This is a genomic window from Bradyrhizobium australiense (assembly GCF_013114825.1).
Classification (GTDB): Bacteria; Pseudomonadota; Alphaproteobacteria; order Rhizobiales; family Xanthobacteraceae; genus Bradyrhizobium; species Bradyrhizobium australiense.
Map to the genome: position 1 here is coordinate 115344 of NZ_JAAVLX010000012.1, position 57671 is coordinate 173014.

The 57671-nt window shown below is 58.1% G+C and carries 44 protein-coding genes and 4 pseudogenes (2 of these 48 cut by a window edge); 22 read left to right on the forward strand and 26 right to left on the reverse strand.

Annotated features, from left to right (window positions below):
* Together HCN58_RS30755 and HCN58_RS30760 are read left to right on the forward strand one after the other, a co-directional pair.
* Window positions 1–456, forward strand: partial view of a class I adenylate-forming enzyme family protein gene (locus tag HCN58_RS30755; RefSeq protein WP_171583094.1) — the 3' portion only. The gene continues 1068 nt to the left of window position 1, outside the view; 456 of the gene's 1524 nt are visible here — the last part of the coding sequence; the start codon falls outside the window, past its left edge; it ends in the stop codon at window positions 454–456.
* Between the two features lie 241 nt (window positions 457–697).
* A pseudogene (locus HCN58_RS30760) lies at window positions 698–2010 on the forward strand (DUF2130 domain-containing protein).
* An 88-nt stretch (window positions 2011–2098) separates the two neighbouring features.
* Here HCN58_RS30760 and HCN58_RS30765 read toward each other — a convergent pair.
* A complete protein-coding gene (locus HCN58_RS30765; protein WP_171583095.1) occupies window positions 2099–2725 on the reverse strand; it encodes a hypothetical protein in 627 nt (208 codons plus the stop codon).
* 205 nt (window positions 2726–2930) lie between these two features.
* On the opposite strand from HCN58_RS30765, the gene HCN58_RS30770 reads away from it, so the two are divergent.
* From HCN58_RS30770 to HCN58_RS30790, 5 genes are all read left to right on the forward strand, one after another.
* Window positions 2931–3248 (forward strand): helix-turn-helix domain-containing protein, encoded by a 318-nt coding sequence (locus HCN58_RS30770; protein ID WP_283814664.1) that lies wholly within the window; start codon window positions 2931–2933, stop codon window positions 3246–3248.
* Between the two features lie 75 nt (window positions 3249–3323).
* The gene (locus tag HCN58_RS30775) at window positions 3324–3956 is read left to right on the forward strand and encodes an ImmA/IrrE family metallo-endopeptidase (RefSeq protein WP_171583097.1); all 633 of its coding nucleotides are present in this window, start codon (window positions 3324–3326) and stop codon (window positions 3954–3956) included.
* 87 nt (window positions 3957–4043) lie between these two features.
* Window positions 4044–4895, forward strand: coding sequence for an E2/UBC family protein (locus tag HCN58_RS30780; protein WP_171583098.1), 852 nt, complete (start codon window positions 4044–4046; stop codon window positions 4893–4895).
* A gap of 23 nt (window positions 4896–4918) precedes the next feature.
* Window positions 4919–6400, forward strand: a complete 1482-nt coding sequence (locus tag HCN58_RS30785) for a ThiF family adenylyltransferase (protein WP_171583099.1) — start codon at window positions 4919–4921, stop codon at window positions 6398–6400.
* A gap of 367 nt (window positions 6401–6767) precedes the next feature.
* Window positions 6768–7004, forward strand: a complete 237-nt coding sequence (locus tag HCN58_RS30790) for a hypothetical protein (protein WP_171583026.1) — start codon at window positions 6768–6770, stop codon at window positions 7002–7004.
* A gap of 131 nt (window positions 7005–7135) precedes the next feature.
* Here the strand turns inward: HCN58_RS30790 and HCN58_RS30795 are convergent, their stop codons facing one another.
* Window positions 7136–7396 (reverse strand): hypothetical protein, encoded by a 261-nt coding sequence (locus HCN58_RS30795; protein WP_171583100.1) that lies wholly within the window; start codon window positions 7394–7396, stop codon window positions 7136–7138.
* A 408-nt stretch (window positions 7397–7804) separates the two neighbouring features.
* Here HCN58_RS30795 and HCN58_RS30800 point away from each other — a divergent pair, with 408 nt between their 5' ends.
* Window positions 7805–9160: an MFS transporter gene (locus HCN58_RS30800; RefSeq protein WP_311966910.1), complete on the forward strand. Its 1356-nt coding sequence runs from the start codon at window positions 7805–7807 to the stop codon at window positions 9158–9160.
* Between the two features lie 1037 nt (window positions 9161–10197).
* On the opposite strand, the gene HCN58_RS30805 is transcribed toward HCN58_RS30800, so the two are convergent.
* From HCN58_RS30805 to HCN58_RS36295, 10 genes and pseudogenes are all read right to left on the reverse strand, one after another.
* Window positions 10198–11625: a M16 family metallopeptidase gene (locus HCN58_RS30805; protein WP_311966911.1), complete on the reverse strand. Its 1428-nt coding sequence runs from the start codon at window positions 11623–11625 to the stop codon at window positions 10198–10200.
* Window positions 11622–13100, reverse strand: coding sequence for a M16 family metallopeptidase (locus tag HCN58_RS30810; protein WP_235984035.1), 1479 nt, complete (start codon window positions 13098–13100; stop codon window positions 11622–11624). Before HCN58_RS30810 ends, HCN58_RS30805 begins: the two co-directional genes overlap by 4 nt.
* Window positions 13101–13397: 297 nt before the next feature.
* Window positions 13398–13544 (reverse strand): annotated as a pseudogene (locus HCN58_RS30815) (NUDIX domain-containing protein); the annotation flags it as partial.
* Window positions 13545–13875: 331 nt separating this feature from the next.
* The gene (locus tag HCN58_RS30820) at window positions 13876–15174 is read right to left on the reverse strand and encodes an FAD-dependent oxidoreductase (RefSeq protein WP_171583102.1); all 1299 of its coding nucleotides are present in this window, start codon (window positions 15172–15174) and stop codon (window positions 13876–13878) included.
* A gap of 15 nt (window positions 15175–15189) precedes the next feature.
* Window positions 15190–15657, reverse strand: a complete 468-nt coding sequence (locus HCN58_RS30825; RefSeq protein WP_376701238.1) for a hypothetical protein — start codon at window positions 15655–15657, stop codon at window positions 15190–15192.
* Window positions 15658–15674: 17 nt separating this feature from the next.
* Window positions 15675–16517 (reverse strand): electron transfer flavoprotein subunit beta/FixA family protein, encoded by an 843-nt coding sequence (locus HCN58_RS30830; protein WP_028350621.1) that lies wholly within the window; start codon window positions 16515–16517, stop codon window positions 15675–15677.
* Window positions 16518–17270: 753 nt separating this feature from the next.
* The gene (nifA, locus tag HCN58_RS30835; protein WP_235984036.1) at window positions 17271–19025 is read right to left on the reverse strand and encodes a nif-specific transcriptional activator NifA; all 1755 of its coding nucleotides are present in this window, start codon (window positions 19023–19025) and stop codon (window positions 17271–17273) included.
* Window positions 19026–19313: 288 nt separating this feature from the next.
* Window positions 19314–20093 carry an SDR family NAD(P)-dependent oxidoreductase gene (locus HCN58_RS30840; protein ID WP_311966917.1) on the reverse strand — a complete coding sequence of 260 codons (780 nt, stop codon included), beginning with the start codon at window positions 20091–20093 and terminating at the stop codon, window positions 19314–19316.
* Window positions 20094–20820: 727 nt separating this feature from the next.
* On the reverse strand, window positions 20821–22530 hold the full coding sequence (locus tag HCN58_RS30845) for an NEL-type E3 ubiquitin ligase domain-containing protein (protein ID WP_171583105.1): 1710 nt from the start codon (window positions 22528–22530) through the stop codon (window positions 20821–20823).
* A gap of 423 nt (window positions 22531–22953) precedes the next feature.
* Window positions 22954–23212: pseudogene (locus tag HCN58_RS36295) on the reverse strand (IS66 family transposase); the annotation flags it as partial.
* A 759-nt stretch (window positions 23213–23971) separates the two neighbouring features.
* On the opposite strand from HCN58_RS36295, the gene noeE reads away from it, so the two are divergent.
* Window positions 23972–24868, forward strand: a complete 897-nt coding sequence (noeE, locus tag HCN58_RS30850; RefSeq protein ID WP_283814660.1) for a nodulation protein NoeE — start codon at window positions 23972–23974, stop codon at window positions 24866–24868.
* Between the two features lie 457 nt (window positions 24869–25325).
* Here the strand turns inward: noeE and HCN58_RS30855 are convergent, their stop codons facing one another.
* From HCN58_RS30855 to HCN58_RS30900, 10 genes are all read right to left on the reverse strand, one after another.
* Window positions 25326–25586: a hypothetical protein gene (locus HCN58_RS30855; RefSeq protein WP_171583106.1), complete on the reverse strand. Its 261-nt coding sequence runs from the start codon at window positions 25584–25586 to the stop codon at window positions 25326–25328.
* A gap of 50 nt (window positions 25587–25636) precedes the next feature.
* The gene (locus tag HCN58_RS30860) at window positions 25637–26623 is read right to left on the reverse strand and encodes a nodulation protein NodZ (RefSeq protein ID WP_283814661.1); all 987 of its coding nucleotides are present in this window, start codon (window positions 26621–26623) and stop codon (window positions 25637–25639) included.
* 397 nt (window positions 26624–27020) lie between these two features.
* The gene (locus HCN58_RS30865; protein ID WP_171583159.1) at window positions 27021–29066 is read right to left on the reverse strand and encodes a carbamoyltransferase family protein; all 2046 of its coding nucleotides are present in this window, start codon (window positions 29064–29066) and stop codon (window positions 27021–27023) included.
* Between the two features lie 94 nt (window positions 29067–29160).
* A complete protein-coding gene (locus HCN58_RS30870) occupies window positions 29161–29949 on the reverse strand; it encodes a nodulation factor ABC transporter permease subunit NodJ (protein WP_171583107.1) in 789 nt (262 codons plus the stop codon).
* A gap of 3 nt (window positions 29950–29952) precedes the next feature.
* Entirely contained in the window at window positions 29953–30867 is a 915-nt protein-coding gene (gene nodI, locus HCN58_RS30875) for a nodulation factor ABC transporter ATP-binding protein NodI (protein WP_171583108.1), read from the reverse strand.
* A gap of 9 nt (window positions 30868–30876) precedes the next feature.
* A complete protein-coding gene (nodU, locus tag HCN58_RS30880; protein WP_171583109.1) occupies window positions 30877–32586 on the reverse strand; it encodes a nodulation protein NodU in 1710 nt (569 codons plus the stop codon).
* A 9-nt stretch (window positions 32587–32595) separates the two neighbouring features.
* Window positions 32596–33219, reverse strand: a complete 624-nt coding sequence (nodS, locus tag HCN58_RS30885; protein ID WP_171583160.1) for a nodulation methyltransferase NodS — start codon at window positions 33217–33219, stop codon at window positions 32596–32598.
* 29 nt (window positions 33220–33248) lie between these two features.
* A complete protein-coding gene (gene nodC / locus HCN58_RS30890; RefSeq protein WP_171583110.1) occupies window positions 33249–34604 on the reverse strand; it encodes a chitooligosaccharide synthase NodC in 1356 nt (451 codons plus the stop codon).
* A 16-nt stretch (window positions 34605–34620) separates the two neighbouring features.
* Window positions 34621–35280: a chitooligosaccharide deacetylase NodB gene (nodB, locus tag HCN58_RS30895; RefSeq protein WP_171583111.1), complete on the reverse strand. Its 660-nt coding sequence runs from the start codon at window positions 35278–35280 to the stop codon at window positions 34621–34623.
* The gene (locus HCN58_RS30900) at window positions 35277–35909 is read right to left on the reverse strand and encodes a NodA family N-acyltransferase (RefSeq protein ID WP_210266236.1); all 633 of its coding nucleotides are present in this window, start codon (window positions 35907–35909) and stop codon (window positions 35277–35279) included. Before HCN58_RS30900 ends, nodB begins: the two co-directional genes overlap by 4 nt.
* An 825-nt stretch (window positions 35910–36734) precedes the next feature.
* On the opposite strand from HCN58_RS30900, the gene nodD1 reads away from it, so the two are divergent.
* The 8 genes from nodD1 (at window position 36735) to HCN58_RS30940 (ending at window position 47455) form a co-directional block, all read left to right on the forward strand.
* Window positions 36735–37679, forward strand: a complete 945-nt coding sequence (nodD1, locus tag HCN58_RS30905; protein WP_171583112.1) for a transcriptional regulator NodD1 — start codon at window positions 36735–36737, stop codon at window positions 37677–37679.
* Window positions 37680–38468: 789 nt separating this feature from the next.
* A complete protein-coding gene (locus HCN58_RS30910) occupies window positions 38469–39422 on the forward strand; it encodes a LysR family transcriptional regulator (RefSeq protein WP_171583113.1) in 954 nt (317 codons plus the stop codon).
* 1097 nt (window positions 39423–40519) lie between these two features.
* Window positions 40520–40729 carry a hypothetical protein gene (locus HCN58_RS30915; protein ID WP_171583114.1) on the forward strand — a complete coding sequence of 70 codons (210 nt, stop codon included), beginning with the start codon at window positions 40520–40522 and terminating at the stop codon, window positions 40727–40729.
* 140 nt (window positions 40730–40869) lie between these two features.
* Complete coding sequence (locus HCN58_RS30920; protein ID WP_171583115.1) at window positions 40870–41577, forward strand: MerR family transcriptional regulator; 708 nt, start codon at window positions 40870–40872, stop codon at window positions 41575–41577.
* A 1086-nt stretch (window positions 41578–42663) separates the two neighbouring features.
* Complete coding sequence (locus HCN58_RS30925) at window positions 42664–43770, forward strand: branched-chain amino acid ABC transporter substrate-binding protein (protein WP_171583116.1); 1107 nt, start codon at window positions 42664–42666, stop codon at window positions 43768–43770.
* 631 nt (window positions 43771–44401) lie between these two features.
* The gene (gene hisC / locus HCN58_RS30930; protein WP_171583117.1) at window positions 44402–45520 is read left to right on the forward strand and encodes a histidinol-phosphate transaminase; all 1119 of its coding nucleotides are present in this window, start codon (window positions 44402–44404) and stop codon (window positions 45518–45520) included.
* Window positions 45521–45800: 280 nt separating this feature from the next.
* Window positions 45801–46832: an LLM class flavin-dependent oxidoreductase gene (locus HCN58_RS30935; protein WP_171583118.1), complete on the forward strand. Its 1032-nt coding sequence runs from the start codon at window positions 45801–45803 to the stop codon at window positions 46830–46832.
* A gap of 197 nt (window positions 46833–47029) precedes the next feature.
* Window positions 47030–47455, forward strand: a complete 426-nt coding sequence (locus HCN58_RS30940; RefSeq protein WP_171583119.1) for a hypothetical protein — start codon at window positions 47030–47032, stop codon at window positions 47453–47455.
* 2063 nt (window positions 47456–49518) lie between these two features.
* Here HCN58_RS30940 and HCN58_RS30945 read toward each other — a convergent pair.
* Entirely contained in the window at window positions 49519–49797 is a 279-nt protein-coding gene (locus HCN58_RS30945; RefSeq protein WP_171583120.1) for a DNA -binding domain-containing protein, read from the reverse strand.
* A gap of 260 nt (window positions 49798–50057) precedes the next feature.
* Between HCN58_RS30945 and HCN58_RS37565 the strand changes: the two genes are divergently transcribed.
* Window positions 50058–50711: a hypothetical protein gene (locus HCN58_RS37565; RefSeq protein ID WP_171583121.1), complete on the forward strand. Its 654-nt coding sequence runs from the start codon at window positions 50058–50060 to the stop codon at window positions 50709–50711.
* Between the two features lie 450 nt (window positions 50712–51161).
* Here HCN58_RS37565 and HCN58_RS30955 read toward each other — a convergent pair whose 3' ends face one another.
* Window positions 51162–51650: a hypothetical protein gene (locus HCN58_RS30955; RefSeq protein ID WP_171583122.1), complete on the reverse strand. Its 489-nt coding sequence runs from the start codon at window positions 51648–51650 to the stop codon at window positions 51162–51164.
* Between the two features lie 23 nt (window positions 51651–51673).
* On the opposite strand from HCN58_RS30955, the gene HCN58_RS30960 reads away from it, so the two are divergent.
* The 4 genes and pseudogenes from HCN58_RS30960 to HCN58_RS30975 all read left to right on the forward strand — a co-directional run bounded on the left by HCN58_RS30960 (window position 51674) and on the right by HCN58_RS30975 (window position 55624).
* Entirely contained in the window at window positions 51674–51838 is a 165-nt protein-coding gene (locus tag HCN58_RS30960; RefSeq protein ID WP_171583123.1) for a hypothetical protein, read from the forward strand.
* 1045 nt (window positions 51839–52883) lie between these two features.
* Window positions 52884–53610, forward strand: a pseudogene (gene istA / locus HCN58_RS30965) (IS21 family transposase); the annotation flags it as partial.
* Window positions 53611–54170: 560 nt separating this feature from the next.
* Window positions 54171–55283: a hypothetical protein gene (locus HCN58_RS30970; protein WP_171583124.1), complete on the forward strand. Its 1113-nt coding sequence runs from the start codon at window positions 54171–54173 to the stop codon at window positions 55281–55283.
* A gap of 14 nt (window positions 55284–55297) precedes the next feature.
* Window positions 55298–55624 (forward strand): hypothetical protein, encoded by a 327-nt coding sequence (locus HCN58_RS30975; protein ID WP_171583125.1) that lies wholly within the window; start codon window positions 55298–55300, stop codon window positions 55622–55624.
* Window positions 55625–56352: 728 nt separating this feature from the next.
* Here the strand turns inward: HCN58_RS30975 and HCN58_RS30980 are convergent.
* Window positions 56353–56502 carry a hypothetical protein gene (locus tag HCN58_RS30980; protein ID WP_171583126.1) on the reverse strand — a complete coding sequence of 50 codons (150 nt, stop codon included), beginning with the start codon at window positions 56500–56502 and terminating at the stop codon, window positions 56353–56355.
* 350 nt (window positions 56503–56852) lie between these two features.
* A protein-coding gene (locus tag HCN58_RS30985; RefSeq protein ID WP_171583127.1) for a type II toxin-antitoxin system HipA family toxin crosses the window boundary here: on the reverse strand, window positions 56853–57671 show its 3' portion. 462 nt of this gene lie beyond the right edge of the window; only the last 819 of its 1281 coding nucleotides appear in the window; its start codon lies beyond the right edge, outside the window — the gene reads right to left on this strand; it ends in the stop codon at window positions 56853–56855.

Genomic DNA, 57671 nt, shown 5'->3' on the forward strand with positions numbered 1-57671 from the left:
GTGCACGGGCCTAATGTCTTTTGCGAATATTGGGGCAATCAAGAAGCAACGCGCGAGGCGCTGCATAACGGCTGGTATCACACTGGCGATATCGGCCGCCGCGATGCTGACGGGTATTTTTGGGTCCATGATCGCAAGAAGAATTTGATCATTTCCGGCGGGGAAAACGTTTATCCGGCGGAAGTCGAGCGTGTGCTTATGGAGCATCCAGATGTCGCAGAATGCGCTGTCGTCGGTCGGCCCGATTCGCGCTGGCATGAAGTACCAGTCGCCTATGTGATCAGGCGGTCGGGCGCGCCGACTAACGCGGAAGCACTGACCGCGCATATGCAGTCGCAGCTCGCCCGTTTCAAAGTGCCGCGCGAAATCATTTTCACGGAAGAATTGCCGCGAACGCGGTTGGGCAAGATCCAGCATTTTATGCTGAAAGAGCTCGATGCGCGATCAAGTCGGTAAGGAGGCACCAAAAAAGCGCGGCTATCCTCATTCTAAAGTTGGCTGAAGAGAGCCAACACACCGCCGCCCGACCTGGCCAAGCTCATACGGGGCAAATCTGTGCTCGGTTTCGGTGGAAAGATCGTCCGGAGCCTTACGCCATTCGATCAGGATGCGAAAATAACGCTCTCGCCCATGGCGAGAGCGCTGAGGCTAGTCGCCTCTCGATTATTCAGGCAGCATAGCGTTGAAATAAGGGGGTATAAATTTGATATCAACAAAGACCAATGCTGCGCATGAGCCCACCCTCAACTGCCCTAACTGCAACCATGAGATTAAGCTGACGGAGTCGCTTGCCGCGCCCCTGATCGAGGAAACAGGCCGTCGCTTTCAAGAGCAGCTAGCAGCAAGGATGCTGAGGTCGCGCGCAAGACAGAAGCCTTGCGTCAGGAACGCGAACAGCTTGAGAAAGCGCGCGAGCAAGTTGAGGACCAGGTCAAGCAACGGCTCGCGGCCGAGCGCAGCCAAATTGTTGCAGTTGAGGCGAAGAAAGCCCGGGAGGCGGCTGCGACTGAACTCCAATTGAAAGTCGCCGAAGCCAACGACCTTCGAAAAAAGCTAGAAGCGAACAATGCCAAGCTTGCCGAGGCCCAACAGGCCCAGGCTGAGCTGATGCGCAAGGAGCGCGCGCTCGATGAGGCAAAGCGCGAGCTCGACCTAACCGTTGAAAAGCGGGTCCAGGCTTCGGTTGACGATATCCGCTCCAAAGCCAAGCAGGAGGCCGATGAGGCAGCCAGACTCCGTGTCCTGGAGAAGGACCAGACGATTGAATCCATGGCTCGCACGATCGAGGAATTGAAGCGTAAGGCCGAACAAGGCTTACAACAGTCCCAAGGCGAGGTCCTTGAGCTGGAGCTCGAAGAGCTGCTGCGTGGACGTTTTCCTACCGATCTCATTGAGCCAGTCGGCAAGGGGGAGCTGGGCGCGGACGTTGTCCAGCAGGTGAACGGCTTCATCGGCCAGCCCGCCGGTATCATTCTTTGGGAGTCCAAGCGCACCAAGGCCTGGAGTGAGGGCTGGCTTGCCAAGCTTCGCGATGACCAGCGACGCTGTGGCGCCGATGTAGCCCTCATCATCTCTCAGGCTCTTCCCAAGCACATTGAGCAGTTTGATTTGCTCGATGGCATCTGGGTTACGCACCCGCGCTGCGCCCTGCCCGTTGCCGTGGCCCTGCGGCAGACGCTGATCGAAGTGAACAGCTCTCGCCTCGTTCAGCAAGGCCAGCAAACCAAGATGGAGCAGGTGTATCAGTACTTGACCGGTATGAAGTTCCGGCAGCGGGTGGAGGCTGTGGTCGAGAAGTTCAATGACATGAGGGAGGACCTCGACAAGGAGCGCAAGTTCATGGCCCGGCAATGGTCCAAGCGAGAGACGCAGATCGTTTCAGTGATCGAATCTACCGTAGGCATGGTGGGTGACTTGCAGGCTATTGCTGGCAAGGCCATGCCGGAGATTCCCAGCCTCGACCTGCCCCTCTTAGAGAACCACGACAAGGCCGAACGAAAGGTGTCCTGACCATGGTCTCATCGGGGTTCCTTGGCTTCAGAGCGTCCATACGCCATTAGGCGATCCGGGAAATTTTCTAACAGAACCGAAAGTTGGCCTAATCTATCGGCACGGTATGTCCCAACGTAACGGCATGTTTGCGCTGGCTTGGAGTCAGAGCGCGCCAGAAATAGTGAACCTTGCTTGTTTCCATGGCCGCCAGATCGTCCATGTATCGCTTCTTTTTCAGCGTGACGTTGAAGAACGAAGGGTCGTGATCGATACGGTTCCTTCGTAAGCGCCAAAACACCACAAACGCCTGCATGGGAGTCAACTTCTTGTTAGTTCGATAATACTTCAGCGCACCACTAAGAATTTGCGAGTTCTCCGCCCGAGCCAGTCTCTCCAGCGCTCGGATGCAGGAATCCAAACGCATTTTTTGAACAAGCTTCTCGAGTTGCCGTTTGGCGTCAGCCGGGGTTAGTCGACGGCCATTCTCATAGACTGCAACGTTGAACTGCAGAATACAGTGCGAACCAACATCAAGGCTGTGGTTGGTAAAGCGGTTTTGGATCTCGAAATGATAGCGGAGTCCCTCCTGCCCGCAGAGTTGACAAGTTTCATGGGGCTCTTCGTGGTCATGGGTATGACCAGTAAAGCGCCATTCTTCAAACGCCTTCGGTAGGGTATCCGCGACAGAAAGAGGGAGAATGCTATCCCTTACGCGCTTGGTATAGGTCTCCATTCTTAGGGTCCTTTCTTTTGAAACAGTTCCCCTTACAAATAGGCCCACCAAAGTATCCCCGAGTGCTCAACCCAATGATACACCAAATAGTGACTCTCGCGTTTATGGTGCGCTACAGTTGCTGAAATACAAGATGACAATCAGCTAATTAGCTGATATGCTGTTACAAAACTCAACGAGGGCTATACGAACAATGAGTTTGGATATGTCGTCCTTTGGACGTGCAATCTCTTCCGCACGAAAGCAGAGGGGCATTAGTCAGAAGGAATTGGCTGCCAAGATCGTTAAGGAAGATGGAGAAGCCATCACTCCCCAATACCTAAATGATATTGAACACGATCGCCGAAGCCCCTCTTCAGATCATTTGGTCGGTGAGTTTGCCAAGGTCCTTAAGATAGATGCGCTGGCGCTTTACGGACTCATCGGCATGCTCCCGGAGCAGGATAGGAGGCTCGTGAGAAAAGCCACTCCTGACCAAGTCAACCAAGCGTTTGTAGCGTTCCGGAAGCAATTAAAGGGATAATCTTTGAGGTACGTTCGCGACACTCTGCATGGATTTCGGGAAAGGCCCCACTATGAGCCTGCTGAACTCGATTCCATGTTTGAGAAGATCGTAGCGGATCATTTGCGGAGCAGGCACGGAAAGGTTGAGTTCCCCATTTCGACCGACGATATCACAATCTTGATCGAGCGCGACGTCGCGGACCTCGACCAGTACGCAGACCTGACCAAGTACGGCTCTGGCGTGGAAGGCGTTACGGAATTTGTCCGCACCGGGAAGCCCAAGGTTTCGATTTCCAATGATGTTCACAGGTTCGAGAACCGGCTGCGCACTACCCTCACCCACGAATACGGGCATGTGATCCTGCACGCTTACCTGTTCGCGCTGGAACAGCGCCAGCTACCAATGAATGGCAATCGGAAACCCAATGCGATTTATTGCAAGCGGGACACCATGATTTTCGCTAGCAAGACTGACTGGATGGAGTGGCAGGCCGGATATGTATCTGGCGCGGCCCTTATGCCACGGACTTACCTCAAGAAAATCGTGGGTGACATACAGCGGCAGCGAAATATCTATGGATCCTCGTCGCCTACCAGCGAAAACGGCGTGGCACTGATCAACGCCGTTGTGAACGGCTTTGCTGTTTCACGGGAGGCAGCCACGGTGCGCCTGAAGATTCTTGGGATTCTCGGCCAAGAATTGGCCTCGGGAAATCTTTTCTCCTAAATCAAGAACTTACCCCTGTGTTGACTCCGTGACCTAAAATACGCTAATCAGCATATCCGCTGACTGATTGATGAAGGAGGCGACAAAATGAACGAACCGAACCAGGAAGGTCATCTGGAGCCCATTCAAGCGGGGCCCAAGGGTCACGAGGCTTGTGGGCACGATGAGGCAGAGGCCCTGCACGACATCGAAGTGGCCAAGGCCGATATCGGCAAGGCCGAAGACGAGATCCAGCACGGGATGAAGGATCTAGACGCGGCTGAGCACAACCTCGAGGCCGCCGAAGAGGAGCTTGAGAAGGCTCACCACCATCCGAAAATTATCCACTTTTCGGTGGATGGCGAGAATTACGAGACGGAACGGCGCAAGTGGACTCCGAACGAAATTATCAAGGAGTTCTCTGGCCTGGATATCTCAACGCACTACCTCATCGAGACCGATCGCCACCACCAAGCCAACTTCCAGGGCAAGGGGGACGTCCCGTTCCGATTGCACGATCAAGCGAGTTTCCAGGTGATCTCGGTCGGTCCGGCCCCGGTGTCCGATGGCAACGCCAGAAGCGGCGTGGCGTGCTTTGTGGCGGGGCTTGCGTCCCTCGGTTACAAGGCAACCGTTGCTCCCGGCAAGCCGGAGCATGTTTACTTCGACTACGAGGTGCCTACCGGCAAGTTCGCCGGACGGTTGGTCCGACTTGGCGTAGTTGTCCCGCAGGATTTTCCGTTGACGGCACCTGGTGGCATCCACGTCTCGCCGAAGTTCTACCCGAACCAAGGTGGAGGTACCCATCCCACTGGCGGCATTCACGATAGTTCTGAATTTCAGAGCGCTGTCGGGGGTGAATGGCAATATTGGTCGCGCCCCTATACGGGCTGGAGCACCGCGAAGAAGGCGGTGGCGACCTACATGAGCCATATCTGGAAATTGTGGGACACACAATGACAAGAGCCGTGAGAAGCGCGGCCATGCCTGAAACGGTCGATGCGTTGGCGCTTCGTCACCTTTTGCGCGCTGACCGACAGGAAGATCTCTGCTTCGCTCTTTGGCATCCCAGCACCGGCCAGACCCGGATGACCGCGGTGGTTGAACGGTTAATCTTGCCGAGAGAGGGCGAGCGGAACGTGCACGGCAACGCCAGCTTCGAATCCCACTATTTCACCCGCGTCCTTTCAGAGGCTGCTCAGGCTGGCGCAGGTGTAGCTCTCATGCACAGCCATCCGGGCGGCTTGGCATGGCAGGGTATGAGTCCTGATGACATCAATACCGAGCAAGGTCATGCAGCCGCCGTCTATGGCGCCACAAAGCTACCGTTCGTAGGCTTCACGATCGCGAGCGACGGCGCCTGGAGCGCTAGGTTCTGGGAGCGCACGGCACCGCGCCAGCACGCGAGGCGTGACTGCGCCACGGTTCGCGTGGTCGGGGAAAGGCTTCGATCAACATTCATGGAATCTCTTGCGCCGGTCCCACGCGGGACAGAAGCACAGATTCGAACGATATCGGCGTGGGGGAAGGAGAAGCAAGCCGACCTCGCGAGGCTTCGGGTGGGCGTCGTCGGAGCAGGCAGTGTCGGCGCCTTCATCGCCGAGGGCCTGGCCCGTACTGGGGTTGAAGATATTACGGTCATCGATTTCGACAGGATCGAGACCAAGAATCTCGACCGGCTATTGTACGCGAAGCGCGGCAATGTCGGGGAGTTGAAGGCAAAAGCGCTGGCCGAGCACTTAAGCGAATGCGCAACGGCTGCAAGATTCGACGCCCTACCAGTGGTGGCTGCCGTTTATGAGGAAGCCGGATTCCGCGCTGCGCTGGATTGCGACGTTCTGTTTTCCTGCGTCGACCGCCCTTGGGGGCGGCATGTTCTCAACCTGATCGCCTATGCTCACCTGATTCCTGTCATTGACGGCGGAATTTCCGTTCGCACGAACCGCCATGAAGAATTAGCTGCGGCTGACTGGCGTGCGCATACGGTCACTGCGGGGCACCAATGTATGCAATGCATCGGGCAATATGATCCCGGACTTGTTCAGCTGGAGCGGGAGGGCTACATGGATGACCCAACCTATATTCATGGATTGCCGAAGGGTCACCCACTGAAAGCCCGCGAAAACGTCTTCGCGTTCTCCATGGCGTGTGCAAGCCTTCAGACCCTTCAGATGTTGGCGATGGTTCTCGATCCGCTTGGCCGGTCTAATCCCGGACAGCAGCTCTATCATTTCGTAGGTAGCTTCATGGAGCCAATCCAACACGGGAAATGTAACCCGGAATGCTCGTTCGACGATATCGTCGCGCTTGGAGACCACAACGGATTTAAGGTGACGGGCCCTGCTCCGTCGACCAGAGATCCCATCACCGAGACATTGCCTGAGGTGAAGTTGGGCGTGTTTCAGCGGTTCACACGCGGCCTCAAGCGCCTGCTGCTGATCATTCCTGATCGAACGTGCCATTAGGTCCAGGTTCTAGGCTGCGCCAAGAAAGACTGTTCCAGCCCTGCTGGTCCCCTAGCCACGTCCGTCAATAAGCGTCTTCCTCCCTCATGTACCTAAAACCGCGTTTAATCGGCTCCTACTTCGTCTCAGGCCTATTCCGTTTGTGCAGCTATCCCCAATGCACGGCCAGTAACGACGGGAAGTTAGGACCGAGGCGCCCCGGCGCAAGGCATCCAACCGTATCCCGAAGGGGCCCTCAGTCGGAGCCTCCTTGCGCCACTCCTCATGACCTCTGGTCCTTTTGAACTCCGGTCCGGCCGCTGGCGCAGCTGCAGTAACAAACGGGAGATAGTCCGATGACTACAACCAGAGACCTTACGCGGTCTACGTGATCGAAGGTGAAGGTGACAAGGCCTACTGGACCAAGATCGGTGCAGCCTGGCGTCACGACGACGGCAAGGGCTTCAACATCAGCCTGAGGTGCCTGCCACTGAACGGCCAACTGATCGTTCGCGAGCTCGGAGCGCATGTGTCCGTCGACTGTCGGACCATTTCGAAGCTGCGCAGTAAGTCATCAGGGCCATTCGGCGGGAGGGACATGCGGCGAGGCGCCTTCTGCCGCTGAAGTCCAACAGGTTACCACCGATGCGGCCGAGCAGCTCGGGATGGTTGCGATCCTCATCAATGCGCGACGATTTACCGACAATCCATTCCTTGAATGGAGAAGCGCAGTGGGATGCGGTATTGGCGATAACCTCAAGGCACGATCCTGCTCGTGTAGCGCTTGCGCAGGCAATGATACCGCTCGGCTTGGGCGGGGTGCTCGATATCGGCGCGAGGGATCGGTCCGATCGCATTCGACTCTACGATCCAACACCATATCCTTTCTGGTTGGAACGTAGTGAACCATGAATTTCGCCCGGCCTGCACGCGCGTCGATGTCGTCAGCTCGTCGCCGGAGGCGAGCGCGGAGATCGCGGTGATATGCGAGCGCTCCAGGCTGCCGATCGGGATCACGAGCTTGTCTTTGGACTTACAAGAATCTCGGCGCGGCCTATCTGCACGACGTCCTTTCGCAGGCTCGCGTCGCATCCCGCTGTATGGATGCGGATGTTGCAATTCGACTCACGGTCGTTCTCGTTCCTACCCGTGCAGCCCTGAAGATGGCGCTGCCGGCGGATGGATGTTGTCGCCGAAAGATCGGTCAAGGTCCGATTGCTCCGCGATTGGCTCCTCGCTGAACATGCAAAACAGACCCTGAAAACCTGTGCAACAGTCCGCCAGTCGCCGAAAATATGCCAAAAAGATGAGGCGCTTTCCGGCTGGTCGGTAGTGTCCATGATGGCAGATTCCCGGCCTGAATTGCAGTTGGGCTGGCGTGAGGTTTTCCGCAACCGGCCATTTCAGACGGGGAGGAAACTCACAGTGTCACAAACATTCATCCCGCATGCACCAACGGTCAAATCGCGCATCGGCGCGATTTTGAGTGCGACGAGCGGCAATTTCCTCGAGCAGTTCGATTTTTTTCTGTTCGGCTTTTACGCCAGCGCCATTGGGAAGGCGTTCTTCCCGTCTGAGAGCGAAACCGCTTCGCTGCTCAACACGTTCGGCGTGTTCTGGCTGGGCGCCTTGATGCGTCCGGTCGGCGCGATCGTGCTCGGAGCCTATATTGACAAAATAGGCCGTCGGCAAGGCCTGATCGTCACGCTCTCAATCATGGCAATCGGCACCGTAATCATCGCCTTCTGTCCCAGTTACGAGACAATTGGCATTGCCGCACCCGTTATCGTGCTGCTCGGACGGCTGCTGCAGGGCTTTTCCGCCGGCGTCGAAGTCGGCGGCGTTTCGGTCTATCTGTCGGAGATCGCAACCCCGGGCAAGCGCGGCTTTTACACCTCGTTCCAGTCCTCCAGCCAGCAGGTCGCGATCTTTGTCGCGGCGATCGTGGGCTATGTGCTGAACGAATCGATGCCGGTCGAAACAGTAGCCGCCTGGGGCTGGCGCATCCCGTTCTTTCTCGGCTGCCTGATCATTCCGCTTATCTTTTTCCTCCGCCGCACGCTGGAGGAAACGCCGGAATTTCTAGCGATGAAGAAGCATCCCACGGCCCGCGAGGTCTTTGCCTCGGCACTCGCCAACTGGCGAATCGTCATCCTCGGCATGATGATGGCGATCCTGACCACAACGACCTTCTATTTCGTCACCGTTTACACGCCCACATTCGGCAAGAACGTGTTGAAGCTGTCCTCCCAGGACGCGCTTTTGGTGACGCTTTTGGTCGCCGTGACGAACTTTATATGGAATCCGATTGGCGGCGCCGTCTCTGACCGAATCGGCCGCAAGCCGGTTCTGCTAGCAATTGCCGGCCTTGCGTTAGTGACCGCCTATCCGGCATTGCACTGGCTGGTAAGCTCCCCTACTTTCGGCAAGATGCTCGTGGTGGCTATGATGTTCTCGTTCTACTTCGGCATCTATAGCGGCACTATGCTGGGCGCTCTTGTCGAGATCGTGCCGAAGCATGTGCGCACAACCTGCTTCTCCCTGGCCTTCGCACTCGCGGCCGCCTTGTTCGGCACCTTTACGCCACTGGCCTCGACTTGGCTGATCGACCGGACCGATGATAAGGCTTCACCCGGCTTTTGGCTGATGTTCGCAGCCGTGCTCGGCATCATCGCGGCACTCACCGTCTATCCCGGGACCGCCAAGCCGTCGAGAGTTGCGAAGCCGTCGCGGCCTGAGCGGCCCAACAGCGTTTTAGGCGTGCAAGCCGCACCGCACTAGCCGGCGGTCCGAACCGCTGAGCGGGCGAAGCGTCGAGCTTCTGTGACATCGCGTGCTCCTTGTCTTCGGTGCCCCTGCCAGCATTCGTTGCTGGCAGGGCGGGAGTACGGCCGGACTACTTCATTAACGAAAGGTGCCGCTCGACGACGAGATTAAAATAGCTGTATTCGATCTAGTTCTTACACATGATCAGTTGTGATTTCCGGCACCACCAGAATGATCACAGCGTAGTCATCGCCGTTGTGATGGGCGCTCCCGCTATGGTCGCTTGATCCAGAGCCGAAATGAGAAACACTTCATGCTCTATGACATCGAAGTGTACCCTAACTGCGCCGTGTTCAGGTGAGAGGGCTTAAGATCATGGAGCTTCTTTTTCAGCTCGGCCAACTCTCTCAACCTCGCCTGCTTATTGAAGAGCCACATGGCCATGCCAATAATGCCGAGCACAGTGGTTGCGATGGCAGCTGAACTGGCAAACATATTCGTAGCGGGCGCTCCTCTTCGCTTCCCGTTCAGGCGACGATGACAAAATGCCCGATCATACCACTCCAGCAGTTTAGCAGAGCGGCCAAACAGCTCCCGAATAAGGACATTGACCGGTTTCTGCGAAAAGTTGGGCTAAACATCTTTTTAGCTTCACTAGCCGCAACGGCGCGACGGGGGGAGCGGGATTGGAGTGCGCGGCCAGATGGATCGAACCAACGAAGATCCCTCTTAGGGCGCCATGGCAGCTGCCCAATCGTCACCGAAACTTGAATAGCTCGCCATAGCGGCCGTGTCGCTAGCTCCATTCGATGTCGCGGGCGCGGTTCGCCGGTGACCCGGGAGGGCCGCATTCGATGCGACCGTCAGCGGCAGTCTCGACCTTGGTGTTCGACCCGTGGCGGCGTGGCAACAGCATTCAGCAGGAGCGACCGCAGTGACGGACTTTCGTGAGGCCGCCCCTTGATGTAGGCCCAGGTCGGGCGTCGGCAAATAACGGCTGTAGGACAGCTTGTCCTTAGCGCGTACCGAAAGTCACCTCACGAACACAAAGCTTAATTGGGTGTTGCCGGCGTTGCGGCTGATGGCGCGGCGCCTGGCTGTACCGCCGGTGGCGGCGGCGTTGCGGCCGATGGCGCGGTGGCCGGCTGGGCGACGACCTCTGGAGAGCGGCCGACGATGACGGTGAGCAGGCCCTGGCCCCACAGCCGCTGCGCGACCTTCTTGGCGTCCTCCAGCGTCACCGCATCGACGAGGGCGTTGCGCTTTTCAATATAGTCGATCGGCAGCTTGTCGAGCTGGTATTGCAGCAGCGCCCGCGCCAGGTTTGACGACGTATCGAGCGCCAGCATCTGCGAGCCCTTCAGGTACGCCTTGGCATCATCGAGCTCCTGCTGGGTCGGACCTTCTTCGGACATGCGGCGGACTTGCTTCTCGACCTCCTCCACGGTCTCGCCGGCGCGATCGGCGCGAGTACCGGTATTGCCGACAAACACGGCGGAATGATCCATCCAGAGCAGCGTCTCATGGACGGAATAGGCAAGCCCGCGCTTCTGGCGGACTTCGCGGAACAGCCGCGATGACAGACCGCCGCCGAGGATGTGGTTGACGACATAGGCGGCCATGAAATCCGGCTCGCTGCGGCGGACGCCGGGACCGCCGAAGGTCACGACCGTCTGCGGCACGTCCAGCGGAACGACAATGAGCTGCGGCGGCTTTGCCGCGACCACATCGGCTACCTGTGTCAACTCCGCCTTGGCCGGCAGGCTGCCAAAGGTCTTGTCGAGCAATTTGCCGAGGACCTCCGGATCGACATCGCCGACGACGGCGATCTTGAGCGTGTCCTTCGCGATCACTCGGCGGACATAGTCCTTGAGATCGGCTATGTCGATTTTCGGCACGCTGTCCAGCGTACCATGAGATTGCCGCCCGTAAGGATGGCCGTCGAAGGCGACCTCGAGGAACTTGCGATTGGCGAGCGAGCTCGGGTCCGTGGACTCGCGCTGCAATCTCGAGAGCACGTGCGCGCGGATCCGCTCGACGTCCGGCCCGTCGAAATGCGGCGAGGTCAGCGCCATCCGCAGCAGGTCGAAGGCATCGTCCTTGTTGTCCTTGAGTATGCGCAAGGAGCCGCCGAACTGGTCGCGGGTCGAATGAAAGCTGAGCTCGATGGCGCGGCGGTCAAGCCGCTCGTGAAAGGTCTTGGAATCGAGGTCGCCAGAGCCCTCGTCGAGCAGGCCGGCGACCAGGTGACCGACGCCGGGCTTGTCGGCGGGGTCCTGGGTGGCGCCGCCGCCGAAGGCATACTCCATCGCGATCAGCGGGACCGTGGCGTCCTGCACGAACCAAGCTTCGATGCCGCCGGGCGAGACTAGGCGCTGGATCTTGATTGTGGCCTGCGACGGCCGCGAAGCGAGCATCGTCGTCAGCGCGAGCGCACTGCCGCCGATCAGAACCGAACGCCGTTTCAGAAAATAGGTCACGAGCGCTTCTCCTCGCTTTTGGGCGCAACATCCTTGATCAAGTAACCGGTCACCGAACGTTTCTTGTCGAGCCATTTCTGCGCGGCCCCGCGCACCTGCTCGGCGGTGACGGCGCGGATGCGATCCGGCCAGCTCCGGACGTCGTCGATGCTGAGCCCTGTGGTGAGCGCGCCGCCATACCGGACCGCAAGCATTACCTGATTGTCCTGGGAGTAGATCGCCCTTGCGATCAGCTGGGTCTTGACGCGTTCAAGGTCCTCGGCGCGCGCGGGGTTTTGCGCGAGATCGGCGATCACCTTGCCGATGGCGTCCTCGAGCTGGGAGAACTCGACGCCGGGCTTCGGCGTGGCCCAAATCATGAATTGCGAAGAATCGAGCGAGGTGCCCTGGTAGCTCGCGCCGGTGCTGATGGCTAGCTGCTTGTCGATCGCCAGCGAACGATAGAGATAGGAGTTGGCACCGCCGCCCATCAATTGCGCGAGCACGTCCAGCGCAGGACTCTTGCCGGCGGCCGCAGTTGAAGCCGACGGCACGAGATAATAGCGGTGCAGAGTCGGCTGCTCGACGCGCGGATCGGACAATGTCACCGTGCGCGGGGCCGCCGCCGTCGGCTCCTGTGGCCGCAGGCGTTTTGCAGGGATCGAAGGCTGTGCGGGAATGTCGCCAAAATTCTTCTCCACCATCGGGCGGATTTCATTGGGATCGACGTCGCCGGCGATGATCAGGATCGCGTTATTCGGAGCGTAGAAGCGCTTATAGAAGGCGAGCGCGTCCTCGCGGTCGAGCTTCTCGAGCTCCTGGCGCCAGCCGATAATGGGGCGGCCGTAGGGGTGGTTGAGGTAAAGCGCCGCCATCATCTGCTCGGTGAGCCGCGCATCGGGATTGTTGGCGACGCGCATGTTGAATTCTTCGAGCACAACATCGCGCTCGGACAGCACGTTCTCATCTTGGAGAACGAGACCGGTCATCCGGTCGGCCTCGAATTCCATTATCTTACAGAGTTGCTCGCGCGGCACGCGCTGGAAATAGCTAGTGTAGTCGGTCGAGGTGAAGGCGTTCTCGTCGCCGCCAACGCGCAGCAAGGTCTGGGAGAAGGCACCCGCCGGATGATTGGCCGTGCCCTCGAACATTAGGTGTTCGAGGAAATGCGCAAGCCCCGACTTGCCCGGCGTTTCGTCGGCGGAACCGACCTTATACCAGATCATCTGCGTCACGACGGGCGTGCGGTGATCGGGGATCACTACCACCTGCAGGCCGTTCGCAAGCGTGAAGCTTGCAGGTCGCTCCGAAGCGACTGAGATCTGGGCAAGGACGCTCCTGCTTTCAGGAACGTCTCGGAGGCTGGGATTGCTGCTATTATCCTTTTTGTATTCGACTTTGTGTTCGACCGCCAGCGCGGTGGGCGTCATCAAGGCCATTGCAATAGTTGCCGTGCCTCCTAGCACCTTGGTTGTCACCGAACTCCAATTCTTCATGGCATCGCCTTTGGTCGCATCGAGATCCACATTCTGCAGCGCACGATTCTGACAAAGCGAGAGCCGCACGCCGTTGGCAAACAAGGGAGCAAAAGCCGGGCCAATCGCCTGATGCTTCCGCGCACGGGCAGCTGGATGCAAAACGAAGCGCCGCGCGTTCTTTCTCTCCGAAAGCCAAAGCCGCACTTGTTCAATATCCGCCAACATGTTGCGAACACGATGTTGCACACGAAAACCCACGACAACTCGCCGCCTCGCGCTGGCCTAAATCCTGTGACGCGACATACCGCATAGAGCCTTGATCTCGCGCCAGAGGCACTGCTCCGCTGTTTCGCGGCCGCGTCGGCGCCCGCCGGGAAACAACCAACGCTTGTTGCGGCGCCGCCGTACCAGGAGTACCCGGCCGCGCTTCGACGCCTGCCACCAGCACGTCCAAGCGATCATCGTTTCGGGTCGATCAATATGCGGAGAAAGCGTTTGCAACCGAGACTATTTCCTAAATAGGCCTCCCGGTTTCAGGGACCGGAGTGACCAAATCCCGAGGACGGCGTCGTCTGGGTCTATGGCGCCGGCGAACACGGCGCCCATGGACTTCACCGACTTCGGAATCGAAAACCTGATCGAGCTCGTCCGGATGCACAAAGAAGATCCGACTTGGCTAGCGCTGGTCGCCCGACTTATCCAATCAGCCTGCGGCCTACGCCGGATAGCGTACCACCGAATGCTCGAAGTTCATGTTTCTGGCGTCCATGTTTTCGCTTGAGCTAGTACTAATTCAGCGCCAGGCGCGCGGCAAACGGAACCCATCGCCGAAGAGTCCGGTCCATGACCACTCATCGCAAAAGGGTTTTGAGTCCGACTTCTCCTCCCCCGCCTTTGGCCTGCCACCGGTGCGCGCGAAGTTCAGGATCGCCTTCGAGACGAGCTGCCGATGGGTGAGGAGAAAGTTGTCCGGCTGGGTGTGCATCAGCGCCGGCATATCCTTTTTTTTTAGATCTTCATACGACTCATTCAGCATCTTCTTGTACAGTGAAACACTATTTGACGTGCTGCGATCGCCACGCGACTTCAGACGGAAGATCGCTTCCGCGGCAATTCGTCCAGAGATCATCGCAACGTTCAGAGGCCCACGATGGCCGGTATTATTGAGTTCGGCGGCATCCCCGACCACCACCCAGCCCTTGCCGCAGAGCTGGGGTATGGTGTTGTAGCCTCGTTTCGCGATGAGGTGCGCGGAATATTCCTTGAGCTCTGAGCCGTTGATTAGCGGCACCACCGACGGATGACGCTTGAAGCGATTGAGTAGCCCGTAAGGCGTTTCGCCCGTTCGCTGGAGATCGGAGACGAGGCAGCCGACGCCGAGTGAGATGCACTCCCTATTCGCATAGATGAAACCGATGCCGGTCATACCGCGCGAGATGGAGCCGGCGGCCTCGATCACGACCCCTTCGTCGCGCTTGAGATTGAAACGGGCTTCGATGGTCTCGCGCGGCAAAAGGAGCATTTCCTTGACCTGCAGCGCAACCTGGTCGGGCGCCGACCGCTCGCGCCAGCCCGCACGCGTCCCGAGCAAGCCATTGACGCCCTCGGCGAGCACCACTACATCGGCGTGGATTATGCGATCCTGGCGGTCGGTACGCACACCAATGACGCGGCCGCGGCGGTTCTGCGCCAGCTCTGTAACGGTGGTTTGGTACAAGACGGTGGCGCCGGCCTCCCTCACCTTGCCCGAGAACCATTTGTCGAATAGGGCGCGGATAACGATATGCCGGTTCGGTCGCTTGTCGTTGCGGTCGTTGAAGCGGTAGCGCAGCCCGATATGGGAGCGGCTATCCATTAACCAAAAGCGCTGCTCGACAAGGCGGCGCTCGAGCGGCGCGTCCTCGCGGAAATCGGGGGTCAGCTGTTCCAGGATGTCCGTATCGAGGATGGCAGCCTGCACGTTCTTTGATCCGGAATATTCGCCGCGCTCGAGCTGCAGTACCTTCATGCCACGCTTGGCCATGGTCAGCGCCGCCGCGTTGCCGGCCATTCCGGCGCCAACCACGATGGCATCGAACCTCTCTTCGATCAAGAGCCTCTCCTTTGTTTAGTGGCGGATGTCCTCAAAACGTACGCTCACCTGCGACGCGGTCGCGTGAATGCGGTGACCGCCCGAGGCGACATCACGGCCCAAGATCTTGGCTTGCACAGCAGGAATTCCGGCTTGTGGGTGTTGACAAGATCGGTCAACGCCATGCTGTAGGACTGGTTGCGGTAATCTGCGAGCATGTTCGGCGACGAGATGGACAAGGTCTCGGCGTAGGACGAATTCGACCGCGGCGCTGCTTGTCGCCTCGCCCTCCGGACCGATCACGATCGCCGCGAGATCAAGCTTCCGCTTCTCGGCGAGCTTGCGGCCCGCGCCCATCAGCTTCCAGGAAATTGGATGCACCTGCCCGGGCTCCTGTTCGATGAAGACCCAGACATGCTTGTCAGCGTTGAAACGCGCAGGCAGCGCCTTCTTGGCGGCGCGCCGTTCCGCGGGCAACGCGGGAGCTCCCATCACATCGCTCATTCGCCAAGCCATTCAGATCAGGCATCGCGGGCTAGCGCCGCAAGGTCGGTTTCAAGCTTGGGCTGGTGCTTGAAGATGGCATCGATCAATGCTTGCGCCGGCTGCTCGCCGGCCTCTACCAGCACCGCCTTCTCAGCGCGCGCGGATGGCGCGAAGACACGCTTGACGACGGTCGGCGAGCCCTTAAGACCGCATTTGGAGATGTCCTCGACGCCGGCCTCCTGCGCACTCCATTTCACGATCGGCGCCCGGGCGGCGCGCAATGCGTCGGCCATGGCGCCGCGGCGAATCTGGTTGGTTGCTTCCAGCATGGTAATGAGACACGGCAGCCTGGTGCGGAGCACCTGGACGCCACCTTCGGAGCGCCGTTCCGTTTCAATTGTGCGTGCGGTGAGATCCAGGGCTCTGATCTTTGCGACATAGGTAAGCTGCAGAACACCGAGCCGCTTCGCGACGCCAGGACCAACCTGCGCGGTGTCGCCGTCGATGGTCTGCTTACCGGTGAAGATGAGGTCCGGCGGGCCATATTCCTTGCCGATTTTGCGGATGGCGGTCGCCAGCGCGTAAGTCGTTGCCAGCGTATCGGCGCCCGCAAAGCAGCGGTCGGTGAGCAGTACGGCGCGATCGGCGCCAAAGGTCAGCGCTTTGCGTAACGAGTCCTCGGCTGATGGCGGCCCCATTGTAAGGACGGTGATCTCGCCGCCGAACTTATCGCGCAGCTCCAACGCGGCCTCGAGCGCGAAGAGGTCGTATGGATTAATGATGGTCGGCACGCCCTGACGCATGATCGTGTTGGTCACGGGGTGCACGCGGATCTGCGCGGAGTCGGGAACCTGCTTGATGCAGACGACGTTGTGCATGTGCTTCTCCAGACGTTGCGACGGCTGACCAAGAGAACAGCAAGTGTCGTACCATTGCGCGACTTTCAAAATCAGGCCGCAATACAATGGCTTTTGTGATGCTTGATGTCACTGTAGCCTGACGTTCGCCGACGGAATTGTGACATTCGTCGTGACTACGACAGCCAGGTTCGCGCGGCGTGATCTGCCGTTAATTGGATCAAGGAGAGCTGCCCAAAGACGAGATGCGCTTTGCTTGAGTTGATCCATACGCGATCCCGAGTCTCCGCAGCGGCCGCTGCGCTCACGAGAGAGCGTAAGCCCTGAGCCGACTTGCACGGGACTATGCTTCGCATCAGCGCCGCAATAAGCTTGCGGCGCCTGCGACCGCGAGGCACACGGCGGTCGTTTTCGAACGCTGGCCCCGCACCGCGCAGCGGTCGCTGCATATGACGCCGAGCGAATTGAACGTGGTCGAATAGCACCCGATGGTCTCGCTGACGCTATCCGGCCGTGAGCTGATGGTCGATGGTGACATCGACAACGGATTCGCGATGACAGCGTGGCGTTCGCACGAGCGTAGCGGGCATGGGACCGCCGGTAGTCGGGCGGCTGCTCTCGATCATGACAGAGACAGCGCTGACGCGGGGGTCGCATCCGATCGTGATCGGGTCGAAGTCCGCGCCAAACCATCAAGCCTCTATTTGTTCCTCCAGCTATTCGCCTTAAGCGCAGATAGTCACGGCCCCGACACACCAAAGTCCAACACTGCCGTCAGAAGCGCTTGATCTCGACGCCATATTTTCTCAGGGCGTAGCCAATTTGGCGCGGCGTAAGTCCAAGCAGGCGCGCCGCCTTCGCCTGCACCCAGCCGGATTTTTCCATTGCCGCGATGACACGCTCGCGATCTGTCATCTTCGCACCACCTACGAGGGCTGCGCCGACTGGCGCTAACGGAGCGAGCTCGCTGCCGACAGGCGGGGCCGATGTAGCAGCCTCGGCCGGCGACGTGGCCGGCTTGGCGGGCACTGATACGATTGGCCCCGGCTGCAGCGCCATCTCGTCCGATCCGCTCTTCCATAGCATCGCGGAAAGGCACTGGCCGTGGCAGCAGGCAAAGTCGTCTCTCACGATCGATGGTCCCGGTGCCATAGTCGCGGTCCGTTGCACGCAATTCTCAAGCTCGCGGACATTTCCGGGAAAACCGCAGTTCATCAGTACTTCAATCGCACTCGCATCGAAGGTAAGCGTACGGCCGTTCTCGCTGTTGAAACTCCTGAGAAACTCGGTGGCGAGGAGCGGAATATCACCGCGCCTTTCGCGCAACGGCGGCAGCAACAAGGGAACCACGCTGATGCGATAATAGAGGTCGGCGCGGAACTCGTTCCTCGCCACCGCCTCTTCCAGGTTCTTATTCGTGGCGGCAATCACGCGAACGTCGACCTTAATGGTCTGGTTGCCGCCGACGCGCTCGAATTCCTGCTCCTGCAGCACGCGCAACAGCTTTGCCTGGAATGAGGCCGAGATCTCGCCGATCTCGTCCAAAAATAGTGTTCCCTTGTCGGCGAGCTCAAAGCGGCCCTTGCGCGCAGTGAACGCGCTGGTAAAGGCACCCTTCTCATGACCGAACAATTCGGATTCCAGTACCGTCTCAGGCAGCGCCGCGCAATTGAGTTTTATGAAGGGCCGCTTGGCGCGCGCCGACCGCTCGTGAATGGCCTTAGCGACCAGCTCCTTTCCGGTACCGGACTCGCCGCGCAACAGCACCGTACTGTTTGATTTGGCTACGACCGCGATCTTCTCGAGCAACCTGCGCAGCGCCGGGCTGTCGCCAATAATCCCCTCGACATGAACCTTCTTGCGCTCCCGCGCAGGCTGTTTGAGCTCGGTCAATTCCTTTTGCAGCCGGTCCTTCTCCGCCATCAGTCGCTCGCGGTCACACGCGAACAGGCGATGCAGCTTCACTGTCTGCCCCGCTAGGTTGGCAACCATTGTGAGCAGCCGGACGTCGTAATCGAGCCGGGCGCTCGACGCATTGTCCAGGATCCGGTCGATCGTCAGCGTGCCCACGACATTCGCGTCGACGCGAATGGGAACGCCGATGAACGATACTCGCGTGTCGTCGGAGGCCCCGAGCACCTCCTTGTCCGCAGCACTAAAGGCCGGATGCACTGCTACGTTTTCGGCGACGAGCGGCTTGTCCGACGCCACGATCTCGTCGATTACCTTCTGCGGCAGGCGCATCCGGAAGCGCTCGTCGCTGCCTTCGCTCCAGCCGGCGCCCACGGTAATGTCCGGCACGTCATCATCGTGGAACAGCGAGACGATGCCGTGCCGCATCTGCACAAACGATTGCAGAAGATCGACGACGTTGGCCAGCGTGACTTCCAGCCGGCAGGGTGCGGTGAGTACTTTCGATATTTCGAAGATCCCGATAATCGCGCTCTCGTACAACGGCACGTTAGGGAGCGCATCGTCCGTCTCGGAGTTTGAGTTAGGCCTTTCGCGTACGGAAGGGATATCCAGCATGACGACGTCTCCGTTGTTATGACCATCCTCCCTGTCATCCTGTTCGGATTTGCGAATATTGTGTTGCATGCCATCCTCGATCTCGCCCCATTTTAGGATGACGCAAGAGATAACTTCTTATTATGGCACGATGGTAAAACTGCATCGCGACACGACGGTAAACTTACAGTGTGCTTTGACTTGCTTATTCTCTGCTCTTCCGAACTCGTCGCGCACATTCCGCGGGAACACGAATTTTATTGATGTAGATCAAATCAGCTGCGACTTGTTTCTTGCAGGTATAGTCGATCACAGGTGTTGGCCGCCATTGATCGGCACCTCGGTGCCCGTGACATAGCTTGCCGCATCCGAGCATAGGAAGAAGATGACCTTCGCGACTTCTTCGGGTGTGCCCACTCGGCGCAGCGGAATATTTGGTACAAGACGCGCTTCCGTGTTCGGCGACAAAATGTCGGTCTTGATCTCGCCGGGCGCGATCGCATTCACGCGAATGCCATATGGTGCATAGTCGTGCGCCATTTCGCGCGTGAGACACGCGAGCGCAGCTTTCGATGTCGCGTAGGCGGAGCCGGCAAACGGGTGCACCCGCGAGCCAGCGATTGAGGTCACGTTGACAATCGATCCTGACGCTGCTTTCAGCTCGTCAAACAGGCCTTGCGCTAGCAGGATCGGTGCCACCAGATTGAGGTGGAACACCCTCATCCAGGTTTCGACTGACGTCGTCAACGACGTCAGTCGCGCGCCATTCGGCGTCTTCGGTGACATGCCGGCATTGTTGATCAATGCGTGCAATGGCGCGCCCGCGAGGCGCTCCTTGACCTCGGCGATGGCGCGCGGCAGCATCCGATGGTTGCTGAGGTCGACCTGGACATGGTTGTCGGCCCCTGACTTCCACGGGCAGCGCCCGCCATCGAACGGTTGGCGCGCGCAAGAAATGATGCGCCAGCCCGCTTCCGAAAACAGCTTTCCGGTGGCGTGACCAATGCCGCGCGACGCGCCGGTTAGCACCAGCGTCTTCTGTTCTCCCTGCTGGATGCGCACTCTATCGGTGTGAAACGGACAGCCCACGTCGGTCGCCGACGGTGGACTAGCGACCGCTTCGTCGTTTCTCAGATCGAGACTCAAACCCGCCTCCCAATTCTCTTGCCCTCGCCCGTGAACGCGGTGCAGGATTTGGGCCAGTGTGATGCAAAGGAACGCTCACGCGTTTTGCGGCCCAATGTCGCGCTCGCAACAGCTTGGCGGGTTCCCCACATCGGGCGCGTTTGCTTTCGGACAATAGCAAACGCAGGTGCACAAGCCGATTTTCGAGTCTCGCGTAACGTGCGCGGCACGACCAGTTTGGCTCCGTCTTGCTCCATTGCCCTAATGCGCGCTGGTTTATCGCAAGTATTGTCAATGCGGTCGGGCCAGGTCCGTCAGCTAAATTGCTGCGCAGATCAGAACCGCCGGCGAATTCGTTTAGTTCGCTCTCACACCGTTCGATGCGCTGGAATGAGGTATTGCTGTTGAGCAATCCGCTCCTCCTCTACCGGCCACGTCATTCCAATTCATCATTTCGTGATCGAACTGGGTCTGACGATAGGCGGCAGCAAGCTCTCCCTTGCAGGCGTTTCTCGACGGCCTTCCGCCATCGCAGTCCTTCTGGAGCGTGGCGATGGCTCACGGTCGGCTAGCTCGGCTTGCTGCTGCGGCGGCGGAGCTGCCAGGCAGGCATAATCTCTCATCTCGGTCGCGCAATCGACCGCGGCGACGGCCGAAACAGCAATTGACAGTCCTCGCATCAACGGCTGCTTCACAGCTCGAGGCCGTGCTTTGCGAGCACCTGGCGCGTTAGCGCACCCTTGATCTCGCTGGCGACTTCGTTGCGGGTCTGGGCTCCGAGCTCCCGCTCGGCATCGGGGTCGCCTGTCAGGCCATGCTCGGCAAGACGCTGGTTCAAGCGAGTTTGAAACTCCTCGCCCATCGCATCGATGAGCCGCTCCTGCATCGCTGCATGATCTTCGGGGGCGATGCGTCTCAACACGCTATCCCAAGGTTGCCAGCCCCTTGCCAGATAGTCCGCGAATCCCGTCGCCTCTTGGTCCCGCACCGTCGTCGTGGCCCTGGCAACGGCGTCTTCTGTCACGTGAGAGATGTTCAAGAAGCGCATGTCTGGGGTGACGTGCCGCAGCTCCAGGGGGTCGCACAGCTGGCTCTGGTAGGCAAGATAGACCTCAATCTCGTCGATGTCGGCGTCCGGGTCGGCACGGCGGAGCGAGTTGACCGTCTCGCGCGCGATCCCGTCAAGCGCCCTCAAACGGAACATCACACGGCCGCGCTGAAGCAGTTCGTCGAGCCGCCTGTCATAGGCTCCGTCCTCGACATCAGCGTTCAGGCGTGCGGTCTGCATGCCGTTCCAGGCCAAAGTGATGCGATCCTCGCACCTCTCGCTCACTCCCAACGCCGCGGCGAAGTACTGCTCGCGCAATCGCGGCCTGACCGCCGCCTGCCGCAGATCCTCGGCCACCGCCTGCCGGAACGCGTCATTGCCATAGTTCACTGTGCCACGGAGCCTATCGAGGACGCGTGCGTAGTCCTGAGCACCTGGCTCTTCGGCGAAGCGCTGCCAGGCGGCCACTGTCTCAGTGTCGCCCTCGAGCCAGTGCGCGACAACCTCGTGCAGGGCCTGCGGCTCGACTTGCACCGCTCCCTCGGCCACAGACAAAAAGATCTGCGGGCCGGCATAGTCCCCGGCATGCATGGCTGTCGCCAGGTTGGTCAGTACCCCCTCGGGGAGCGGATTATTCTCCAGATCAACGCTGGACTCACGGCCCAGCTGCGTCAGCAGGGTCTCTGGCACGCTGGTCAGCTGGTTGTTGCTGGCGCCGAGCCATAGGAGCTCGGCGGGAATCGTCTCGGGCAGGCTAGTCAGCTGGTTGTGGCTAGCGCTGAGCCATTCGAGCTCAGCCGGGAGGGGCTCGGGCAGATTGGTCAGCTGATTGTAGTCGACGTTCAGGCGCTGGAGCCCGGCTGGAAGGGCGGGCAGACTGGTCAGCCCGTTGCCGATGGCGTAGAGCCGCCGAAGCCCGGCCGGAAGGTCGGGCAAGCTGGTCAGCCGATTGTTGTTGGCGTACAGCCGCTGGAGATCGGCTGGAAGATCGGGCAGGCTGGTCAGCTGATTGTTGTCGACGTTCAGGCGCCGGAGCTCGGGCGGTAGGGGAGCGGACAAGGCGGTCAGGGACAGGGACGACAGATCCAGCGGCTCATCGACATCGCCCGCCTCCCGCCAAGCCCTCGTTCGACTTAGCGCCTCTTCTCGATTCTCGTCTTCGCCCTGCCCCTCTTCGGCAGCCCGGCCCGTCAGGACCTGGTCCTGCGACGAGGCGGGGTCGGCGGCGGACGCCTCCGCCTCGGTCAAGGCGTCGACCCACTGCGCCGCGGCCGGGGACCCTGGTTCGGAGGTTTCTGATTCGGAAGTCTCGGAAGGAGTGCCAGCGCCAAGCTGGGCCCGTTCTGCATTCATCGATGCCGTCTTCTCGGTAGCCAAATGAAGGGAATGCGCCGGAGCCGTGCTTCTCGAAGCCGGTAGCTCTCACCAGGGATGGTGATCACCGACTAACGAGGAAGCAGGCGATCACGGAGCGCGGTTGCAACCACAGAACCGCCGAACACGCTGCGCCATTCGCCCACAGGGCAGTTGCAGCAAGACCAGTACGTCCGGACGGAATCGACGGTTAACGAAAGGGTTCAGGGTTGTTTCGTTAGGGCAATACATTCCCCTCTCCTCTGCAGCAGATCAAGCCGGACATCGCAGTCCAGATAGACAGTATCTCAATGCTATAAGACGTACCTGTCCAAAAACTGACGAGTTTCGGAAGACTTATAATGCGCCGGTGAAAGCCCATCGACTCTCGAAGCTGCAGCGTCAATGGGGTCTACTGAAGAAAAACTGGTGACGGTCTGGCGTTCGGGACGTAAATCCGCGCACACTCGTCGTCTTGGCTACAGCCTGCTCCGCAAACAGCTCGTCTTTAGTGGCGCCAATTTCCAGCTCTTCGAAGGTCAGCGCCAAATGGGTCGATCAGCCGCGATGATCGCTCCAGATGGCCGTAGATGTGGCGCTCGAGCTTGGCGACCCTAAACTTCTGATGGGCGATCAGCGCTTCGTCTTCCGAGGCTTTTGCACGGGCAAACGCGAGCGGCGCCCAATACCTTCACCAGCATTCGCACATGACCTCAAAGCTAGACTTAAGGCCTTAAGGTCAGATCCTCACAAAGACGACCGAACTTCACAAAGCGGCCGCCACCGAAGCGATACCTCGAGCGCGACGAGCAGATTTAGATGATCGAGGCCCTGAACGCATGATCCGGACTTATCCAGCACGTGGATGCATTCCATCAAAACAATCGATTTTAACAGTTGGAAGAAACGGATAGCAAAAAGTCAGTTGGAGAAATTGAATTCAGGCATCCAGAATGGCTATCGATCTTCACCGTGGCTCTGAGAAGATTTCTCAGGTGCAGGGGCGAGCATCAACCGAGGCGCATGCCCATTGCGGCCACCTTCGCCGGCGGCTACGCAAGCTGCACCGCGCCGCCTCAACGCGACAAGCGCCCCCCGCGTCGCAAGCACTTGCCTCCGATAAATCTCCGTATAGCTTTTCCAACCTTTTTTGTATCACCAGCCTATCTACGTACAATTGAACTAACTGTCGACGTCGCCTTTGCTTTGCGAGCAATCAGGAGCTGCCGATTGCAGGTGCCAAATGCTTCTGCGATCCGGTCAAATGGATCGAATTCCATAGCTCCCAGATCATGTGGAAGATGCAGGCGAAGTCCTCCTCATGTCACGATGCTGCGCACGCGGTCACATGTGGAACAGCACGGCTGCCGTTATTTCTTTCAACGGGACAAAGGAGGCTCGGGCGGCCGCTCGCGTCCTCCAAGCATAAGGGGGTGGAATCATGAGCCGAGATGCCAACGATTTGCCTGCGGTCTGCTTTCTCCTCGGTCTTCCCCGGTCGGGGACGACGCTGCTGTCGCATTTGCTCCAGCAGCACCCAGATATTGTGGCGCCGCCTGAGCCCTGGTTAATGCTGGCACTTGAGGCATTTGGCCGGGTGGACCACCGTCACCCAGCGGGGGCATCACTGATTCAGGACGCCACCTCCGAGTTTTTGGGCCGAATCGATCGTACTATCGTCAGTCGCGCTTTTGCTGATGCGGCTTACGGCCAATATTTGGCAGCAGCGGGCAAGCGTACCTTCGTAGACAAGACGCCGCGTTATTGGATGGTCCTCGATTTCTTGGATTCTCTCTATCCAGAAGCGCCACACATCCTTCTATTACGTAATCCCTACGCTGTTGCCGCTTCACTGAAATCGACGTGGGGTATCCCGCTGGTGCCAGAAAGCTGGCCGCCCGCCAGCCTATCTGATCTCTCCGATCTTGTGCTTAGCCTGCCTCCCGACATCACGTCTTCTCTCGCCGATCTCGTTCTGGGCCTACCTGCGCTTGCCGCGCACCGACGTCGGCGGCAGACGCGCGTGGTGCGGTACGAACATTTGGTGGCGTACCCCGATGAGGAAATCCGGCGCGTCATCGCTGGGCTCGGTTACGATCCAACGGGCATTGCATCGGCGACGATGCAGCAGCCGGAATATCTTCGCTCCAGTCGCTTCGGGGATCGAAAAATCTTCGAGAGAAAGGCAGTCGATGACCGCTCAGTCTACACTTGGCAAACTGAACTGAGCATTCAAGAGATGCAAGCAATAACGGATGCAATCGGCGATGAGCTTTTGATAGAGCTCGGCTATGAGCAGGAACTTCGGCACGTTCAGCAAGCCGGGATCGTGGATTGAGGTCGGGCCGTAACCGAACAATATCGTCAGATATTTCAAACCTGGTGGGATTTACGCCGCGCCTAGCGAGGAGCCCGTGCGGCATCTGGCGGAAACCGGTGCGCCAAACAGGCAAGCTGAAGAGAACTCCTCCTCGGCTTTCGACCCCTCCATAGTTCGGAACGGCGACGTCTAGCCGAGCCCAACATGGAGGAGAACTTACGCCTGGCAAATTCGATAGCGGCTCAGTTGGAACAGGCGCTCACGCTGTCGGAGACCGATCGAGCTGCTGGATTGAATGCTATTCGTGATCGCGATGCGGCCATCGAGACGTTGCGGGCGACAATCGTATGGGTTTATCCGCAGGGAAGATCAGCGGGCGGAAGGGATATTCAACTACGAGCGGTTTAGAGCAGCGCGTTGTCCGCGAGCTAATTGAGGCAGCGCTGAAGGAGCTGTCGCGAGACTTCCGGAGGCTTTACGCCGGGAAGCCGTTGGTCGATCCCGCCCGAGCGGCTCTTTGCGGGCTCTGCTGCTGGAAGCGTTCTACACGTGCGATCTGAGCGGCAGTTGATCGAGCAGCTCGACCACTATCTTTTTCCGCTAATTTGTCGGACTGTCGATCGATGATCCCCTGTGGGATGCCACCATGTTCCACACGAACCGTGATCGGCTGCTCGATGGCGATAGTGCGACGACGTTCTTTGTCGCAGTTCTGAACCTTAACGAAAGACGACATCCGACATCAGGGCGCGCCGATATGATCGACGACGGTGCGGGTTGCAAGTTTCATAAAGCCAGGAGATGTTCGGAGGATTCATCAATCAAGATCAACCGACTAGGATCGTTCAAATCGAACTCAATAATGCGTGGCGCGAAGAGGCGGGCATAGCGCGTGAAGGCGCTAGTCGGTGGAAAGCGAATCACGGTATCGCATCGCCCGAGAAGATACATCTCGATGAGAGCGGAGATCCCGCCGTCGGCTCCCAGTGCCGCACTATGTAATGGCCCAGCCTGATCCGCCTGGAAGCGTTTTGGGATCGTGAAAAGATCGGGAAACACACCAGACAACTTGTGAAGCACCTGCGCGCTGTCCGTACACAGTAATACCCTCACAGGTCCTCGATGAGATAGCGCTTTGGCTGTATCAATGGCAGTGCATACTTGCCGCAAGGCGAGCTCCGGATCCGCCCAGTAGGGCGTGTGCCCCATTATATCTTCGCCGTTGCCGTGCCGAACATGAACCCCGATTATGCTGCGCCCTTCAAAGTGCTCTTGATATAGGGCGTCAATCCGAGCTTGAATTTCAGGCCTCGGTTTGATGCTCCGAAATATCTGTCGTTCGGCATCCTGATCGCAACGCCACATCAAACAAGCATCGCACACCACGGTGTTGGCTTCACTATCATATTCGGCTTGGAAAAGCTCACTCAGCTCGTCACGTTCTCGGAAAATCTGTTCATCTGGGCGGTAAACGCAGTCGATCGATGGCTGATTCCACCATGACGGGAAGAAAGGCCCCGGGAATGAGAGCTGGTTGATCTTGTCATCGCAGATAACCCGTACGCCAGCGATGTCTTGAATTGGCTCGAAGAACACCGGAAAGGCGTTCGTGAAGGGTTGATCAAGATAACAGGAACCACGCCAATCAATGGCTAGAGTACGCCCCGTCCGCTGCGCATAGCGCCAGGCTGACGCCAGTGACCACAGGCAATCACCGAAACCAGTACGTCGTCGCGAAACAACGAACCGGTCGTTCATCGAGCCAACAAGCATTTGTGTTCCTCGTTAAGGGAATACCGCCCGAGATAAGGACGCTACGGAAACTCTACGTATGGCCTCGCACGATGCTGTCGTCAGCGATCGTGATGTTAGCCAATTTGGCTGGTAGAACTTCATATGCCACTGCCATGGAGGAGCCGCGCGAAAATGTTGCCGCCGACATGCTTGATTTCAGCCCTATTCCCCTTATTGCAACAGCTCTTCGAAGCACTTTCCGGCATGTACCATGTCGAACAGAATTTCTGCTGCTGGTGGCGCTTGCCGTCCTGAGCTGCTGCTGTGGCGCAGCGCCCAGACTACAAGCATGAGCCCAGCTACCGGATATGCCGCACTCAGGGGCCCAGCTGCCCCCCGCATTTGGAGACATGCACACGGCCATATTCATGTCCCGTTATGCTTTCTCCAGCATTTGATCACAGTCTTGATGCGCGCGAGCAGCATGTGAAGGATGCAGCCGAATGCGGCGCTGCTCCCATAATCCCCGCAGTTCCTTCACGAGAGCTTCACGCCTAGCCCGATCGAAAGTAATTGTATCCAGGAGATCCCCAAGCACGGCTTCGCCCTCGATCTGCATCAGTAGATCGAACGCATCCTGTGAAATACGCACACTGTCACCGCTGGAGTGGCCGGTGCGGATTTCGCACACAGTCTCCTGGCGATCTGGCCCTGTGTAAGCGCGGACTCGATAGAGGCGTGCATAAGGTGGCAATGAAACCGCGAGCGCAGTCCAATCCTCCAACGTCGCCGCGCGCTTTTTGACGAGGAACGGCCCGACCACAAGTCCATCCAACTCTGTCGTCAGAAATGTGGTAATCGCATCTGCAACCGAATCCACGATCGGCTCGGCATTGTTGTTAAAGGACGTATTGAGCAGAACTGGGATGCCCGTCCGCTTCTTGAACGAATTAATAACCTCCCAGTAGGCGGGATTTGTCTTGCGCGATACTGTTTGCAGTCGCGCAGTGCCGTCGACGTGCGTTATAGCACCGAGCACGCTTTGCTTGGAGTCGCGCACGCGAACCACAAAGTTCATAAAGGGAAATTCGCGCGTACCGTCGGCGAGGTCGAAAAATTCGCTCGCATCTTCCTCCAGCACTGATGGCGCGAACGGTCGATAGCCTTCGCGCTTCTTTACCATCGCGTTGATCCGGTCCTTGTTTGCGGCAGGCCGAGGATCGGCAAGAATGCTGCGATTGCCAAGCGCACGTGGCCCGAACTCCGAACGACCCTGCACCCACCCGATCACGGCGCCATTAGCCATCCAGTCGGCTGCGCAACTTGCCACGTCGTCACTGCGTTCGACGTCAAGGTGTCCACCCCATGCATCCAGTTCCTGCTGCACGGCGCGCTCGCTTCCGAGATCAGGACCCCAGTAGACCTCCTGCAGCCGCTCACGTGGCGCGGGCCGGCCCAGCTCGTTAGACATCATTAGTGCAGCGCCTAATGCGCAGCCAGCGTCATGCGCCGCGGGTTGCACGAAGATATCTTCGAAAAGCCCTGAATACAAGAGCTTACCGTTCATGGTGCAGTTGTGGGCGACCCCTCCAGCCAGGCACAACCGCTTCTTACCGGTAGCCTCGCGATGATGCCGGAGAATGTGAAACACGATCCGCTCCAAGGCTTCCTGCAATGAAGCACTCACATCTCGATGCTGCTGCGTGAATGGCATTCCCTTTCGCCGGACCTGGATGCGCCGGCGCAGCGTCGGACCGATTCGGTCGAGATAGACGCGGTAGCCACCGTTATCTAAAAGTTCATAGAACTGCTCGAAGAGCTCACGATGGGGAGCCGGATCCCCGTAGGGGGCAAGCCCCATGACCTTGTACTCATCGAATAACCCGTAGCCGAGATAGCGGATCGTCTCCAGATAGAACAGCCCTAGAGAATTATTCTCTGGGAAGGTCGCAAGTTGCGTAACTTCGGTGCCAGATCCTACCGCCAAGAGGCCGGAGAGAAAATCACCACCGCCATCGATCGCGAGGATTAGACTTTGCTCGAAGCCCGACATCGCAAAGGCGCTTACGGCGTGCGCCTGATGGTGACTTACGAAAGAGACACGCGACGGATCGACCTCGGTACCAAACTCCTGCGCTAGTAAGCCACGCATCAACAGTTTCGCATCCAAAGGAATGGAGAGATCCGGCTGGGACCCGAACAGGCCTTCGAGCATAGCGTTGCAATAGGCCTCAGTCGCGTAGAACGCGATATGATCGATGTCGCTGAGCTGAACCCCTGCGGCTGCAAGGCAGTACTGAATCGAACGGCTTGGAAACTTGTTGGAGTGCTTGATCCGATTGAGGCGCTCCTCTTCGACGGCCGCTATCACACGTCCGTCCCGGACGAGCACCGCAGCGCCATCGTGCAGAAATGTGTTTGAAAGCTCACGTGTATTTTCATAGACTTTGTCTAGCCCGCCGCTCACTCCTAGACACAACATCTCATTCTCCATTTATCGTAACACGAAGCCCAATTGACCTGCCGAATTCGCGGTACTGCATCGTGTATCGCGATCGCTTCTGCGGAATGTAGCGTTAACGCATCAGTCGCCGGCGAAGCAGCGCGATCGAGAGGAAGAATGGCAGCACCGCGTACATGCACAGTGCACCGATATGCAGGCCGATGCCGCCGGTCGGGAGCCCAAGCATCACTGGGCGGATGAGGTCGACCGAATGTGCCAGCGGCAATAAGCCCGCCACGCGCTGAAATGCGCTGGGCATCTGGCTCACCGGAAAGACTGCGCCGCACAGGAACACCATGGGTGTGACGACCAGCGTCTGGTAAAACACGAAGTAATCGTAGCTGGACGCAAGGGATACGACGACCATCGCTAGGCTCGCGAAGACGAAGCCAGTGATTGCGATTGCTGGTATCGAATAGATGATGGATGCCCACGCTGCGTAGCCCAGGGTCACGGCAACCACTGCTATTGCCGTTCCTGCCAGAACGGCTTTGGTGGCTGCCCAGGCCAATTCACCGAGAACGATGTCGCCGAGCGTGAGCTGTGTGCACAAGATTGCTTCCCAAGTGCGCTGAGCACGCATGCGGGCGAACGCCGCATACATTGTTTCGAAGGTGGCGGCGGTCATGGCGCTAGTCGCGACCATCCCACCAGCCAGAAACGCGATGTATGAGGTGCCGTCAATGAGCCCCACAATTATTCCAAGGCCAAAGCCGAGGCCAAACAGATTAGTCATGGGATCGGCGAGATTCCCGAGAACCGATGCAAGCGCGACTTTCCTCCACGCCAGAAAATTCCGACGCCATACAGCGACCCAGTTGTACGCGTTCGCGGGCATGACGGCAGCGTAACCTTCACGCATCGTTCATCTCTCCATTTCCCGCCCGGTCAGCCGCAAAAAGACATCCTCGAGATTCGCAGGACGCTGCAGAAGGCGTAGACCTACGCGCCCGCGCAGCTGCACGAGTACCTGCTCGGGATCTGGCGCATAGCAAAAAAGCGTCTCGCCGCTCACTTCAATATGCCGCGCATACGGCCGGATCAGAGAAGATAGCTCGTGCGGATTGCCGCCATAGATCTCGATCACTTGGCAGCCGATCTGCTCATCGATCAACGCGCGAGGCTCGCCTTCTGCGATCTTGCGTCCTGCCTCAAGCACGCACAGCCGATCGCACAACCGCTCGGCCTCTTCCATGAAGTGGGTGGTCAAAAGAATGGTCTTGCCTCGCGCCAGCAGCAATCGCAGGCGTTCCCAGATTAGGTGGCGCGCGTGCGGATCTAGACCGGTGGTAGGCTCGTCCATCACCAGCAAATGCGGGTCGTTGATCAGCGCACGCGCCAGCGTCAGCCGCCGCTTCATGCCGCCGGATAGTTCGGCGACGCGAGCATCCGCCTTGCTCTCCAGGCGAGCGAACTCGAGCAGTGCTGGCAAAACTGCTTCGACCTCGCGGGCGCTCATGTTGAAGTAGCGCCCAAATACCAGCAGGTTCTCGCGGACGGTGAATTCCAGTTCGAGGTTATCGAACTGCGGCACCACGCCGATGCGCGCGCGTGCCAGGCGAGCACGCGCCGGTACGGGCTCGCCGAGCACGGTCATCTTGCCGGTGTCTGGCGCTACCATGCCGAGAACCATACGTGCAATCGTGCTTTTGCCCGCCCCGTTTGGTCCGAGGAGGCCAAAGCACTCTCCCGACGCGACAGCAAAGGACAGCCCGTCGACGACGATTTTGTCGCCGTATGACTTCCTTACGCAGCTAAGGTCGATTGCTACGGTGGACATATGTTGATCTTAGACTGAAAGAAGGCGTTCGGCCGGCGATCGTTCACTTACGACCGTTTTGGTCCATAGCAGGCCGTCGCACCATACGTGTTCAACGCGTCCCCACTGGCAGGCTGCTGCGGCATCCGGAAAAAATCCACGTCCATGGTGGTTGGCACTTGTATTGCAAAGCAGCGGAATGCCCGTGAGCTCTTCATATTCGACGAGGAGCTCCGCGATTTTGTGCGGAGAGGTTCTGGGAACGGTCTGCAGTCGCGCAGATCCGTCGAGATGCATAATAGCGGGGACTTTGTTCCACCATTCTGCCCGCGTCTGGTGATCGAAAAGCATGTAAGGATCCGGCGTTCCGGGGCTGAAAATCTCCGGCGCACGATCCTCCAGGCATATCGGCGCGACTGGCCGAAAGAGTTCGCGGAGCTTGATGTCGTTGAGATGATCCTTCATTGCCGGCGAAGTCGCGGCTGCGAGAATGCTTCTGCCACCCAATGCTCGTGGTCCGAGCTCCGCCCGACCGGCGAGGAAAACCACTGGCTTGTTGCTCGCGAGGATGGTCGCAAGTTCACGCATACTGCATGGCGCAGCGTTCCATTCGGACGACACATCGCTGGGTCTCAGTGCCGGGCCACTGTAGACCGACCATTGCAGCGGCACGAAGCCCTTGGCCGCCGCCATTGCGGAGCAAGCGGCACCGATGGCCGAGCCGCTATCATTCGGAAAGGGCGGCACCCAGACATCATCGAACAGGCCGGTCGCACGTAGTGCACTGTTCCATTTGATATTGAGACCGCAGCCTCCGGCTATGCACAAATTGCGCGGCCCCGGAAAACACGAATGCCGCTCCAAAGCAATCGCCATTTGGCGGATAAGGAGACGCTCGAGGAAACAATGAAACGATGCAAGTACATCTTCGGGCAGCTTATCTTTCAATCGGAGCTCGCTCGCGTCGAAGAAGTCGTGCATAGCCTCAAGTGAGGCCTCCTCGCTATTGACCTCCGCACGATGATGACGAGCATGCTCCGTGTCGCCCGCAAAGCGCTCCTCGTAGAGCTCCTGAAATACAGCCACGATGCCTTCATCAACAGAACCGAGTGCGATATAGGCCATTAGCTTGCCGGCAAGACCAAGGTCCCAGCTAGTACGGCTCGCCTGCCTATAAGGTCCGAAGTGATGGCCCGCGACAGCATAAGCATGGCCTATGATCGGAAACAGGCATTCGATGAAGTGCGCGCCGCGGGGTTCTACGTAGTAGAGACGTGGAAAGATGCAGCCGTCCCATACCAGGCAGAAGGCGGGTTGTCCGGCTTTAGCAAAAGGGCTTGTGCAGTATGCGGAGGCCACATGACCTGTCACGTGCGGATAGCTTTTATAAGGAAAGACCTGGCCGTCGAGCATCAGGTTAAAGCCGTCGCGCGAAGTGAGAAGGCCGTGGGGATTCCGTTCAACATACGGCGCCCCTTTGAGAGTGATAGGGGTCACGCCGCTGAGGACTTGGAATTGCGACTCGACCTGCCCGTCCCAGCCGTCGATGACGAACTGATCAACATCCTGCGGATCCAGACCATGCTCCGCCAAAGCCACAACAACTGCGTCAAGATTGTCGATGGTTTGATACCGCGGATTGTTGCTCCGTTTCTCCTGCTCGACGCAAAAGACCAGCCGTCCGTCTTCCACAAGAGCAATCGCCCCGTCATGCGTCAGCTTGATGCCGCAGATACGCATAGTGTCTCCTCAGCAATTGGATTTAATGGACACTCGAACTGGATTCCGAAAGTAGACGAGCAAGCAGTCTTCGTTAACCGACTGACCCTGGCACTGAACGCGCTCGACCTCGATCAACGTTTCATTGAGCATGGTGATGACCGACTCGGCACCAGCAACGTGCCCCCAACGCCTGCAGGCGGCATCACGCGCCGATCCAAAGAGCAGATGCCCACCTGGCGCAAGCATCTGCACCAGATTGCGGATGGCCGCGCGGATCTCAGTCATGTCTTCGAGGTAATAGAGAACTTCCGCCACGACGATCAGATCAAACAATTCTGGGGTCGAGAACTCTTGGATATCGGAAGCTATCCACGTGATGTGCGACCACCTCTTCGTCCGTTGGCACGCTCGACCGATCGCTCGCGGCATAACATCGACCACCGTGAGCCGTTCACAGTGGGGTGCCAGCTTTTCTGTGAATGCGCCGGCTGCGCACCCGACTTCGAGAGCATGTGTAATAACTCCTTGGGAAAGCGACAGCCGGAGCATTTGAGTGTGACGCTCCCGCTCGAACGGATTACCGTCGAGCCGCCACGGATCGTCGCTCGCCAATTCGAGGTCTAACGATTGATATTTCTTGTTCTGGCTCACGACTTTTGCACCCAGCGTAACGTTCAAGGTCACTTGCCGCTGCAAATACTGTTCGACGACACGAACCTCGAAGAACAGTGCGAAAGATCCGTCCTGGGAACTGACCCAGCAATGACCGGACCTCCTTTAGCGCTTGGTCCTGCGACCGGCTTTGGGATGACGACCTGTCTTTCGCTCTCGTTTGGTAACTTTGCAGCCTTGCGTGACAGCCAATCGCTATTGCTCAATGTACACAATGCATAGGCTTTCACGGGGAGTAAGAGAAAGATGTTGATGAGTGTGTGCAGAGAAAAGCCGAGAAATCGAAGTTCGCGAGCCCGAAACGCTGCGACGCTGCAGCGAACCATGGTCATTGATGCGATAATCAGTCCTGTCCACCACGGTATTGTGGCTGTGAGTGCGAGCTGCGCGAGCGCCGCTAGCGATGACACGGCGAGAAGCAGCGGGCCGAGATTCTGTCCGACTACATCTAGCGTGAGATAGCGATCAAGTTCGGGCAACAGGCGCAGCGCGAGGAAGGTGTCACGGAAAGTGCTCCGCGCCCAACGGAGTTGTTGGCGCAGATACGGCCCTAGTCTATCCGGAACCACTGTTGCCGCGACGGCGTCGGGAACGTACTCGGTTTGAAACCCTGCTTTCAACATGAGGATCGTGAGGTGGCGATCCTCGCCGAAGTCGCTTGGCTTTCCCCGAAAGAACTGCGTCTCGTACTGATCCAGCAGCAAAAGGAGCGCGGAACGGCGGTACATGGCACATGGGCCGCAGCAGCACATAACGGCGCCGAAGCGAGCCTGTGCCGCGCGCTCCTCGTTGCAAGCCAACCAGTACTCCATGTCGATCAGCCGGGTTAACCAGGTGTCGTTTCGGTTGCTCGCCGTCAACTGACCCATGGCCGCCCCGATCGCTGGATCCTGCATCTTTCGTGCAAGTTTCGTGACTACATCGGCGGCGAGTACCGTGTCCGAATCGACGTTGAGCACCAAATCTCCAGACGACCCACGTATCGCCGCGATCTGCGCCTTCCGTTTTCCGACATTCTTGCCCAGCAGAATAAAGCTGAACCTCGGGTCGTCAGCGTAGGCGTCGTGAACGGGTGCTACAGCGTCGAGATTTCCGGAACCGTCGTCAACCACGTAGACTTGCAGTTTCCCGGCGTAGTGTTGGCTTGCAATGGATCTCAGACACGCTGAGAGCGTGCGCGGGTCCTCGTTGAAGCAGGGGACGATGACGTCCACGCTCGGCAAAGCGCCGGAGACGGCCACGTCGTCCGAAGACGATGATACGTTTGTCGGCAGGGCATAAAGGACCTGCGCGCTTTTATAGAAAGTCGAGAGCAGCGCATACAACGAGATAGCGAATGTGCTGGTCGTGGCAAGAAGATTCATTGGCGTGTCTATTTGTTCAGTGAGGTTGAGGAAGCGAGCGGATTGAGAACCCGCGGCCATGCAAGGCTGGAATCAGGTGGGAAAGCGCCAAGACGGTCTGGTCGCGCACACGAGCATGAGTGGCCCGCCCCAACTCCTCGGGAGGACATCCATCGTGCAAGAGCACGATTGCACCAGGCCGGACAGAGGCCAGCACAACGTCGACAATCGCGTTAACGCCGGGACGAGACCAGTCTCGCGGATCTACCGACCAGTGCAGGGCGGCCAGTCCAGCCCTCGCCGACGTGGTGAGCACCTCTTCGCTCCACATCCCATAAGGCGCACGCATGTGCCGCAGCGCGGCCTGGGGACACGCCATTTTGATGACCCTGCTCGCCGCTAGTATTTCATATTGCACTTCGGTGAGTTCGCATCTGGACAGGTCCGGATGCGTCATCGTGTGGTTTGCGACCTCGTGCCCTTCTGCGATCATTCGTCGGATTAGTTTCGGCTGATCCGCCGCGTACGCGCCGATGACGAAGAACGTTGCGGGCACTCGGTGTTCCGCGAGCACATCCAGGACATCCGGAGTGCAGAGTGGATCGGGACCGTCGTCAAACGTCAGATAAACGCCGCGACTTTCAGTGCGGTCAGCGTATTCGCTGCGCACTTCGCATAAGCGGTCGAGGTATGTCACAGCTCAGGCCCGTTCCGATCAATCACCGTACCAGCCGGCCACTCGCTGATCGGCCGTCCAATCGGCAGAACCAGGACAAGCACGTCCTCGACGCGCGTGGGCGATAACTTCAGATACACATCCGGAAGGGTGGACCGCACGCGGACCCCGGAGATAATAGTTGCCAGACCGCGGCGGGCCAGCAACCTTGTAAGATGTTCCTTCAGCGCATGCCGAACCGTACCGAAACCGAACGGAACGGCAAGCTTCTGCAGTACTGGATACATCACGCGCATTGAGTGCGTGATTCCGAGTCCCTCAAGATCCGGACGTACCCCGTACAATCCTAGCTCGGCCACTAGTAGATCGACGTCTCCGATCTTGATGAAGCGGCGTAGCGCGCCGATATGAGCGGCTACGCCGCGTGTGTCGTAGCCGATTACACGGAGCTCAGGTCTCGCGCCGGCCCAACTTCGATAGTCTCCGAATGGTTTGGCATTGAATTCCCCGGTGGGACCATAGGTCTTTCGGAAGAAGTCGGAGAGTTCGATATGGTCGGCGAGGCGCAGTTCATTTTCCCAGACCACCCTCCACCGCACCGGCGAGCGCACGGACACACCTGCCGTAGAGCTGGATACGGCAATATTCATAATTGCCTCGCATGCACTGTCTGGCGCTTGACGATGGACTTGATGCACGCGAGCCGTTCGCTTTCGATGAATGGCTTCAGCGGGGAATTGGAAACGCTGGCTGCGGCCAGATGCTGGCATAGCTCGAGCCCAGCCACTCCGGGCCACTGAACATTCGCTATCAAGCAGGACGTGCTGCGAGAACGGCTGAATTGCAAGAACTCCTCTGCGCACTGGACAGATTCGCAACTTTCGCCTGTCAAACAGAGTGCGCCTGTCAGCGCTCTACGCATCGATGCGTCGCTATCCACGATGGAGATTACATCGAGCGCATGTGCCATTCGCACCAGATCCACTGGGGACTTCTCCTGCATTTTGCGCACGATTTGGCTGCTATGGACACGCGATAGATTTGGCCGGGTCGCAAAGGCATTTGGCGCCTGCAATCGGCAGCTCCTGACTGGTTGCGACGTTAGAGCGAACTGGCGGGCTGGATCAATTCTATGGAGGTAAACGGTCAATATAGAAACAGTTGGAGAAGCTATACGAACGTTTACCGGTACTGAGCGGCGATGCGACCTGCGGCACGCCTGTCGCGTCAAGCCACTGCGATGCAGTTTGCGCAACCCGTTGAAAACTCTGGCTCCAATGGACATGCGCTTCGATCGGCACTCGGGGTGCAGCTGAGACTTTTTCGCGGAGCCGGGGCAAAGACCGATAAGCATTCCTGATATGCCTGAACTTTTTGTTTGTCCCGACCGACGGCTTTGCTATCCGCCATTCGGCACAGTTGGTAAAATCGATTGTTTTTATTGAACTCATCCAAAGGATGGATAACTCCACGCTATGCGCTTCAAAGGACTTGATCTAAATCTTCTCGTCGCGCTCGATGCTCTGATGACCGAGCGCAATCTCACCGCGGCGGCACGCAGCATCAATCTGAGCCAGCCGGCCATGAGTGCGGCCGTCGCCCGGCTACGCGCTTATTTCCGCGATGAACTATTTACGATGAGGGGCCGGGAGCTTGTCCCAACACCACGAGCGAAGCGGCTCGCAGCTCCGATTCGCGAGACTCTGGTGCACATTCAGCTCTCCATTATTTCCCGCGACACGTTCAACCCAGCCGACTCGGACCGCCGCTTCAGGATCCTGCTTTCCGATTTCATGACAGTTGTTTTTTTTCGAAGGATCCTCGACCGTGTCGCGCAGGAAGCTCCCGCCGTCCGGTTCGAATTTCTGCCCTTTATCGATGAGCCCGATGAGCTTCTGCGGAGCGGCGAAGTCGATTTTCTTGTCTTACCGGAATTGTTCATGTCGAGCGCGCATCCTAAAGCGACACTGTTCGAGGAGACACTCGTGTGCGTAGGCTGCCGCACTAACAAGCAGCTGTCACGGCAGCTTACATTCGACAAATACATATCAATGGGACACGTTGCAGCCAAGTTTGGGCAGGCGCTTAGGCCCAATATTGAGGAGTGGTTCTTGCTTGAGCACGGTCTTAAGAGACGCATCGAGGTCGCTGTGCAGGGCTTTACGATGATCCCGCCGATGCTATCGGGGACTGAGCGTATAGCGACGATGCCCTCAAGGTTGGCCCAGCATTTCGCAAAGACGATGCCCCTGCGGATCGTCGAAACTCCTCTCCCACTTCCCGCATTCACCGAGGCCATCCAATGGCCTGCCCTCCACAATACTGATCCGGCAAGCATTTGGATGCGGCGGATAATGTTGCAGGAGGCGGCCCGCATGGCTTCTCCGCGTGAGCCCCCCCGAAATCGCAGGCGCTGCTAGGTTTTGCTCGAGGCCTCTTAACACCTGGTCTCGGCCATCCAGATGCTTCAAGATCACCTGCTCGCTCCGGCCGCTGTCGTATGCCGCATGTCTCGGAAGCCCGCACTGCAAGAGGCACGTACGCCACTTCTGCATGCAGAAGAACCCCTGCAGTTCGATGTCAGCCGCAGCGCGCCCGAATTGGCGCGCTTAAGCAGCCGCTGATCAAGTAGCGATACAATCTTGCTTCGCGCCAGCCGCCTGGCAGGTCTGCCGCAAGATGTTCTAGGAACTAGGCAAAGAGCGCAGCGGAGGGCTTTTACGCGATTGTGGCGGGCTGCATTTGGCACCTGTGCCCGCGAGGTGGTTCAGATATTCCGACAGACACATTTGTCGAATGAAATTATGTTCAGCTACACCAACGAAATTGCTTGAATCGCACACTGCGTCAGGTTGTAGGCTCACAAACGACGAGCAAAGCTATGCCACGCGGAGCGTGGATAGCGCATCTGCGGCGCTATTGGCGTAATGGTGGGCAACGCGCCCTACTCTCAGCGGTTCATAGTGATCGATGTAGCGCTGGGAGCGAGCTGAGCGCACCAAAGGCCCTACTTCAAGCCGCGGGCGACTTCCTCGCCCGCTCGCATCTTCCGTTGCGCAACCAACATGCTTGCGACGAGTACGAGAGCCTTCTGTGCGATCGCGCGGGAAGCCCAGAAAGAGCCTAGCTCGGGGGGCGACTGGGACCTTCATCGAAGTAACCATTGTTGCTCAATGTTTACAACGCAAAGGCTTTCAGCGGGAGACGATATGCGTTTTAAGGGCCTTGATCTAAATCTTCTTGTTGCGCTCGATGCTTTGATGACCGAGCGTAACCTCACCGCGGCGGCACGCAGCATCAAGCTGAGCCAGCCGGCCATGAGCGCCGCCGTCGCCCGACTACGCGCCTATTTCCGCGATGACCTATTTACGATGAGAGGCCGGGAACTGGTTCCAACACGGCGTGCCGAAGGGCTCGCCGCCCCTATTCGCGAGGCTCTGCTGCACATCCAGCTCTCGATTATTTCCCAGGATGTGTTCAACCCTGCCAAATCGGATCGCCGCTTCCGGATCCTCCTGTCCGATTTCATGACAATCGTATTCTTTCGAAAGGTCGTGGACCGTGTCGCACGGGAAGCTCCCGCCGTCAGTTTCGAATTGCTGCCACTCGCCGATGCGACCGACGAGCTTCTCCGGCGCGGTGAAGTCGATTTTCTTATCTTGCCGGAATTGTTCATGTCGAGCGCACACCCTAAAGCCACATTGTTCGAGGAGAGACTCGTGTGCGTCGGATGCCGCACGAACAAGCAGCTTCGAACGCCGCTTACATTCGAGAGATACATGTCCATGGGACATGTTGCGGTCAAGTTCGGGCTTACGCGAAAGCCCTCCATTGAGGAATGGTTCTTCCTCAAGTACGGTCTCAACAGACGCATCGAGATTGTCGTGCAGAGCTTTAGCATGATCCCCCCGGTACTATTGGATACTGACCGCATAGGTACGATGCCCTCAAAGCTGGTTAAGCATTTCGAAAACACGATGCCCCTGCAGATCGTCGAACTCACGCGGTCACTTCCCGCGTTTACCGAGGCTCTCCAATGGCCCGCTTTTCACAATGGTGATCCGGCAAGCATCTGGATGCGGCAGATATTGTTGGAAGAGGCGTCCCGCATGAGTCCTCCGTCTGAGACCACGAAAGATGCAGGCGCCCCTAAATTCACTTAAAGCGTCTTCTCACCTCCTCTTCCATCAATCCGGGTTACCCAACTGAGCCTTATTCATCCTAAGCGCGAATTCGCAAAGCGTGCTCTGTCTCTAATATCTAGACGCATATCTCAGCCGTCTCGCGCGCGCTTAACATAGCTCCTCTCGGCTTGACGCCATTCTCTGTCGAGCTCGATGGCGACAATTTGCGGCGTTGAAGACTAGTGACCCATTGCAAATGCCTATTGAACCTGCCACACCGGCAATGTTCTCTAGCCAGCGGTTGGGCTCGCTCGAGAGGATAGCGACCCAGTCCAGCAGAGACGGAGCGCGACATGCAAACGACCTACGCGATCAAGGACATTTCCTACACATGGTCGGCGGCAGTTCTGGCCCGAAGTCAGCTCCGATATCTACATTCGCTGGACATTCGTTCTCCTCGGAGCTGATGACTTTGCGGGGCGCCTGGTCCTCAGGCCGAACTCCCTCCCCACCTCCAGCAGCACATCATCTGCAAATCGCAGCGGTTGCAGGACTGATCTGCGAGGCCAAGTACGCGCTCCTGGCAACCCAATTGCGCAACTAACTCGCAAGCGCGCTGATCTCAGCAGAACTCGACATTCGCCTGCTGGGTTGCGAAGAACAGTGAGACTAGCTAATCGGCCCAGATGCGCGCAGCGCATCTGGGCCCGATTATTCGGAGGCATTGACCGTCTGCGTGTCCAGCATTTGGTATACATTAAGACAGCGGGTGCCAAGCTGAGCAAGACATTGGGATTATCGTTGTTGGATCCGCAGTGGCTGCCGACCGATGCTCGTATCGGCTGCGCGCTTTCTTGCAGCCATGACTTCGAATAGCGGCCTACCGAATGTGGGAATTGTCTTCTTCGCCGTGCCAATCCGGCTGCACAGGGCACTCGGTGCTCGCAAACGTTCCGAGAAAAGCTAGTCGAGTCGCCCGCGCGGCCTTGAGGCGGAGCAAAGCGCGACTGTGTTGCGCAACAGCATCACTTCAACGTATACCGCATCTTCGTCGCTGTACGCCCGCGGCCTGTCTTCTTTTGGCCAAACGTCTTAGCCACGTGCGGCCGCCTTAGCGTTAATCAAGGAGCCGAATGTTGCAGCAATACAGTGGTGTCTACGATCCGGAAGACCTCTCGGTCTTGGGAAGGATTTTTGATGAAGCAGTCGCGGCTTTACCGGCCTCTATGCGAACTCCTGAAAATCGAACGGCAATCGCCACGCTTGTTCTGCAACGTGCAGCAGCCGGTGAGGCCAACTTAGCGTCCCTGATGAACTTGATGGGCGCCATTGCTTCTGCTGCTTGATCAGGCGACTCTCTGAGCGCAGCAACGTTGCTGGCGACAGAAGAGCCGCTTCGCTTGCGCCTGACTCGAAGCAGGTTTCAGGTAGACCATTAAAACAGCTTGAATCTCACGCGACGTCAGGTTGTAGGCTTGAAAGAACCATGACAAAAGCTACACCACGAAGGCGTCGATGGCGCATTGGCGAGCTTGCAGAGGCTACCGGAGTAACGGTACGCACGCTGCATCACTATGAGCACACGGGCTTACTAAGTGCGTCGGAACGCACCGACGGTGGTCACCGCATGTACGACCGCGAAGGCCTCAAACGGGTACATCAAATCCGAGCGCTACGTGAGCTTGGCTTCTCGCTTTACGAGATCCGTAGAGCGATTGAGGGCAGAACGTCGCTTACTGATCTATTGCGCAAGCATTTGGAGAGAATTGAACTTCAAGTCGCGCGTGCAACCCTGTTGCGAGATCGTTTGCGCAACATGACGACGGACAGTGAACTACAAGTCAGTGTAGATGAGCTACCTGCCACTCTAGATGCAATGTCGCGGGTCGAGGAAGAACGCCCTCAGCCGCTCCCATGCACATGCGTCATAGACTCAGATCGAGAGGAGCGGTGGCGGAAGATCCGCGACGAGCTGCGCGATTGTGTGGATCGGGGCGAGCATCCCTGCAGCGAACGGGCAAATGCTGTGGCGCTTAGCGCGCGCTTGCTGATCACAGAAATTGCAGGAGCTGATTCGACCGTTTCAACCATACTGAAAGTTCTTGCGCGATTGAGCGCGCCACGCAGTATGGCTGGCTGGGATCCCTGCCTAATGCAATATCTCGACCGCGCACTTGCCGCCTTGAACGGATGAACTGCGCTGAACCTGCCGCGCATAATGCGTGCGCCCCTGCTATGTTCTCCATCTATGAGAATGAATTGAGCTTTTTGGGGTCAGGGGCGCGCCGCTTGTGGTTTGCCTCAAATGGTTGAGGACCCCTGTCGCTCTTCTCTCAGTTTTGCAGCGACGCTCCTTTGTCGAGACGTGACTTTGACAAATTCATCGAGACGAGCCCCCGAAGGGGCTTGAACCTTACGTGGCGTCAAATTGTAGGATCTCAATACGACGTAGGGACAACTCCACCTAGGCGGGAGGACGCATGGACCTGCAGTACGTTCAGAGTTTCTGGGCGATAGCTCCCGCATTCTCGACGCACTGGATGATCATCGTGGCCTTGCAAGTGCTTGATCGGCGCGAGCCGTTCCGGTCCGGGTGATCGCGGGGTGTACTGGATACTGACGCAGCGTTCGTTACGACTAGTCGGGCTTCGACTTGACATCATGTCGTTGGCTCATCGGTTGCTGCTCAACAGTTAAGTTAAGGATTACGTATGTCTCTAGCTGCTAGGCTAACGCGTCACGAGACGGTCAGAAGGCTCGAGCATTTTTGCAAGGAGCGGATTGTCAAGGCGGTCTATGCGCCGGTTGCGGTGCTGCCGTCGGCATACTTGCAGCGAAAACACGACAACCGACTAGAGATCAGGGCGGGATGTATTCACGTCGCCGTTGCCGGACAGGAACGGAAGCTCGGTCCGAGTTCGCCATGTGACGTCTCAGGCGCCGGTCCTTACAAAGTATGGAATGCAGGCGACGAACCCGCAGACACCACATACGTGACGCCGCCGCGGGGATGGACATGCGAAACGTTTGCTGTGTTCGATCGATTGCAGCGTCAGCAGCGCGTCGGACGTGATGGAATTCCGCTGATCGCCGCGTCCTTCGACGGCGAACCAATGGTTATTTCGCTCTGTCACGGCAGCTCCGGAGGGTCGGCCGGCCGCGGCATATGCGCTGTCTTGAGGCATCCAAAGCTGGCGTTATCTCATAACCAAGCGGCGCCCTCACATGCGCAGGAACGGCGAGGCTGATGGCAAACTCAAGCGAACATCCGGAGCTCTAAGTGTCAATTTCTCGAATCACTTCAGCTGCAAGTGCAGCAATCCTCTCTTCTGTTTTGGCTTCGACCGCGCCCGCTGCCGACGTCAATATCGCCGTGGTCGGCCCGATGACCGGAAGTACTGCTGCGCTTGGCGTACAAATGCGCGATGGTGCTACTGCGGCTGTCGATGCGTTAAATGCTTCGGGCCTACTTCCCGGTATCAAGGTCATATTGAGCGTCGCCGATGACGCGTGCGATCCCAAGCAGGCCGTCGCAGTTGCCAATCGGCTGACGATGGATCAGCCCAAGTTGGTCGTTGGCCACTTTTGTTCGTCTTCCTCTATCCCCGCTTCCGACGTTTACGCCGAAGCGAAACTCATTCAGATTTCACCTGGCTCAACGAATCCTCAGCTAACAGAGCGTGGTCTCAGGACGGTGTTTCGGATCTGCGGCCGCGATGATCAACAGGGAGTCGTGGCAGCCGAATATATCCTGCGACACTATCGGCACAAAAAGATTGCCGTTCTTGATGACAAGAGCACCGCCGGCAAGGGCATTGCCGATGTCGTTGCGTCGCGCCTTCAGGAAGCAGGCGAAAAGGCCATTCGGCAAAGCTATGTGGCCGGCGAGAAGGACTACACGGCCCTGGTCTCAAGAATGAAAAAAGACGGAATCCAGATCGCCTATATCGGCGGCTATTACAACGAGATCGGCTTGATTGTGCGTCAGGCCGCAGAAGCAGGCGCAGGTCTCACTGTGATGGCGAACGATCCGTTGATGACCAGCGACTTTTCGGCGATCGCTGGCGAAGCAGCAAACGGCACACTGTTCACCTTTATGCCCGACCCCACCAAGAATGCTCAAGCGGCGGACGCCGTAGCGAGGCTCAAGTCTTCCAACATGTCAGCGGGAGGCTACACGCTCTACGCCTATGCCGCCGTTCAGGCGTGGGCGGACGCGGTCAAGCGGGCCGGGACCTTCGATGGTCCGCAAGTAGCAGCTGCGCTTCGTTCGCAGCCAATCCAAACAGTAATCGGGCCGGTCCGGTTCGATACCAAAGGAGACAATGCCGCTCCCGGCTTCGTCGTCTACCGGTGGAATAACAACATTGTCGAAGCGATCGAGTAAAACTCATCGCTGCGAGCGCACACGAGTCTAGATATTCAGCCCTAGATATTCTAGCGAAGCAATGGAAATGATGAAACGTAATTCCGGATATGACGTGCTACTCGGGTCGGTTCTCGCGCTCGCGGTACTCGCGTCGTTTCTCGCGCTCGCGGTACTGGTCGTCGAGCTATCCAATGACATCGACGCACCAACGGATGAGTTTATGCCCAACGGAACAGCTCGGCCGATGTCGCTGAGTAATCTCTGTTTAGCTCTTTGCCGAACTTCCAGTGTGCGATTTGAGGACGACTCGTTGCGGACTAGTATTTGGTACCCGGACCAACGCAGAGTGATATTGCGGCCAACGCAGGAATGACAGCAATGCCACTCCGTGATCGAGGCGCCTGATTGCTGCACGACACCTGATCCGCTCGACAATTATTCTCTCGGCTTATTCAGGGTGGCGTGGAGTGACAGGTTCATCCCAGCTTCAAACAATTGGGCATTTCGAGCTGCCCGTAGGGAATTTTGGATGGGGGCCGTCCTCGCTGTCCCAACAAACACTCGAACTCTGTCTCCGGCCATCTACCGGACTGACCGACCGGCATGCTGACAACCGCCAGCGCCCTCGGCGGTTCAACGGGAGAAACCTATGTCCGATGCCAAACTACAAAATGTGCTCTCTTCTCTTTCGCAGGCAGCGAGACAGTTAGATGCTCTGCCGTCCGGCCGGCCTGCGCCGGCCGCTAATTACGTCAAACTAAACACGAATGAGAACCCATTTCCGTTGCCAACAATCGTATGGCAAAGTGCAATTGCGGCGCTTGAGCGGCAGTATCTGTACCCAGAAGATGACAACATTAGCCTGAGGGAAGCAGCGGCTAACACCTACGGCGTCGCGATCGATCATGTGATTGCCGGCAATGGATCGTCTGAGCTCCTCGGGCTCATCTACAGAGCATTTCTTGCCCCGGGCGACAGCGTCGCAATGCTGTCGCCGGGTTTCTCATTCAATCGCAAACTTGCTATGTTGCAGGGAGCTCAACTGCTTGAGATCGGCTGTAACGAAGCTCAGTCGTTGCCGATAGAGCAATTGCTCGTTGGGCCAGCAAAAGATGCCAAGTTCATTCTGTTGGCCAATCCGAACAATCCGACCGGAACGTTCATCCCTATCGCCGATATCGAACGCCTCCTGGCACAATCGGACCGCCTCGTCGTGTTGGACGAAGCCTATGTCGATTTTGCGCCTGATAATGGCCTGCGGCTCCTCGGCCGCTATCCGAATCTTTTGCTCTTAAGAACACTTTCGAAAAGCTATGCCGCCGCTGGCATTCGCGTCGGCTTCGGGTTCGGCCACCCGCAGCTTATTGGACGGCTTCGTAACATCCAGAACGTCTTCAACATGAATGTAATCGGGCATGCGGTCGGCATCAGCATTCTTGCGCATCGCGCCGTCTATGAAGAGAACCATATGCACGTCAGGCATGAAAGACAGCGGGTTGCGACCGCACTGTCGCAACTTGGATTTTCTCTAACGCCCTCCCACGCAAACTTTTTGCTAGCGCGTGTGCCTGCGGGACACGACGGAAGATGGTGGCAGGCCGCTTTGGAAAGGCAAAGAGTACTTGTTGCCTTCCTTCCCGATAACGGTCTTGAAAATTGCATCCGCGTGAGCATTGGGACAAAAGCGCAAATGGATGCGTTTCTGGGAGCAGTCAGTGACATTTCTGACAGCTTAAAGCGAGGAAGATCGCCAGTTGAGCCGCGCTAAAGTCTGGTTTTGCGTTACCCAGGCGAACGTACCACGACGCCGCCAATGGCGAAGATCTGTTGTGAGTGAGCGGCGAACAGTAACAACGGATCTAGTCCCCTTGGCAACGGATGCTTAGGCCTCGAAGAGGGACGGACAATCGTCTCGTGATCAGCGGTGAATACAAAAGCAGAGGAGAACAAAATGTGCGGCCACAATAGGAGATGTCGGCGTCTTTGACCCGCTCAGATGCCAAAAACAAGCGAACTTCCTGCCCTGACCTACAATTGGAGACAATCCAGTGAAAGACGCCTTTTCTTCTTCAAAACTAACGTTTGGCATCTTCGATCACTTAGACGAGGACGGCCGCGACATCGCCCGACAATACGCAGATCGCCTCGTCTTGGCAGAGGCGTACGACCGTCTCGGCTTCTTTGCATATCACGTGGCAGAGCACCACTGTACGCCGCATGGGAGAGGTCCATCGCCAAATTTGTTCCTGTCAAGCGTCGCACAGCGCACACGGCAACTTCGTATCGGGCCATTGGTGATGCTGCTTAACCTCTATCATCCCCTACGTGCGTTTGAAGAGATTTGTATGCTCGATCATTTGAGCGGTGGGCGGCTTGAGGTGGGTATCGGACGCGGCTCTCTTCCGCTTGAATTGGGCTACTACGGCATCAGCGCCGACGCGGCGCCAAGCCGTTATGAAGAAGCAAGCGAAATCCTCATCAGCGCTATGAAAGGCGGCACGCTGTCCTATCGAGGTCAGCATTTTGAGCTAAACAACGTTCCTTTGACGGTAAACACTTATCAGCGTCCAAGGCCGCCGACATGGGTTGCCACAAATCGACCCGAGTCCGCAGCTTGGGCCGCTGCCAATGGCGCAAATCTCGCGTGCGTAGGCCCCTCCTCTGCTGTGCGCAAAGTTACCGACGCCTTCCGCGCTAATCGAGAGCCCTACGGCAGGGCTAACGATCAAATGCCATTTCTTGGATTGCTTCGCATGGTCGTCATTGCGCGTTCGGAGACAGACGCCTATTCGCTCGCGGCATCTGCTTACACACAATGGCTCGAGAGCTTTAAGTTCCTCTACGAGCTCAATGCCGTCCCTACACCACCACACCTTCCGCTGACCTTCGATGCGGCAATCGAGAGCGAATTGTGCGTCGTCGGAACGCCAGCTTCTGTGCGACAAATTCTTCTAAATCACCTGGAAGAGGCGGGTGCCAATTACCTTCTTTGTCAACTCGCATTTGGCAATCTGCCATTAGATGCTTCCCTGTGCACCGCAACCGCAATTCAATCCGAAGTCATGGCTGGACTTGGCTGACAATGATTTGCCCGTCCGGCTTTAGAGATCAAGCGTTGTGGCAGCGCTCCGCGCCCTCCCGTACCGTCGGCGGGCAGCATGCGCTCACGATCAGCGGCTCCTGTTTGCTCACCACACGTCCATGGGTCAACGAGGTGCGCTGTTGCCGCGATCCAGCAGCCGCACGTTTTTCTAACCATACCTACGAGGACTGACTAATGACGAAAGACCGATTCGCCATGGACTTTGCCCTTGCATTCATTCTGATGGCGAGCTTTCCTGGAGCCGCCGGCGCGGAGGAACCTGCGTACGCGGGGCTGAACGGCGGCGCGCCGATCAACACCGGCGACGTGTTGTCAGGGGAGCTCTACGCTTTGCGCATACGCGATGCCAAGCACGGCAAAAAGGTCACCTACCAGATCATCACCGCGCCGCGCCGGCTGCCCGAGCCGCACGCGCTGTGCAAGCTAGAGACCGGACCGGTAATGTTTCAGCTGCTCACAACTAGCGAAGCACACGCCAGTCAGCTGAAGCCACTAGTCGGCAAGAGGATCTCGGTGAAGGTCGATGAAATCGCCTGTGCCGACGCCGAGCAGATGAGCGAGGCGGTGATCAAGAAGTGGAGTCTGGTGAAACAGCGTTGACTCGTTAGAGCCTCCGCTGACGATATCCGGCATATCGCGCAACAAGTTGCGGAATTCGCCCCCACTACCTTGCAGTGAGCCTGGGCGGCACCGCTTGCCAGCTACCCGCAAGCATGACCCACTCAGGTGTTCCGACTCCACATCAGTGAAGAAAACTGCGTCCCTGACTCTACGAGCCGGCTAGACGATCGGCATCGAACACTGCAAGCGTGCGACTGCTGGCGCGGGACCGCCAGACATCCATCAATGCTGTCCCACTGGGCTTGGGTCAACTCGACACATCGGTCCCGTAATCACTTTTACGAACTGCTTGTGACCTATGATCAACCCTAAGCTGCGCCGCGCAGCATGCGTGCTGGGCAAGCTGCCACCACGGCTGCCCTTTTCATCCACAGAAGTCTGATTGCCATATCGATGCCATCAACCGGGCTATCAGGAACATTTGCAGCAGCATCATTCGCAAAAGGAGAACCGTAAGTGCGCGTTAGTCCGTATTTCGACGAGATCAAGGCTCGCGCGCTGCAACTGCTAACTAGCTTTCGGCCCACCGAAACCACATTCCCTCGAAACAAAGGGGAACTCCGACATGCCGTGCGCGGCGCACTCAGCCAAGCACGCGACGAAATGTACAAGCGCGAGAGACCCCACATCATGGGGTCGCGAGCGGAACGCGCTGCTGTGTATCGGCGCACTCACTTCAACGTTGGCAACTTCACGCGAGCAGAGCGGGAAATTTGCAAGCTCATGTGGACGCGGCTGTACCACTGACGATGGCGCCTCTATTTGCCACAGCGCTCAGCATCGGCAGCTCTTACATACATTGCAGCGTTTTGGCACAAGATCAAATCGCGCGTCGCGCCTCGCGAAACTCATCGTTTGAATGTTTTAGACGCGGCACTCTTCCGCATTTGCATCCCAACCACGGATTTGAACCTAATGCACGATACAAATGGCGACGTTTCGTCGGGAGACTCTGCGGGCATCGCAAGAGACAGCAAATCCGGGCTTAATCAAGCTCGTCATCGACCGCTACTTCAAGCGAGAGCGGAATGGACGCCACCTGCTCGGCGAAATCTGTTCCCGACCTGGTAAAGCGCGTCAAGGCGCAAAAGCGCGAAGAAGACGAGCCCCGCCTCATAGCATCTGCTCATCGCCGGTGCCGAAGAGCGCTTACCGGTCGGTCGGCAAGCCATCAGATTAAGCAATACTGCGCAATCATCAAGGAGATCTGCGGCTTCTCAAGTAGACATCTCCCATCGATAATTGCAACAGGATCCGGCGTTACGTCGAAGCGCGCCGCGATGATTTTCGAGTGCTGAACAAACGTTCACACGATCCCGTTCGGCTCGCCAAAGAACGCAGGAATGCCAATCCCAACCCCTACTGACGACGAGAAGGAGGATCAACTTGTCTGAGCAGCGAATGATCACGGCGGGCGCCTCGATCGAGAGAATCGATCGTGTATGTCAGAGCTTTGGCACATATACTGAGAACTCGATTTCCCATCCGTTCGAGGCGCGATGCACGCAATGCTCGATGAGGATCTTCTTTTGGCGAGGGCGCGAATTCTCGACTATATCGCGAAGCATGAGGCGCACCATCGATGAGTATCCCTGCGGCCGTTTCAGGTACTGAGTCTCTTGCCCTCGCCGAGGAGCGCTTCGCGTGCGCTCGCGTGGTAATTGACGCTGATCCCTAATATTTGCGACCTGACGCTGGAGTTCAGGATGCGGATCATCCCGCAAGCGGGCGCGTCATGACGCGGCATCGTGGGAGAGCTCCGGGTAAGCATTTCGATAGTTGGGACTTCGCCGGACCGCCCCGGGGCGAAATCCGCCACCTCCTCCCCTGACTTGATGGCGTGCTGATAAGCACCCGGCGAAGCGGCCAGTCGAACTCGGACATTGCGTTGATCCCCTGCAGCAGGGCGTTTCCGGCGAATGTCTATGAAGCCTTGGGTTGCGCGGGAAGTCAGTAACTCTGCATTCCGTGATGCGTGAAGGCGATCACGTCTCAGTGGGCAAATCCATTCCCAATTGCGAGTTATAATCGACAGATTTTTGCTATTTGGTCACACCGCCACGTAGCAAATCGCGGTAACGGTGGTCTGCCATCCATTTTGCTCGCGCCAAGTGACTATCAAATGCACTGCGAGCGCGCGACGGTTCGCGATCCGGATCGATATGCAAAACGATCCGAGCAACCTCCTTCCAGTCGGCGCCGTCGGCCTCGGCATCGAGAAGCCGCAAATACGTGACCAGATGCCGTTCATCGTAGCTCGTGAGCACCGGATCAACCGGAGCTGAGTCGGCGACATCAGGATCGAGTAGCGGGGTCTGCATGAGTGCTATCAACTCCATTGATCGATTTTAGTGCTTGTTCGTAGGTATATGCACATAACCGCCACATTGTTATCAGGTCGAGCATAACATTACTTAGAACGAGTAGCTATCGGACGAGCTGCGTACGTCGCTTGTCGACTTTCCCGCTTAATATACCACGTAGCGCCAATATACGCGATTGCTTCCTATCCTGCGGATGGACATTCGCAAGGACGTTGGAGCAGACCCTTCGCTTGGCCCTAGGCTAAGTCAGGAAGCCGTTGCAGAACGTATGGGCGTCGATCGCGCCTTCATCAGGAGCATGGAGCGAGGCTGCAACCGACGGGGATCGGCCGTCCGTCTTCCTCGATCCGGAAATCGCCGAACACTTGCTCAATCAGTTCGTCCGCGCGGCCGCAGACCTCGAAGATGACATGCAGTTCGGAAAACGGCGTCCACTGCGCGATGTCGACGATGCGCCGCTTGAGCATCTCGGCAATGATGTTGAAGACGGCAATCCATGGTCCCGTTTGATTTGGTTCGAGATGATACCGCGGATGCGGGCGCAAGGGCTCAGCGCCGGAAAAAGTTCGCTACGGCCTCGAAGACCTCCATGCGCGACGGATGGCCGAGCGTCTTTGCGAAATCCTCATTCAGCAGATCGGCGGGTTACCCTGCCGCCTGCCGGCCCCGGTCGCGCCCTCGACGATGTTTTCCTGCTCCGCCTCATTGAGATCGTCGCGATCAGTGATCCAGGTCTGCAACAGCGCATCGCGTTCTCCCGGCGCGAGCGGCGTGGCATCGTCGGGCTCTTAGAGATCGCTCACGGCTCGTTCCATAAGGTCGCGCTCCTTGATCTGGTCGGGATATATGCCTCGATGCGCGCTTCAAAATTGGCATCGCTGGTCGCCTGGGCTTCCAGCTTCATGATGTGAGCGACACGGCCAAGGTCCCGCATGGCGATTTTGCGCGCGCGCACGGCATGCTGCAGAAAGCTGTTCGCTACGAGGGCACAGACGAGCCTGTAGTCGAGCGCCTTGGCCGGCGCGGCGCAGCGTTTTGAGCTGAATTGCGCCGGTTGCCTCCAAGCGCTCGAGCGCCTCGACGCTTAGTGGGCGGATTGGAGCCGGCCGGCGAATTGCACGCGGTCATGCCCAAGGCCTCGCCTATGGCCCGGATCCAACCTTTTGGCGGCATGCGGAACCGCTCGGCTGGTTTGAGCCAGTCTAGTCGTTCATCCAACCGCTGCGGGCGAGCGTCTTGACGTCATTTCTCATCTTCCAAACCGATTTCTTCGACCTTTCATCAGCCTATGACCTGATTTTGATTTATGAAATCAGGATACAATGACTCTTCATCAAGAAAGATAAGATCACAACTTGATTCTATGACCAAATGGCCAATTTTTTGTGTAAAAACAACAGCTTGGTGCGGTCAGTTAAAGCACAAATCGGGGTCATTCGCCTACGATGGCTGCCGATGACAGATGCCACGCCCACGGAGACCCAGCCTAGCGCGGCGGGTGAAATGCCGCGGCCGACCGCGCCCGAATATTTCGATGAGCCTTCGCGGGTTCGACCCCGAGGAACATGCGCGCGCATTTGCCAACCTAAGCCACGACGTATGTACACACTTTCAGCCGCTATATCGACTTCGGCCGCGCTTGACGGCATCACCATCGCCTCGACTACGCGCAAGCGCTCCTTCAGCTCAACCGCGGCTACGAGACCAAACACAAGCTCACCCCGTCGGAAGGCATCGTATGGGCGTCGCCATGACCCGGCCGTCATGCGCGACGGCACAGTTAAGAGCCACATGCTCTTGAATGCGGCGTCCTGCTTCTGCTCGAAGACGAGAACGAGTTCTACGAGCAAGCATTCCACACCCTGGCTAATGAATGCGCCATGTCGAAGTGACAGAACGCTTCAATGCGGCCTTCCGAGCCTGCCTCCTGCAGAGCAAGCACCCGAATGCACATGCGCAATACCGGTGGGAGATCATCAAGGCGTGTTGGGGCGAATATGCGGTGACGCAGATTCGCGGTCCTTTGGGCAGCGCCTAACCGACCGTTACGGGGAGACGTTCGTCACCGCACTTGGTGAGACGCGGCGCGCGAAAGCGCTAGTCAAGGCCTACCCGCTCCATGCGAATTTCGAACAGATCACGGCCGAGTCTATGACGAGCGGGCTCTCCTACGCGGCGGGCCCGTTATAATGTCTGTGCGGGTTCGATGTTGAGCGGCGCCATGATCTGAGGACTTCATCATAGGGAGCACAGCACTCGACGAGGACGCGCCGACGCGGTGCGCTTGCGGCAATCACTTGGCCCTATCCGGCTCGGTATCAGCGGAGCCGATGGAATGACGATGTTTGATGTTTTTCATGCGCCTTGGGCAGTCACTTCGATCCGGCCATGAATGGCCCCGAGATGCATCGACTGAAGAAGGTTAAGGAGCTTCCGTTCGGATGGGTGGTCGAATGCCAATACGTTTTGCCTTCTCGATTTCGGCTACCGCAGTTTCGCGCTCGTGTTGGGACGCAGACCTGGCAAAAGATTGAGCTGGAATACAGAAACCATCTGCCCGGTTCCAGTCTCATGGACTAGAACGTGACAAAGTCACTGCTTCAGCCTTAGCTGCCGCTCTGCGGCTTGCGATGGTCGCGCTGAATTTTGACTTGTCATGTTTCTATTATGGCTCCAAAGGCCGCCGGCCTCGCGTACTCTTCGGCTTATGCATTTTATGAATTATCGTGAGGAGAGCATCCACGGGCCTCGCGGGATCGCGCGAAGATTTCGAAGCCGCCCCACCCTTTGATCCACGGCTCCGTGACCGTGTCACCTCCGGGCTCCAGCATTTCCCGCTGCGCCTCTGAACGCGCGAACTCGCGATACGCGATCCTTTCGGCGGCTTGTCTAAGGAGGGTTGGGTTTTTCCCGATCTTCGCGAGTCCGGCTTGCGTCAAAGCCCCCGTTCAGCCAATTCTTTGATTCGTCGGTGTCATTCGGCCTGCAATATTGCCCCCTAAGCCAGGGGATCAGTGTCCAAAATTGCCTCCCTTTAGACTGATCTCTTGCTGCCTGCTTTTGAATGAAAGCACGTGGTCGGGATGCTGGTCGTGGAGACGATTGCGCGGATACGGCGCGAGCACTTCATCAAGGGCAAGACGATCAAGGAGATCGCCACGTGACCTGAAGGTGTCGCGGAACACGGTCCGCCAGGTATTGAGGTCGGGAGAGAGCTCCTTCTAGTACGAGCGGCAAGTGCAGCCGCGGCCAAAGCTGGGATAATGGGCAGGAGAGCTTGACGGTGCTTGCGGTGAATGCGGCCAAACCGGCTCGTGAACAGCTGACCTTGATCCGATCTTCGAGGAGCTGCGCGGGCGCGGCTACGACGGCGGTTACGATGCCGTGCGGCGTTACGCCCGGTGGTGGAGCAAGGAGCGCGGGCGATCAACCGCTGCGCCTCCGCTGAGCTTTGCGCCGTCGAAGCGTGCCAACTCGACTGGTGTCACGAGGTGGCCTTGCTGAACGGCACGACGGTGATGGTGAAGGCCGCCCATCTCCGGCTCTGTCATAGCCGCATGCTGTTCGTGCGGGCTTCTCCGCGGGAGACGCGGGAGACGGTGTTCGACGCCCATGACCAGGCGTTCGCCCGTTCAAGGGCACCTGCAGTCGCGGCATCTACGGCAATATGAAGGCCGCGGTGGAGGCGATCTTTGGCAGCAAAGATCGCTGCTACAATCGCCGCTTGCTGCAGATGTGTAGCCATTAGCTGGTCGAGCCGGATGCCTGCACGCCGGCCCGGGCTGGAAGAAGGGACAGAACCAGGTCGGCTGGTTCGGGCTGGACGATCGCTGAGCGACCATCCGGCCCATCGCAAGTGTGCCGCTGCCGCCTATGGTGAGCGAAGCAGGCGATCTTGGCAAAGCTGATAGCCGAGCGCGGCGGCCTAGGAGTTGCCCTCGTTCTCGGCCTAGACGGCAAGCGGCCACATGGGCCGCTTCTCGTTTGAAATTGCGGCAGGTTCGTCAGCTTTCGGACAGCCAGCCCGAATACAAGACCGTTGAAGTTAGCGGCGCGTGCTAGAATAGCGCTTGACCAGGACGGAGAAAGCGCAGCGTCACGTCGCTGCTAACTTCAATTGCAGCGCGGGCGCCGTAGGGACAGCGTCGATTACGCAACAAACGCCGCTGAGTCGCGTCCGCGCTGCTTCCAGTCGCTGGACTGGGTCCCCAGGCCACTGGTGCCGTCAAGATCTGTCAGCCAATGACACGAATGGCCATGATGGTGTTTTTCATGCTCGTCGGACGGCTTGGGAGGTGGTGTGGCTCGTCAGCCTCTTCAAAGCTGGCCCTGATAGTTGTGAATTTTTCGGGTGATCTGAGGAGGTGAGTGTGGACAAATCCAACATAACAGCTTGGTCGCAGGTGTCGCAGCCAATCGTGCAGGATGAGCAGACGGGACAGCCCGAGCAGATGGTGTCTTTCGAACAAGGAGTGCGCCCGTTCCTCTCCGATGATCTCCGTGCGGAGTATCGCCATCTGTCTGATGAGGATCGGCGTTTGATCGAGAATGCAATTCGTGCCGCCTTTGTGAAGGGGGAGGTGGACTTGGCATCCGGAGGCCGGTACGCCAACAATCTTGCCAGCTTCGCGGACAGTCTCGGAGCTAAGGGTCTATCGATGGTTGGCCTCAATACCAAAGAGCTGGAGGCTGAAAGAAAGGCCGGACACAATCGCGGCACGTATTTACCTGCAGCGTTGAGATACCTTAGTAAGTTTCGTGATCCCGATGCATCTGCAGAAGCAGCGAGCTCACGGAAGCCTCGGGGTCGGCCAAAAATCAAAAATTTCGGAAATGAGCAGCTTATGGGCGGCCCTCCACCAAAACGTCGGCGACTGCTGGATGACGAGCCCCCTCATTTGAAGGTCTCGGTCGATCCAGGGGAGCTTCGCAGACCGGAAGAGCGGCTGCATGAGGAGCTTCAGCCACAGCGCCATGCTGAGCCCGGGCCGTTGGCGCTGGTCGATCCAGATCACTTCATTTTCGATCCAGTGCAATTCCCTCCAGCTGAACTTCGGCAGGTGCTAGATGAGGAACCCGCCGGGGCGCCATTCTTTAATGTCGATCCAGAGCACTTCACGCTCGATTCAGTTCAATTCTCTCCAGGTGAGCTTCAGCGATTGCTGGATGATGAACCCACGCGTTTCGAACAGCAAGTGCGCCCGAGCTCACGGCAGCCTCAGAGTTCGCCCGACATCATAGATTTTCGGAATGAGCAGCTCATCGACGGCCCTTCAGCACAAGTTCGGCGACTGCTGGATGATGAGCACGCTCAGGTGACGGTCTCGGTCGATCCAGGGGAGCTTCGGGAATTGGAAGAGCAGCTTCGTGAGGAGCTTCAGCAACAGCGCGGTGCCGAGCCCGGGCCGTTGGCGCTGATCGATCCAGAGCACCTCACCTTCGATGCAGTGCAATTCCCTCCAGCTGAGTTTCGGCATTGCTAGATGATGAACCCGCCATGGCGCCATTCTTCAATGTCGATCCAGAGCACTTCACGTTCGATCCAGTTCAATTGCCTCCAAGTGAGCATCGGCGATTGCTGAATGATGAACCCGTGCCTAATGAAGCGGGTCCGCTGATACCCTTGTCGTTTTATGCACCCCCGGGCTGGCAACACGGGGACCAGTGGGCGCCGGAAGACCTCAAAGAAGGCATGCGCTTACACAACGTGCTGCCAAGTGTGCTTGAGCCAGAGAAAACTCTAACTCTCCGGGGCGTGAACTACACGGCCACTATTGGGCCGCCAGGCCTGGAGCACGAGATTTTTCTCCGCAGGACAATTTGACCAGTTTTGCCTGGCATAGCCTGCAGTCCTTCTCCGGGGGAGAACTTGGCGGCCCCGTGCGTTACATAACCCAAGCCTGGGAGCGAGGTGGTCAGCTTTGCTGATGAAAGGGCTCGTGAAAGCAGGCCCGGCGTGCCCTCTCGTCGAGCAGGCTGTCAAGCTGGTCGCGGATGCGGGAAGCTGCAATCGCGCCAGCATGGCGTCGAGCCGATCGTTCGGTGCTTCGGTTATCTTCTTTGCGCGGACCGTCAGAAGCTCCCTGCAAAGCTGCTTCGTATTCGGTAAGAGGACCAAACAAGGGATTGGTTGAGACGACCGCGGCAGCGTCGCTGCCGTAGTCGCCGGTCCGCAGACCTAGCGAATTGCGCCGGTAACATCGATCGTCCCGCTAACGCCCTGCCCTCGTTGCTGCCGACCCTGAGCAGTTGGCTGACCGCGCAAAGACTCACCTTTTCGAGGACGACAGAACATCAGTTTTCCGAGTTGAAATTGCTCAAGTTCGACGTGTCATCCGGCCTGGATCCGCGCCTGCAGCTCGCGTTGGCCAATTATTAGATTGGTACGCGAGGCTCCTCTTCGGTGCGTCGGTCCATCGAAATTACCGCCTGCAATGCGATCTTCTGCTCGCTCTCCTTCGTGTCGGTACCCAGTTCGACTGCGTCCATATCGCCGCCATCATGAACCGAATATCGGAACGTTGCGGAAAAAATGGACCATCGTAGTCAACGTCAAAACGAATACGACACCTCTTTGTCAGCCTTGGCGATCTTCGGCCGAACGACAGCATCCCCACTCCCCCACTGGAGCGCAGAATCTAGGTTTTCTATCTCGAAATCGAGCGTGGAATAGCCGTCGATTTCCGGATCGAACGTCTCCAAGGGATTTGATCGCAGCTTCGATATCAATCTTGAGTTCGGATTCCTCCCCGGGCGCGAGCAGCGCCATGCAACGCGCGACGACGAATGCCGCATCTCCATTGAAGTAGTCTGGGGCCGCCGCGACATCGCAGACCACTATCAGCAGCTCAGATTGGCCGGCATAGTCCTGCCAATCGCGATCGGGGCTGACGACCAGCAGTAGCCTCGCATTGCGTGCCGTCCAGGCTTCGTGTGGAGAGCAGCGCGAGCGCGTCGGGGAATTCGTTCTTCTTGGCTTCGCGGGAAGAGAAAGGCGCCAGCGGGATTACCACGACATGGGCCGCACCTTATCAGATACGCGGGGCGCCCAGTTAACCGACGAGGCGCGTGATAGCTTCGGGCGCGTCGATGAACGCATAGGGATTGAAGAACTGGCGGCGCCACAGGAAATTCCGGTCGACCTCGTTGAGCGCGGCCTCGTCGCACACCTGCGCCCAACGTTCCTTGATGGTCTTAATTTGCGCGGTCGCGATAAGGATCGCTTCCCCCTCATTAAGCAGGAACAAGGGCGCGGCTTTCAGGCAGAGCGCGATTTGGCTCGCACGCTCCTGTCCCATGATCAACATGGCCTGCGATGCCTCCCCGCCCGTCCGATTCTGCGGACAGATGTCATAGGCGGGCGTAAGCGTAAGCTCCGCACCATTCCAGAACGCGGCGTGGTTTCGGGCGTGGTCGTCAGTGTTGCCGGACAGGATGTTGAACACGAGCCTGCCAAAGAGTTCCTTCAAGGTCTCTTTGGGCGACGTGAAGCGGTGACGAATGACGGTCGCAAGCTGCTCGTAGCTCGCGTAGCGGGCCATCATTTCGTCAAGCTCGAGCAGCGTGAGCGCCGAGACCATTGACTTGCGGCGCCACCCTTCCTGGGCTTTTTCATGGTCGAAGCGCTCGATAAGCAGCACATCCTTTCCAGCGGCGCGTTTGAGGGCCACGGGTGCGGCGGAGAGACCGATGATGGACGCAAGGCGCATGGCGACGAATTCGGCTTTCACCATGCCGAAGAGGTCGTTCTGGGACGAGAACTTCGCCACGAATTTCTTGTTGCCGGACGTGATCATGGCTTTTGGCCGCGCGCCACCGATGGAGCTCCCGTGGAGAAGCGCACGGTCGAGTTCGGCCGTCAGCGGCACACC

What these genes read in the sequence shown, in the direction of transcription:
- hisC (WP_171583117.1), top strand. Translation starts at nt 44,402, where the DNA reads ATGTCCGATGCCAAACTACAAAATGTGCTCTCTTCTCTTTCGCAGGCA.
- HCN58_RS30960 (WP_171583123.1), top strand. Translation starts at nt 51,674, where the DNA reads ATGCGCCATGTCGAAGTGACAGAACGCTTCAATGCGGCCTTCCGAGCC.
- nodI (WP_171583108.1), bottom strand. Translation starts at nt 30,867, where the DNA reads ATGTCCACCGTAGCAATCGACCTTAGCTGCGTAAGGAAGTCATACGGC.
- nodC (WP_171583110.1), bottom strand. Translation starts at nt 34,604, where the DNA reads ATGAATCTTCTTGCCACGACCAGCACATTCGCTATCTCGTTGTATGCG.
- HCN58_RS30945 (WP_171583120.1), bottom strand. Translation starts at nt 49,797, where the DNA reads ATGCAGACCCCGCTACTCGATCCTGATGTCGCCGACTCAGCTCCGGTT.
- HCN58_RS30910 (WP_171583113.1), top strand. Translation starts at nt 38,469, where the DNA reads ATGCGTTTTAAGGGCCTTGATCTAAATCTTCTTGTTGCGCTCGATGCT.
- HCN58_RS30920 (WP_171583115.1), top strand. Translation starts at nt 40,870, where the DNA reads ATGACAAAAGCTACACCACGAAGGCGTCGATGGCGCATTGGCGAGCTT.
- HCN58_RS30975 (WP_171583125.1), top strand. Translation starts at nt 55,298, where the DNA reads ATGGCGCCATTCTTCAATGTCGATCCAGAGCACTTCACGTTCGATCCA.
- HCN58_RS30830 (WP_028350621.1), bottom strand. Translation starts at nt 16,517, where the DNA reads ATGCACAACGTCGTCTGCATCAAGCAGGTTCCCGACTCCGCGCAGATC.
- nodU (WP_171583109.1), bottom strand. Translation starts at nt 32,586, where the DNA reads ATGCGTATCTGCGGCATCAAGCTGACGCATGACGGGGCGATTGCTCTT.
- nodD1 (WP_171583112.1), top strand. Translation starts at nt 36,735, where the DNA reads ATGCGCTTCAAAGGACTTGATCTAAATCTTCTCGTCGCGCTCGATGCT.
- HCN58_RS30775 (WP_171583097.1), top strand. Translation starts at nt 3,324, where the DNA reads ATGTTTGAGAAGATCGTAGCGGATCATTTGCGGAGCAGGCACGGAAAG.
- HCN58_RS30780 (WP_171583098.1), top strand. Translation starts at nt 4,044, where the DNA reads ATGAACGAACCGAACCAGGAAGGTCATCTGGAGCCCATTCAAGCGGGG.
- nifA (WP_235984036.1), bottom strand. Translation starts at nt 19,025, where the DNA reads ATGCTGGATATCCCTTCCGTACGCGAAAGGCCTAACTCAAACTCCGAG.
- HCN58_RS30810 (WP_235984035.1), bottom strand. Translation starts at nt 13,100, where the DNA reads ATGAAGAATTGGAGTTCGGTGACAACCAAGGTGCTAGGAGGCACGGCA.
- HCN58_RS30860 (WP_283814661.1), bottom strand. Translation starts at nt 26,623, where the DNA reads ATGCTTGTTGGCTCGATGAACGACCGGTTCGTTGTTTCGCGACGACGT.
- noeE (WP_283814660.1), top strand. Translation starts at nt 23,972, where the DNA reads ATGAGCCGAGATGCCAACGATTTGCCTGCGGTCTGCTTTCTCCTCGGT.
- HCN58_RS30845 (WP_171583105.1), bottom strand. Translation starts at nt 22,530, where the DNA reads ATGAATGCAGAACGGGCCCAGCTTGGCGCTGGCACTCCTTCCGAGACT.
- HCN58_RS30900 (WP_210266236.1), bottom strand. Translation starts at nt 35,909, where the DNA reads ATGAATATTGCCGTATCCAGCTCTACGGCAGGTGTGTCCGTGCGCTCG.
- HCN58_RS30870 (WP_171583107.1), bottom strand. Translation starts at nt 29,949, where the DNA reads ATGCGTGAAGGTTACGCTGCCGTCATGCCCGCGAACGCGTACAACTGG.
- HCN58_RS30855 (WP_171583106.1), bottom strand. Translation starts at nt 25,586, where the DNA reads ATGTCGTCTTTCGTTAAGGTTCAGAACTGCGACAAAGAACGTCGTCGC.
- HCN58_RS30865 (WP_171583159.1), bottom strand. Translation starts at nt 29,066, where the DNA reads ATGTTGTGTCTAGGAGTGAGCGGCGGGCTAGACAAAGTCTATGAAAAT.
- HCN58_RS30785 (WP_171583099.1), top strand. Translation starts at nt 4,919, where the DNA reads ATGCCTGAAACGGTCGATGCGTTGGCGCTTCGTCACCTTTTGCGCGCT.
- HCN58_RS30770 (WP_283814664.1), top strand. Translation starts at nt 2,931, where the DNA reads ATGTCGTCCTTTGGACGTGCAATCTCTTCCGCACGAAAGCAGAGGGGC.
- HCN58_RS30765 (WP_171583095.1), bottom strand. Translation starts at nt 2,725, where the DNA reads ATGGAGACCTATACCAAGCGCGTAAGGGATAGCATTCTCCCTCTTTCT.
- HCN58_RS30940 (WP_171583119.1), top strand. Translation starts at nt 47,030, where the DNA reads ATGACGAAAGACCGATTCGCCATGGACTTTGCCCTTGCATTCATTCTG.
- HCN58_RS30825 (WP_376701238.1), bottom strand. Translation starts at nt 15,657, where the DNA reads ATGAGCGATGTGATGGGAGCTCCCGCGTTGCCCGCGGAACGGCGCGCC.